We start from the raw sequence: 57,110 nt of genomic DNA on the forward strand, positions 1-57,110 counted from the left end.
GTTATCATCGGTCTTTGAACAACCTCAGACTACGAAGAAGCGCGGTGGCCGCCAGACCCGGCCGCGCGCTGCGCTACGCCAAAAGGCTCCGCGCGCGGCCTCTTACACCACCCCGTGGGACACTACCGTATGGCCATGGGGAGCGATCAAAGCTTTACCAATTTGTCGTGCAATTCAGTTGAGAGGCACCCGAAGAAGAGCAACCTGTCTCCGTGTAAAATCGACACCGCAAACCGTCCCAAAGAACGAACAGGGGGTGAACAGGGAATGTGGGAAACGGATTGGGAAAAGCGGAATTTTCGCTGATCGGGAAAACCGGCTAAGTCTTTGGTGCCCAAGGTGAGACTCGAACTCACACGGTATTGCTACCGGGGGATTTTGAATCCCCTGCGTCTACCATTCCGCCACTTGGGCCCGGATTGGGGTTGTATCCAAGCGATGCGCCCGCGTCCAGAGGGTCGAAGGCATTTTTATCCCGCGCGGGCTTGACCCCTCCGCCCCGCCATGATCAGAGGTCACACCCCAAGCGAACAAGGCTTCTCGCCCATGCTCAGACGGCTTTACGACTGGACGATCCGGATGGCGGACCATCCCCGCGCCCTTTGGGTGCTTGGCGGCGTGTCCTTCGTGGAAAGCTCGGTCTTTCCGATTCCACCCGACGTGCTGATGATTCCGATGATCCTCGCCCGGCCCTCGCGGGCGTGGCTGGTGGCACTGGTGGCGCTGGTCACCTCGGTTCTGGGCGGGCTTCTGGGCTATGCCATCGGGGCGCTGGCCTATGAAAGCATCGGGCAGCCGATCCTCGAATCCCTTGGCAAGGCCGACTCGATGGCCGAATTCAACACCCGCTTCAACGATTTCGGCTTCTGGGCGGTGCTGATCGCGGGCATGACCCCATTCCCCTACAAGGTGATCACCATCATGTCGGGCTGGACGGGCATGCCGCTGGCCACCTTCATCGCCACATCGATCCTTGCGCGGGGGCTGCGGTTTTTCATCGTCGCCGGGCTGTTGTGGAAATTCGGCACGCCGGTGCGCGATTTCATCGAACGCCGTCTGGGTCTGGTCACGATTGTGTTCATTGCACTTCTCTTCGGCGGGTTTTACGTGGTTCGCCATCTATAGGGGGAAACGATGAACGAAATCCTGACGCGCCGTATGCTGATCCTGATTGCCGCCGCGGGCTCTGCCGCGCTGATGCTGGGCGCGCTCGGGTTTCAATACATCGGCGGCATGCCCCCCTGCAAACTCTGCCTGTGGCAACGCTACCCGCATGTGGCCGCCATCCTGCTCGGGGCCGTGGCCCTGGCCCTACCCCGCGCCTCCCTCGCCCTGGCCGGGGCCGCCGCCACGCTGACCACCGCCGGGATCGCCTTCTATCACACCGGCGTCGAACGCGGCTGGTGGACCGGCCCGACCTCCTGCAGTTCCACCAGCCCCACCGGCCTCAGCACCGACGACCTGTTCGATCAGATCATGGCCGCCCCCGTCATTCGCTGCGACGAGGTGCCGTGGGAGATGTTCGGCCTGTCGATGGCAAGCTGGAACATGCTCGCCTCTCTCGCACTGGCGGCGATCTGGATCATGGCGGCGCGGCGCTGAACCCCGGTTTTGCGTCCCTGATGGACGCAAATTTCCGAACATCCCCCGATTTTCGTACAAAACCCGCGTACACTTCGTACAAAACGTACGAAACTCAGCCGCCCGATTTGCGGGTGTTCAGCAACAGGCTGGTTTCCGAGCTGGCGATCCCGTCGAATTTGCGGATTCGGGTCAGGGTTTCGTCCAGCGCCTCCAGCGTTTCGGTGCCGATTTCCACGATCAAATCCCACCGGCCATTCGTCGCATGAATCGCCCGCACGGCGCTCAACCCGTTGAGTTGCCTTGTAATTCTGTCCGTGCCGCGCCCCTCGATGCCGATCATCATCAGCCCGCGCACCGGATCGCGCGCCGCATCCCCCCGCAGCACCACGCTGAATCCCACGATCTCGCCCGATTGCTTCAACCGCTCGATCCGCCCCCGCACCGTGGTGCGCGACACCCCGAGCGTCAAAGCCAGGTCCGACAGCGAGGCGCGCGCATCGTGTCTGAGCGCCGAAATCAGTTTGCGATCCGTATCGTCCATTTCGGATTTATTACCCTTCGTTTCGATTATCCTACACCCGATTAGTGCAATTTGAGCGCTTCAAATCAACCCGTTTCGGAACAAAACTGATATTTCCTGACACCAACGGACGTATCTCATGACGCCTGAAACCTGCATCCTGATCGGTGCCCCCGTCGACAGCGGCAAGGCCCGCCGCGGCTGCCTGATGGGTCCCGACGCCTACCGCGTCGCCGGTCTGGCCGACGCCTTGACCACCCTCGGCCACACCGTCCAGGACCTCGGCAACCTCGCACCGTCCCCCGCCGACACCCCCGATGACCTGCCCGCCCATATCCACGCCCCGTCCGAAACCATCGGCTGGACGCAAACCCTTGCAAATGCTGCACAATCCGCGATGTCCGAGGGGCTGCCGATCTTTCTGGGAGGCGATCACAGCCTGTCGCTCGGCTCGGTCCTCGGGGTCGCCAACCACGCCGCCAGCATCGATAAACCGCAATTCGTGCTCTGGCTCGACGCCCATAGCGATTTTCACACGCCCAACAGCAGCAGTTCGGGCAATCTGCATGGAACGCCGCTGGCCTATGTCACTGGGGCCAAAGGGTTTTCCGGCTTCCCCGAGGTCACGAACCCGGTCCCCGAAAACCAGATCTGCATTCTCGGCCTGCGCTCGGTCGACGGCCCGGAACGCGACGCCTTGCAACGCTCGGCCATCCGCCGCCACGACATGCGCGAAATCGACGAGACAGGAATTGCCAAACCCCTTTCCGCTTTCCTGGACCGCGTGGCCGACATGGGCGGCGCGCTGCATGTCTCGCTCGACGTGGATTTCCTCGACCCCGCCGTTGCCCCCGCCGTCGGCACCACCGTCCCCGGCGGCGCCACCATCCGCGAGGCGCATCTGGTGATGGAGATGATCTGCGACAGCGGGCTGATGACATCCCTCGATCTGGTCGAACTCAATCCCTTTCTGGACGAACGCGGCCGCACGGCGCAGGTCATGGTCGATCTCGCGGCCTCGGCCCTTGGCCGCCGCGTCTTTGACCGCCCCACGCAAGCCTTTGGATAAAAAGGACAAAACCATGCCTCCTATCCCCCCTTCCGACAAGGCGCTGGTGCCCTTCGTCAGCGTCGAGAACATGATGAAACTCGTCCACCATATCGGGATCGAGCCGATGCTGCGCGGCCTCGCGGAGTATATCGAAGACGATTTCCGCCGCTGGGAATTGTTCGACAAGACCCCGCGCATCGCCAGCCATTCCGCCGAGGGCGTGATCGAACTGATGCCCACCTCGGATGGCGAGGTCTACGGTTTCAAATACGTCAACGGCCACCCCAAGAACACCAAGGAGGGGCTGCAAACCGTCACCGCCTTCGGCCTGCTGGCGAATGTGGGCAATGGCTATCCAGTGCTGTTGTCGGAAATGACGGTGCTGACCGCGCTGCGCACCGCCGCCACCTCGGCCATGGTGGCCAAACATCTTGCCCCCAAGGGCGCGGATACGATGGCGATGATCGGCAACGGCGCGCAATCGGAATTCCAAAGCCTCGCGATGAAGGCAATCTGCGGGCTGAAATCCGTGCGCCTGTGGGACATCGACCCGGCAGCCACGCACAAGGCCGCCCATAATCTCAAGGGCCTGGGGCTCGATGTTCATGTCTGCGACAGCGCCGAGGACGCGATGGAAGGCGCGCAGATCATCACCACCTGCACCGCCGACAAGCAATACGCCACGATCCTCAGCGACAACATGATCGGCAGCGGCGTGCATATAAACGCGATCGGCGGCGACTGCCCCGGCAAGACCGAACTGGCCCCCGGCGTCCTGCATCGCTCGGAGATTTTCGTGGAATATCCCGAACAAACCCGGATCGAAGGCGAGATTCAGCAACTCGCCCCCGATCATCCCGTCACGCAGATGTGGGAGGTGATCAACGGCACCAAGCCGGGCCGCACCAGCGCGGGCCAGATCACCCTGTTCGACAGCGTCGGTTTCGCCATCGAGGATTTCAGCGCCCTGCGCTATATCCGCGACCATATCGGCGGCACCGATCTGTATCTGGAGCTTGACCTGCTGGCCGACCCGGACGATCCGCGCGACCTGTTCGGCATGGTTCAGCGGGCGGCACCCTAAGCCGCCTGTTCGAGCAACGCGATCAAGTCGCCCCGTGACAGGTCGACCGGGTTGCCCTTCATGGAAGACGACACCTCCGCCGCCTCGGCCAGAGCCGCGTAATCGCTTGATTTCACGCCCATATCCGAAAGCCCCGGCAACCCGGCGCGTGCCGACCATTCGGCCAAGTGTTGCGGGGCGTCATCGGGGGCACAGTCCAGCGCAAGCGCGATCCAGCCCCGGATTTCCGCCAGCCGCGTCGCCAGGTCTCCCGTCGCGCCTTGTGCATTGCGCATCAGCACGAAGGGCAACAACCGCCCGCACACAGCCCCGTGCGGCGCGCCCGACAGCCCGCCAACCGGCCCGGCCAGCCCATGCACCGCTCCAAGCCCCGCATTGGCCAGCGCCAGACCTCCGCACAGGCTGACCCATGCCATTTCGTCCCGCGCCAGCGCATTCTCACTGTCGATCAGCGCCCGCAGCGCCGACAGCCCGCGCGGGATCGCATCGCGGCACAGCGCATCGGTCAGCGCATTGGCCTTGCGGCACACATAGGGCTCGATCACCTGCGTGATCGCATCCAGCCCGCTGGCCAGCGTCACCGCACGCGGCGCACCATCGGTCAGCGCGGGATCGACAATCGCCAGATCGGCCAGCATCCGGTTGTCCCGCAGGGACACCTTGCGCCCGGCCTGCGGCACGCCAATCACCGCATTCTTCGTGACCTCGGCCCCGGTGCCCGCCGTTGTCGGCAGCGCAACGAACGGCAAGGGCGCATGATCGAGCGGCAGGCCCTGCCCCACGACCTCGAGATGATCCAGCACCGGCCGCGTGGCGGGCACGAGCGCGGCAATCGCCTTGCCCGCGTCGATCACCGCACCACCGCCAAGCGCCACCACCACTTGCGCACCACCGGCACGCGCGGCCTCGACGCCCTGTTCGATCAAACCGATATCCGGCTCGGATGGGCAGGAAAATGCTGTCACCTCGCCCCCGGCCTGCGCAATCGCCTTTGCCAGCCAATCCGCCCGCCCCGCATTGGCCCCGTGAACCAGCAACACCTTGCGCCCAAAGCCAAGCACCGTATCGGCGGCGCCCTGCGCCTGCCCCCGGCCAAACCGGATTTCGCCAGCGGTCAAGAAATTGAATGCCGTGATGGTCATCGCGCGCCTCCTGTCCTGTGGACCGTTGTGACATGGACGCGCCCCGCACGGAACCTCCGGCCAAGAAAAAAGGGGCGTCCTGGGACGCCCCCTGAGGTTCACGAAATCAGGCTCACTCTTTATACCGCCCGGTTTCTGCCTGCGGCCTGATCCGCGTTCAGGGCGAGCGCACCCGCCCCGGAAAAGGATGGGTCGAAGCACATAGTCCGCCCCCACCCTGTCTCGTCGGGGCCGTGGGCGAGATACGCCCGGTGGCCCCTACGCACCCCCGGTCAGGGGGCACGATCCACTCAGCTACACCCGCTTGTTGCGCCGCAGGTGTTGCATTTCATGCAGGTGCCGTTACGCACCAGCGTATAGTTGCCGCATTCGCCGCAGGCCTCGCCCTCATAGCCCTGCATGCGGGCCTTGGTGCGGGCGTCCATGCTGACGCTGCCCGAGGCCACAGCCGTGGTCGTGGTCGAGGTGGCTGCAACCGTGGCAGTGGCCGTTTCCGGCACCAGCGTTTGCAGCGTCTCGACAGGGTCGCTGCCGCCACTCAGAGCCACCGCGCCGGATTGCCCGCCATTCAGCACAACCAGTTCCTGCGGCAGGCGCTTGCGCAGATAGCCCGTCGAACTGATCTGCTTGAGCACCTCCAGCGAGCGCGAGGCGGCGGCATCGCTCATCTCCGAGATATTGGAGACACCCTCTTCCTCGCCGCGGCCCAGATCGTCGAAGCTGGCGCCTTGCGGCTTCACATGGGCCAGGTCGGTGCGGTCCAGATAGCTGACGGCAAGTTCGCGGAAGATGTAATCGAGGATCGAGGTGGCGTTCTTGATGCTGTCATTGCCCTGCACCATGCCCGCCGGTTCGAACTTGGTGAAGGTAAAGGCATCGACGAACTCTTCCAGCGGCACGCCGTATTGCAGGCCCACCGACACGGCGATGGCGAAATTGTTCATCATCGCGCGGAACCCGGCACCTTCCTTGTGCATGTCGATGAAGATCTCGCCAAGGCTGCCGTCTTCGTATTCGCCAGTCCGCAGGTACACCTTGTGACCACCGACAATCGCCTTCTGGGTATAGCCCTTGCGCCGCTCCGGCATCTTGGTGCGCTGCGACTTGATGATTTCCTTGATCACGACCTTCTCGACGATCTTTTCGGCCAGAACGGCGGCCTTTTCCTGTGTCGAGCCGCTTTCCAGAATTTCGGCGGCCTCCTCGTCATCCTCGACAAGGCTGGCGGCCAGCGGTTGGCTGAGCTTGGAGCCGTCACGATAGAGCGCGTTCGCCTTCACCCCCAGGGACCAGCTGAGTTCATAGGCCTGCTGGCAATCCTCGATGGTGGCGTCGTTGGGCATGTTGATCGTTTTCGAGATCGCCCCCGAGATGAAGCTCTGCGCCGCCGCCATCATGTAGATATGGCTGTCCACGCTCAGGTAACGCTTGCCCTTCTTGCCACAGGGGTTGGCGCAATCGAAGATGTGGAAATGCTCGTCCTTCAGGTGCGGCGCACCCTCCAGCGTCATCGTCCCGCAAACATGGTCGTTGGCGGCTTCGATATCGGCCTTGGAATACCCGAGATGCGCCAGCATGTCGAAGGTCGGGTCGTTCAGCTTCTCCGCCGGGATACCCAGAACATTGGTGCAGAATTCTTCGCCCAGGGTCCACTGGTTGAACACGAAGCGGATGTCGAAGGCCGAACCGAGCGCGTTATCGACCTTTTCCAGTTCGTTGGGTCCGAACCCATGCCCCACCAGCGACGTGTGATTGATCCCCGGCGCGTTGCCGATGGTGCCGTGACCCACCGCATAGCTGACGACTTCCTCGATCTGGGCCGAGCCATAGCCCAGTTGCTCCAGCGCTGCGGGAACCGACTGGTTGATGATCTTGAAATAGCCGCCCCCGGCCAGTTTCTTGAACTTCACCAGGGCGAAATCCGGCTCGATGCCCGTCGTGTCACAATCCATCACGAGGCCGATCGTGCCGGTCGGCGCAATCACGGTGGCCTGCGCGTTGCGATAGCCGTGCTGCTCGCCCAGTTTCAGCGCCTCATCCCAGCTGGCCATCGCCAGATCGACCAGCCGCGCATCGGGGCAGTTTGCGAGGTCCAGAGGCACCGGCTTGACGGCCAGCCCTTCGTAGCCTTCGGTCGCGCCGTAGGCGGCATTGCGGTGGTTGCGGATGACGCGCAGCATGTGCTCGCGGTTGCGCCCATAGCCTGCGAATGCGCCCAGTTCCCCGGCCATTTCGGCGCTGGTGGCATAGGCGACACCCGTCATGATCGCCGTCAGCGCACCACACAGCGCGCGCCCCTCGGGCGAATCATAGCCGTGGCCCATGTTCATCAGCAGACCGCCGATATTGGCATAGCCCAGGCCGAGCGTGCGGAATTCATAGCTGAGCTGCGCGATCTCCTTCGACGGAAACTGCGCCATCATCACCGAGATTTCCAGCGTTACCGTCCACAACCGCGAGGCATGCACATAGCTATCCGCATCGAACTGGCCGTCCTTGTAGAACCGCAACAGGTTCATCGAGGCCAGGTTGCAGGCCGTATCGTCAAGGAACATGTATTCCGAACAGGGGTTCGAGCCACGGATTTCCCCGTCTTCCGGGCAGGTGTGCCAGGCATTGACGGTGTCGTGATACTGGATGCCCGGATCGGCGCAGGCCCATGCAGCATGGCCCACGTCTTCCCACAGGTCGCGCGCCTTGATGGTCCTGGCGACGCTGCCATCGGTGCGGTTGATCAGCGCCCAATCATCGTCGTTCTCGACCGCCTTGAGGAAGGCATCGGTCACGCGGATCGAATTGTTCGAGTTCTGCCCCGACACCGAGGCATAGGCCTCGGAATCCCAATCGGTATCGTAGGTCGGGAATTCAATGCTGTCATAGCCCTGCCGTGCGTAGTCCAGCACACGCTTGACGTAAGTTTCGGGGATCTGAACCCGCTTGGCCCCACGAATGGCCTCTTTCAGTTGCTCGTTCTTCTTGGGGTCGACCGCGTCTTCATTGCTGCCGTCCCTGGCCCGGATCGCGGCGAAGATTTCGTTCAGCTTCTGCTCGTGCATCTTCGAGCCGGCGACGATGCTGGCGACTTTCTGTTCTTCCTTCACCTTCCAGTTGATGAATTCCTGGATATCGGGGTGATCGGCGTCGCAGATCACCATCTTGGCGGCGCGCCGCGTGGTGCCGCCCGACTTGATCGCGCCCGCCGCGCGGTCGCCGATCTTGAGGAACCCCATCAGGCCCGAGGATTTGCCACCGCCCGACAGCGCCTCACCTTCGGCGCGCAGGCTGGAGAAGTTCGTGCCGGTGCCCGAACCGTATTTGAACAGGCGAGCCTCGCGCACCCACAGATCCATGATGCCACCATCGCCGACCAGATCGTCGCCGACCGACTGGATGAAGCACGCATGGGGCTGCGGGTGCTCATAGGCGCTGCTCGATTTGGTCAGGTCGCCCGTTTGGTAATCCACATAATAGTGCCCCTGGCTGGGGCCATCGATTCCATAGGCCCAATGCAGGCCGGTGTTGAACCATTGAGGAGAGTTCGGAGCGGCCATCTGATCGGCCAGCATGAAGCGCATTTCGTCGTAATAGGCGCGGGCATCCTCTTCGGTGCTGAAGTAACCGCCCTTCCAGCCCCAATAGGCCCATGCGCCTGCCAGACGGTTGAACACCTGTTTCGAACTCGTCTCACCGGCAAAACCCTTGTTGTTCTTGGCGGGAACCGAGCGCCACAGGAACTCGGGCACATCCTTTTCCTCGACGCGGGTCAGCTTCTGGGGCACGCCGGCCTTGCGAAAGTACTTCTGCGCGATCACGTCGCTGGCCACCTGGCTCCAGCTGGCGGGCACTTCGACGTTGTCCAGCTTGAAAACGGTCGTTCCGTCCGGATTGCGGATTTCCGAACTGGTGGTCACGAAATCCAACGCAGCGTAAGCGTCTTGCCCGGCTTTGGTGAACTTTCTTTCAATTTTCATGTTCTAGCTGCCCCATAATTCAGCGTTTTCACTTCACGAATGCCTGGCACGCGGCGCCTGACCGCCGCCGCGACCGACAAAACACCCCCGCCGTGATCGACAGATCGTCACGGTTCCACATGGCCCGGAATTCACCGGGTATGTTTTGGGGTTTGGTCCCTGATCCGCCGACGCGCACTATATGTTGTGGCTTTCCGACCGATAGACACAATCTGGCGTATTGCACGGCCTGCGGTCAACGGCTTTTTTGCGGAATTTTGCTGAAAAAAATGTTGACCTGAGCCGTTCGTGAAAATTGCCGGGCGCGGTGCGCGATTCATCCACAGACTGTACCGCCCCGCCAAAGCTCAGCCAAGAACGGGCATACCATCCCGGAAAGACGTTCCCACATAAGTGGTTAGCGCAATATTCTCATATGAAGCTTCAAGCGCGGGCCAGCCAAACCGGCTGGCGCGACTCATGCCGGAACGGAAATTATCCACCGGCTGACTGCAACATCTTGTGGATAAGATCTTGTCCGATCACTACGGAGAGTGTGTCGACAAAACCACTGGGTACAGGTCCTCCGCCGCCCGAAATCAGGGCGAATTGCCCATGATTTCCCCAAAACAGAGAAAATGCACCTCTATATCTTGTGACTTGGTCGGGGCGGCGAGATTCGAACTCACGACCCCCTGTACCCAAAACAGGTGCGCTACCAGACTGCGCTACGCCCCGAACCGGGGATGTGCATACTCGGCCCGCGCAGGATTGAAAACCCCTAACAGGGCCAGGCCGCCACTTGCGCGTCAATTGACGGGTGTTGCATCTGGCTACCCTCGGAAATTCCAAGCTGTCGCGCCAGCCCGCCATTGATTTCCAGCACATACTGTATGTCGCGCCCGCCCATGATCGGGCGCTCGTCATGCGGTTGCGCACGATGATGAACGCGACGCACCGTACCGGTACGGTCGGCAAAAATCATATCCAGTTCGATCAGGGTGTTCTTCATCCAGAACCCCACCGACCGGGGCGCCGGATACACAAACAGCATGCCCGCGCTTTTGGCCATCTGCTCACGATGCATCAGCCCCTGGGCGCGTTCCTCGGCATCATCGGCCACCTCGACGGTAAAACCGGCCTGGCCCCAGTCGCCGCGCAATGTCACGCGGTCGTCCCGGCATTCTCCGGCCAGCGCCGCAAAGACGGACGCCAGCCAGAAAAAACATGAGGCAAGCCCTAATCCGAGGACTTTTTCACAGCCATTTCCCATCCACACACCTCCGTGGCCATCCGGCCACGTTTACCCTCTATAACCCGAATGGCCAGTGCTTCGCCGGGCTGCAGATCCGCCAGCCCGGAACGCCGCAAGACTTCGACATGCACAAACACGTCCTCGTCCCGGCCAAAGGTGTTCGCAAAGCCAAACCCCTTGCCTTTATCGAACCATTTTACGCGTGCGGGCTCAAGGGGAGCCGAGCGGATAAGTTCCGGATCAATCTCGTCCAGATCGCTCAGGCCCGTACTTTCGCTGTCCTCAGGCGGCTCGATGCTGTGCACTTCAATCGCCTGAACACCGCGCTCGGTATCTTGCACGTCAATTTCCACCCCCGCCCGGTCGGCAACCGAACTCTGGCCGAAATTGCGCAACACATTTGCATGCAGAAGAATATCAGGACCGCCTTCATCGGCGACGACAAATCCAAACCCCTTTACCGGATCAAACCACTTAACGCGTCCCTTTACTCTGCGGATACGTTCATTTTCCTTGGTCACTTTGTTCCTACCTAAACAGTCTTCATCCCCACGAGACCAGATTTAGTCTTGCGCTATATCACCGCCCCGTTGCAAGCAAAAATTCCATTAATATTCAGGACTTTGCATTTTACGAAACGTGAATATCAAGGATTCAGACGCGATATTTCCCATTCATTTTCATATTCTTCACGGCGCCATACGAACCTGTCATGCAGTCTGAAAGCGCCATCTGCCCAGAATTCGATCTCAACCGGCTCGATTCTGAAACCTCCCCAAAAGGAGGGTCTCGGTGGGTTTGTGCCCTTCTGAGCGGTTACTTTCGCCACTTCCGCCATCAACGCCGTACGCGACGAAAGCGGTTGCGACTGCTTCGAGGCCCAGGCCCCGAGCCGACTCTTTAAAGAACGCGAGGCGAAATACTCGTCAGCCTCCGGGCCGTCCTCGCGGACGACCCTGCCCCGCACACGAAGCTGTCGCCGCAGGGACTTCCAGTGGAGCACGATCGCCGCCTTGCCGGCGTGTTCGAGCTCACGCCCCTTGGCGCTGCCGTAATTGGTGTAGAACCAGAACCCGTCGTCACTTATCTCTTTCAACAACACCATGCGTACATTCGGCAAGCCGGTTTCATCCACGGTCGACAGGGCCATCGCATTGGGATCGTTGATCTCGGTTTCGGTGGCGTCCGACAGCCAGCGGCGGGCAATCTCGAATGGATTGTCGCCCGCGAAGATACCGCTTCTGTCCGTCATGTCCGTGCCTTCCAACCTACCCAATACGAATGTGCGCCACGCGCCTATCCCGCCTCATTGACCGATGCAAGCCGGCAAGCCATTCTCCGCACACCATGCAGCGCTGACCGTATAAAACGCAAGAGGCTCGAAACAGGCTTTCCCTTGATGCCTCATGAGCGATCGCCTAAAGGATTTCGGAAGAAACACAGATGGGCCGAGGGCAAGAAATGTCAAATCAACTAATGGCGGGCAAGCGCGGTCTGATCATGGGCGTCGCAAACGACAAGTCGATCGCCTGGGGAATCGCCAAAGCCTGCGCCGATGCCGGGGCCGAACTGGCCTTTACCTACATGGGCGACGCGTTCAGGAAACGGGTTGCGCCGCTGGCCGAAACTCTTGGCGTCGAGCACATGTTCGATTGTGACGTATCCGATCCGGCCTCGATCGACACGGCGTTTGCCGAAATCGAAAAGGTCTGGGGCAGGGTCGACTTTCTGGTCCATGCAATCGGCTTTTCCGACAAGAACGAACTGCGCGGCCGCTACGTGGATACCAGCCGCGACAATTTCCTGATGACCATGGATATCAGCTGCTACAGCTTTACCGCCGTCATGCAGCGCGCCGAAAAACTGATGACCGACGGCGGCAGCGCTCTGACGCTCACCTATTACGGCGCCGAACAGGTGATGCCGCATTACAATGTCATGGGCGTCGCCAAGGCCGCACTCGAGGCGTCGGTCAAATACCTGGCCGAGGATCTGGGCAAGGACGGCATTCGCGTCAACGCGATTTCCGCCGGTCCGATCAAGACGCTGGCAGCCAGCGGGATCGGCGATTTCCGCTATATCCTGAAATGGAACGAACTGAACTCGCCGCTGCGCCGCAACGTCACCACCGAGGATGTGGGCAAATCCGCGCTGTATCTGCTGTCGGACCTTGGCAGCGGCGTGACCGGCGAAAACCTGCACGTGGATGCCGGGTATCATGTTGTCGGCATGAAGGCCGTCGACGCCCCCGACATCGACGCAACCTCCTGACGCCGGAGCCCGCCCCTTGGACGCAGCCGCGCTCATAGCTTTCAACCTCGCGGTCCTCGGCGCGCTGGCTTCGCCCGGCCCCGCGGTGGTGGCGATGCTGCGCGCGGCACTGTCCGGCGGGCGCAAGATGGGGCTGGCCTGCGGCATCGGGCTGGCGTTTGGCGCCGTCAGCTGGAGCGCACTGGCCGTTCTGGGCCTGACCGCGCTGTTCGCCGTGGCCCCGTGGGCCTTTCTTGCGCTGAAGCTCTGTGGCGCCGCCTATCTGATCTGGCTGGCGGTGTCGCTGTGGCGTAACGCCAGCACCTCGGCCGATGCGACGCCCCCGCGCGGCGTAAATGGCTTCCGGCTGGGCTTGTTGACGAACTGGGCCAATCCCAAGGCCGTGGTTTTCATCGCGGCCATTTTCACCACCGTATTCCCGGCCATGCCCACCGGGGCCGAGGCGCTGTTGGTTCTGGTCAATCACCTGATGCTGGAAATCCTGTTCTATGCCGTGCTGACACTGGGCCTGACTATCCCCGCCATTCAGCACGCCTATCTGAAATTCAAAGCCGTGTTCGACCGGGCGGCCGCCGCCGTTCTGGGGGTCATGGCGTTGCGCGTCGCCACCTGAGCGTGCCAAACCACCCTGTGCCAGACCGAAAGGACCACCCGATGACCGACCGCCTGCCCCATGAAAAAGGCTTTCACGTCAGCTGGGACCAACTGCACCGCGATGCCCGCGCCCTCGCCTGGCGTCTCCAGGACACCAGCCCCAAGGACGGCTGGCGCGCCGTGGTCGCCATCACCCGCGGCGGCATGGCCCCGGCGATGATCGTCGCGCGCGAACTGGACATTCGCGCCGTCGATACGATCAGCGTGAAATCCTACAACCATCAGGCCCAGTCCGAGCCGCGCGTCATCAAGTCCCCCGATATCGACCTGGTCGGAGATGGCGAAGGCGTGCTGATCGTCGACGATCTGGTCGACACCGGCAAAACGCTCGAAGTGGTGCGCGCCCTCTTGCCCAAGGCGCATGTGGCCACGGTCTATGCCAAGCCGATGGGCCGCGAGATGGTCAATACCTTCGTGACCGAGGTCAGCCAGGACACCTGGATATTCTTCCCGTGGGACATGGCCCTGCAATATGTCGAGCCCTATCGCGGGACCTGACCACAGACGCGCCAAGGAGACCGGGATGAACACCATGCCTCGCACCGCCAGAACCTTTTCGCCCCCGGTAATGGAGGCGCGCCGCTGGCTGGGGGGCGTGGATTTCCCACCCGAGTGCCCGCTGATCAATGTCAGTCAGGCCGCCCCGGTCGATCCGCCGCCCGAGCCCCTGCGCCAGGTCATCGCCGAGGCCGCCCTGCGCGATCCGCAAGCCCATCTCTATGGCCCGGTTCTGGGCCGTCCCGACCTGCGCGACGAGGTGGCGAGCCAATGGTCAACGGCCTATGGCGGCACGTTGGACGGGCACAATGTGGCCATCACCTCGGGCTGCAATCAGGCATTCTGCGCCGCCATCGCCACGCTCTGCACCGATGGAGACGAGGTGATCCTGCCGACGCCATGGTACTTCAACCACAAGATGTGGCTCGATATGTCGGGGGTCCAGGCCACACCCCTGCCCGCCGGGGCCGAATTGCTGCCCGACCCCGACGAGGCCGCGCGCCTGATCACCGAGCGCACCCGCGCCATCGTGCTGGTCACCCCCAACAACCCCGGCGGGGTGGAATACCCCGCCGATCTGGTGCTGGCCTTCTACCGGCTGGCGCAAGAGCGCGGCATCGCCCTGATCGTCGATGAAACCTATCGCGATTTCGATGCCCGCCCCGGCGCGCCGCACGCGTTGTTTGCCGATCCCGACTGGGACAAGACCCTGATTCAGCTTTATTCCTTCTCCAAGGCCTACCGCCTGACCGGGCATCGCGTCGGCGCCATCGTGACCAGCCCCGCGCGGCTGGCCGAGGTCGAGAAATTCCTCGATACAGTCACCATCTGCCCCAATCAGCTGGGCCAGATTGCGGCGCTTTGGGGGATGCGCAACCTGTCGCAATGGCTGGCCGGCGAACGGGCCGAAATTCTGGATCGCCGCGCAGCGATCCACGACAACATGCCGGACCTGGCCGCGCAGGGCTGGCGTCTGATGGGCTGTGGCGCCTATTTCGCCTATCTGCGCCATCCCTTCGCCATGCCCTCGAACGACCTTGCCCCGGCACTGGTGCGCGAGGCGGGTGTCCTACTGTTGCCCGGCACCATGTTCCAGCCCGCAAACAGCCCCGCTGGCGCGCGCGAGGTCCGCATCGCCTTTGCCAATGTCGACCGCGACGGGATCACCGCCCTGTTCCGGCGCCTGGCCGGTCCGGGCTGGCCTCTTGCCCCTGCCCCGGACAGCGCGTAGACAGTCCCGACTATTGATTTCAACGCCGTCTGACGGGGGGCCGCATGGCAGCCAAGAGCATCTCGAAAACGCTGGTCTGGATTCTGATGGGTCTGCTGATCCTCGGGCTTGGGGGCTTTGGCGTCACCAACCTCTCGGGCGGTGTCAGCAGCATCGGCAGCGTCGGCGACACCAAGATCGACATCAATGACTATGCCCGCGCCCTTCAATCCGAAATGGATGCCCGTCAGGCCGCCACCGGCGAACCGATGACCCTGCAACAGGCCCGCCAGAACGGCGTCACCGATGCGGTTCTGGCCCGAATGATCGCCACTGCCGCGCTTGATGACGAAACCGCCCGCCTCGGCATTTCCATCGGAGACGAAAACCTGCGTCGGCAAATTCTGGAAATTCAGGGGTTTCAAGGTATTAACGGCACGTTCGACCGCGAGGCCTACGCATTTGCACTGGATCGCGCGGGCCTGAGCGAAACCCAGTTCGAGGAAAACATGCGCACCGAATCCGCGCGTGCCATCCTTCAGGGCGCGGTCATGGCCGGCATTACCGCACCCGAAGGCTATATCAGGCCGCTGATGACCTATCTGGCCGAACAGCGCGATGCGACATGGGCCATTCTGGACCGCGCGGACCTGCAAACGGGCCTGCCCGACCCGACCGAGGAAGAGCTGAAGGCCTATCACCAAAGCCACCTGCCCGATTTCACCACGCCGACGGTCAAGCAGATCACCTATGCCTACCTGACGCCCGAAATGATCATCGACAGCGTCGAGGTGGATGAACAGGCGCTGCGCGAGACCTATGACGAGCGGGTCGAGGAATACCGCCAGCCCGAACGCCGCCTTGTGGAACGTCTGGTCTTTGCCGATTCCGACAGCGCCAGTGCGGCCCTCGCACGGATCGAAAACGGCGAGATCGGCTTTGAAGCACTGGTCGAGGAACGCGGCCTTTCCCTTGCCGATGTGGATATGGGCGATGTCGCCAGGGACGATCTGGCGGCGGGCTCGGACGCTGTCTTTTCCGCCGGGGTCGGCGACGTGGTCGGCCCGCTGGACAGCGATCTCGGCCCGGCGCTGTTTCGCGTCAACGCGATTCTTGCGGCTCAGGAAACCACCTTTGACGAGGCCGAAGCCGAATTGCGCGACGAACTGGCCAGCGGCCGCGCCCGCCGCGTGATCGAAACCCGTATCTCGGGCATCGACGACCTGCTCGCCGGTGGCGCCACGCTCGAGGACCTGGGGGCCGAAACCGACATGCAGACCGGCACGCTCGACTGGCATCCCGGCATGAGCGACGGGATCGCCGCCTACGCCGCCTTCCGCAGCGCCGCCGAGGCGGTCAGCGACAGCGACTATCCCGAGGTCATGGACCTCGACGATGGCGGTATTTTCGCGCTGCGCCTCGACAAGGTGATCGACCCCGAAATCCAGCCGCTCGACGATGTCCGCCCCGCCGTGGTGGCGGGGTGGCGTCAGCAGGCCACCGCCGAGGCGCTCAAGACGCAGGCCGAGGCGCAGATCGAAGAGTTGCGCGGCGGTGCCGGCTTTGACGATCTGGGGCTCGAAACACAATCCGCCAGCGATCTGACACGGCAGGGGTTTCAACCCGGAACCCCTCCGGGCTTCATCGAAACCCTGTTCGGCATGGACAAGGACGATGTCAGCGTGATCGAAGCCGATGGCCGCATCTTCGTGCTGCGCCTCGATGACATCCGCGCGCCAGATACCGACACCCCGGAACTCGAGGCGCTTCAGGCAGGCCTGCGCGAACAGGCGGCCTCTGGGTTGTCGCAGGATCTGTTCCAGATACTGGCCAATAACATCCGTGAACGCGCCGGGCTGACCATCGATCAGCAGGCGATCAACGCCGTTCACGCGAATTTCCAGTAAGGGGCATCTGACGTGGAGCTGACACCCTCTTTCGAAGACTTCGCCAAGGGGTTTGAGGCGGGCCGCAATCAGGTGGTCCATGCCCGGCTGGCCGCCGATCTGGATACGCCTGTCTCGCTCATGCTGAAACTGACCGGCGCGGCGCGCGATGCGTTCATGCTGGAATCGGTGACCGGCGGCGAGGTGCGCGGGCGCTATTCGATCATCGGGATGAAACCCGACCTGATCTGGCAATGCCACGGCGAAACCAGCCGTATCAACCGCGCCGCGCGCTATGACAGCGACAGTTTCGAGGATCAGGACGGTCATCCGCTGGACAATCTGCGCGCCCTGATCGCCGAATGCAAAATCGACCTGCCCGATGACCTGCCGGCCTCCAGTGCCGGGCTTTACGGCTATCTGGGCTATGACATGATCCGGCTGGTCGAACACCTGCCCGACGTCAACCCCGACCCTCTGGGCCTGCCCGACGCGCTGATGATGCGCCCCTCGGTCGTGGCGGTGCTGGACGGGGTCAAGGGCGAGGTGATCGTCGTCGCCCCCGCATGGGCCGGCAATGGCCAGTCGGCGCGCGCCGCCTATGCGCAGGCCGCCGAGCGGGTGATGGACGCGGTGCGCGACCTGGACCGCGCCCTGCCCCGGCAGGCCCGCGATCTGGGCAATGCCCACGAAGACGCCCCGCCGGTGTCGAATTTCACCCGCGAGGGCTACAAGGCCGCCGTCGAGAAGGCCAAGGAATATATCCGGGCGGGCGACATCTTTCAGGTGGTGCCCAGCCAACGCTGGACCCAGCCGTTCCGCCAGCCGCCCTTCGCGCTCTATCGCTCGCTGCGGCGCACCAACCCGTCTCCCTTCATGTTCTATTTCAACTTCGGCAGCTTTCAGGTGGTGGGCGCGAGCCCCGAAATCCTTGTGCGCGTGATGGGGGGCGAGGTCACGATCCGTCCCATCGCGGGCACCCGCCCACGCGGCCAGACCTCGGAAGAGGACCGCGCCAACGAGGCCGATCTTCTGGCCGACGAGAAAGAACTGGCAGAACACCTGATGCTGCTCGATCTGGGGCGCAACGATGCGGGGCGCGTGTCGAAGATCGGCACCGTGCGACCGACCGAAGAGTTCATCATCGAACGCTACAGCCACGTCATGCATATCGTATCGAACGTGGTGGGCGAACTGGCCCCGGATCAGGATGCGCTGTCGGCGCTGCTGGCCGGGTTGCCCGCCGGTACGGTTTCGGGCGCGCCCAAGGTCCGCGCGATGGAGATCATCGACGAGCTGGAGCCGGAAAAGCGTGGCGTCTATGGCGGCGGCGTGGGATATTTCAGCGCGGGTGGAGACATGGATGTCTGCATCGCGTTGCGTACAGCCGTGGTGAAGGACGAAAACCTGTATATTCAGGCCGGGGGTGGCGTCGTCTATGACAGCGATCCCGAGGCCGAGTACATGGAAACCGTCCACAAATCCAACGCCATACGCCGTGCGGCCGCAGATGCGGCGCGCTTTGCCGGGGATGGCAACGGGTGAACGCATCTTGATGCAGGTCAAAGATAAGGCTGCGGTATATCTTTAGACAGAACGTCGAATTCCAAGTTTCGAATGTTTTGAAAAGGAAACCGCGATGACACCCTTTGCCCGCCTTCTGGCCGCCCCCGCGCTGGCCCTTTCCCTCGGCCTTGCGCTGCCCCTGCCCGCTTTGGCCGACAGCCACGGCGCTAAATTCGATACTTCGGTGGTCGAAGCCGAACTGCCAAAGAAAAAGACCAACGCCACCTCGACCTATATCACCGCAGCCGAATCGATCGCCCTGCTGGCCGAACGCGATGACGTGGCGCTGGTCGATATCCGCAGCCCCGAGGAAACCATGTTCGTCGGCTATGCCACTGAAACGGATGCGAATATCCCGTTCAAGCTGGTCAATCCCGATCATCCGTACAACGCCAAGAAAGGCGCCTATGGCATGGTCGACAACCCCGCCTTCCTCGACCAGATCAAGGGCTTCATTGCCGCAAACGATCCTTCTGCCATCCTGATCATCTGCCGCTCGGGCGCGCGCAGCGCGGGGGCGGTCGATGCGCTGGTCAAGGCCGGGATCGAAACCCCCGCCTATACCGTCGTCGACGGGTTCGAGGGCGACAAATCGGATATCGGGCAGCGCACGGTAAACGGCTGGAAAAATGCCGGGGGGGCGTGGACCTACAAGATTCGCGACGGTCTGATGCCCGTCCCGGCGGCACAGTAAACCCTTGTCAGTCATGGCGGCCTGAGGCATCAGGTGCGCCATGGCCCGTCTTATCGCCTTCAACAAACCCTATGGGGTGCTGTCGCAGTTCACCGACAAGGGCAACGCCGACAGCCCGCGCGCCACGCTGTCCGATCATATCGACCTGCCGGGGGTCTATCCCGCCGGGCGGCTGGATCGCGACAGCGAGGGGCTGTTGCTGCTGACCGACGATGGCAAACTGCAAGCGCGCATCTCAAGCCCCCGTTTCAAAACGGAAAAAACCTATCTCGTGCAGGTTGAGGGCCTGCCGGACGATGCCGCGCTGGAGGCCCTGCGCAACGGTGTCACGCTCAAGGACGGGCCGACGCGCCCGGCCCGTGCGCGCCGGATCGACCCGCCCGATATCTGGCCACGCAATCCGCCCGTGCGATACCGCAAATCGGTTCCCGACTGCTGGATCGAACTGACGATCACCGAGGGCCGCAACCGGCAGGTCCGGCGCATGACGGCGCATGTGGGCCACCCCACCCTGCGGCTGATTCGCTGGCGGATCGGCGGGTGGAACCTTGACGGGCTCGCGCCCGGAGAGTGGCGCGACGTTGCCGAAAATCCGCGTCGGTAAAACGTCGGTATCGCATCGGTATCCTGTCGGTGCCGCCCGCGCCCCTGGTGTCAGTACCGTCCGATGGTGAAATCGCGGATCTCGTCCAACACCTTGCCCTGTTTGTCGATGGCCTTCAGGTCCACCGAATAGCGGTTGTTGCGCCCGCCCGAACAGGGCGGCAGGTAACCGGGGCTGGCATATTTCCCCGAGGCTTTCGCCGCCGCCATCACCTGCGCCCCACCCGGCAGGCGGGCCGTCATGCCCGGCACCGCAGGCAGGTCGGTCACCGCTCCGCGCACCGGAAACGCGATGGTGCCATGCCCGCCATTGCGCGACAGCGGCTTGTAGGATTTGTCATTGAAATAGGCCACGATCCAGACCGCCCCCGCCGGAACGCCCGACACCCGCATCGGTGGCGTCCCGCCATTGCCGCCGTTCAGCTTGCATTGCTGCCCTGCGGGGATCTTGCCGCCGCTCCATCCACCGCCCAGTTGCACCGACATGTCGGCCATCGCCATGCCCGCGCTCAGAACCACCCCCAAGGCCGTTGCTGCAATTTTCATCTCGTAAACCCTTACCTGTTGAAACCGCCGCGCATACTGGCGCGGCTGGCTTCAGGCTACAGGCAAACCGGGATCAGACAAGACATTCCGTCGGCGCAGATCGCGCTATTGCCCGCGCAGCACCGCCGATACCGGCGCAAGGGCCACGCTGCTGGCCCGGTCCTGCAACCCCCACAGCAAGAGCGCACTGATCGTGTCGGGGCGCAAACGGCCCACCATGATCACCCCGTTTTCATCCTGACCGGCCTTGAAGGCGGCCTGATCCAGAAAGCGGCGGATGACGGTGGCGTCCTGCCCCTTGGCGTCGAAATCGCGGAACACCGTGGTCGAGGGCACGCCCTCTTTGGCGATCAGCTTCTGCGCGGTGTTCAGCCCCTGGGGATACATCACCAGCCCATGACCGCTGTCCAGCAGGATCGCGGCCAGTTGCTCGCTGGCCTCGCGGTTCGATTGCAGGTCGGCGCCCGGAACTTCGAACACGGCCACGGCCTCGGGAATAACGGCCATCTGCGCCTGGATCGCCACCTCGGTATCCGTTGCGCTCGCGCCCGGCGGCAGGTCGGCCATGGCCAGCACCTCGAACCCCGCATCGCGATACTTCCGCGCGGCCCCTGCCGCGCCGGGCCAGCCGGGATCGACGGCGAAACTGACCGGATAGGGAAAATCCGACAGCGCCTCCAGCCCGATCCCGCTGCCGCCATCGTCAATCAGAACGATGGACATCAGCGGCTTCTCCTCAGGATTGTCGAACGGGACGGCGAACCGTTCTAGCGGCGGGCGCATATCTTCCTCAGTAGCGGCGCTATCGGTCTCCGCCTCATCCTCTTCGGGGGCGACCGCTTCGGGGTCATCGGTCACCGAGGGCAACCGCCCGGTGGTCACGCCCTCGGCCATGTTGTCGAACATGCCGGTACGAGGGGCATTTTCGTCGTTCGCCTGATCGCTTTTCGCCTGATCGCCGGCGGCATCTTCGTCCTGTCCGGGCGCGTCGTCCGGCATCGTCTGTTCTTCTTCCGCATCCTCCTGCGATGTCTGCGGCACGGGCGGTTGCGCCTCGGTCGCGTCCGGGGGGGCCTCCTGCGCGGGCTCTTCTTGCATCGGCTCTTCGCTGGCCTCCGGGGCCTCTGGGGCCTCGAGGGCCTCCGGTGAGTCCGGGGCATCGAACGCCCCGCCCTCTTCGATCTCGGGCGGCGCGGGCTGTGCCGGTTCGGTCGAGATCGACAGCTCGTCCTCGCCTGCGGGGGCCTCGGGGGCCGTGGATTGCGGACTGGGCAATACCGGGCTGTCGCTGTCCACTTCGACGCCCGCGGCGTCCTCTCCCGTGGCGGGTTGTGACATCCCGCCTGCGGGCTGGGCGGTTTCGGGCTGGCCCGCCGGGGCCATATCGGCACCCTGCAACGAAGACAGGTCATCAGGCTCGGGGGCCGTCACCCTTGGCGTGCTGCCTGCGTCGGGGGCCTCCTGCGTGGCGGGCAGTTCGGCCTCCCGGTCTTCTCGCGACTGGTCGAACTCCGACCCGGCCGGCACCTCCAGCGCGGCGGCGTCGGGCGGGTCCGATACGGGCGGCCCGTTCAGCACCGAAACGGTGCCCACCGCCACCCCGGAAACCACCGTTCCCACAAGGAATCCAGAAAAAAGCCCGCGTGCCACTGCCTTTGCCCCCTGTATTTGCGTTTTCCCAGCTATGCGCCCCTTGACGGTGCCGCGCAACCCTGAACATGTATACCGCGACCGCACCGCTGGCCTCCAGCCCCCTTGGCGTAAGGACAGGCAAAATGCTGCTTTTGATAGATAACTACGACAGTTTCACCTACAATCTGGTGCACTATGTCGGTGAACTGGGCGCCGATGTCGTTGTGAAACGCAACGATGCGCTGAACGTGCAGGAGGCCATGGGCATGAACCCCGCCGGCATCCTGCTGTCGCCCGGCCCCTGCGATCCGGACCAGGCGGGTATCTGCCTTGCCCTGACAGCGGCCGCCGCCGAAACCGGAACGCCGCTTCTGGGCGTGTGCCTTGGCCATCAGGCCATCGGGCAGGCGTTCGGCGGCAAGGTGGTGCGCCATTCCGAAATCGTGCATGGCAAGATGGGCAAGGTGCATCACACCGGCAAGGGCCTGTTCGCGGGCCTGCCCTCGCCGTTTCAGGCGACGCGTTATCACTCGCTGGTGGTCGAGCGCGCAACATGCCCCGAGGTTCTCGAGATCACAGCCGAACTCGAAGACGGCACGATCATGGGCCTGCAACACCGCGAATTGCCGATCCACGGCGTGCAGTTCCACCCCGAGTCGATCGCCTCGGAACATGGCCATGCGCTGCTGAAAAACTTCCTCGACATGATGAAGGTGCCCGCATGAGCGACCGCCTCAAACCGCTGATCGGCGCCGCCGCCGAACGCCCCCTGACCCGTGACGAGGCCGAGGCCGCATTCGCCTGCCTGTTCGAGGGCGAGGCGACACCGGCGCAAATGGGCGGCTTCCTGATGGCGCTGCGCACGCGCGGCGAAACGGTGGACGAATTCGCCGCCGCCGCCGCGGTGATGCGCGCCAAATGCAACAAGGTGGCCGCGCCCGCTGGGGCGATCGACATCGTCGGTACCGGAGGCGACGGCAAGGGCACGCTGAACATTTCCACCGCGACGGCCTTTGTCGTGGCGGGCGCGGGCGTGCCGGTGGCCAAGCACGGCAACCGCAACCTCAGCTCCAAGTCCGGCGCGGCGGATGCGCTGACCCAGATGGGCATCAATGTCATGGTCGGCCCGCAGGTGGTGGAACAGGCCATGAAGGAGGCCGGGATCGCCTTCATGATGGCGCCGATGCACCACCCGGCCATGGCCCATGTCGGCCCCGTGCGCGCCGAACTGGGCACGCGCACGATCTTCAACATCCTCGGGCCGCTGACCAATCCGGCGGGCGTCAAACGGCAGTTGACCGGGGCTTTCGCCCGCGACCTGATCCGCCCGATGGCCGAAACACTGGGGCAGTTGGGCTCGGAACGGGCCTGGCTGGTGCATGGCAGCGACGGCACCGACGAAATGACGATCACCGGCGTCACATGGGTGGCGCAACTGGGTGAAAACGGCGATGTCACCGACGCCGAGATGCATCCCGAAGACTTCGGCTTGCCCGTGCACCCGTTCGAGTCCATTCTCGGCGGCACGCCCGAAGACAACGCCAACGCCTTCCGCGCCCTTCTGGGCGGCGCGCAGGGGGCTTATCGCGACGCGGTGTTGCTGAATGCCGCCGCCGCGCTGGTGGTGGCGGGCCATGCCGGCGATGTCAGGGAAGGCGTCGCGCAGGCGATTGAGAGCATCGACAGCGGCGCGGCACGCGCCAAGGTCGAAACCCTTGCCAAGATCACATCGGAGGCCGCATGAGCACCCCCACCATTCTCGAAAAGATCAAGGCGTACAAGCTGGACGAAATCGCCGCCGCCAAGGCCGAGCGACCGCTGGACGAGGTCGAGGCCGCCGCCCGCGACGCGGGCGAGGTGCGCCCCTTTGCCGACGCGCTGCTGCAGGCCAGCAAGCAGGGCTATGGCCTGATCGCCGAAATCAAGAAGGCCAGCCCCTCCAAGGGGCTGATCCGCGAGGATTTCGACCCTGCCGCGCTGGCCACCGCCTATGCCGAGGGCGGCGCGACCTGCCTGTCGGTGCTGACCGATACGCCCAGCTTTCAGGGGGCGCCCGAATTTCTGGGACAGGCCCGCGCCGCCTGTGACCTGCCGGTCTTGCGCAAGGATTTCATGTACGACCCCTATCAGGTGGCCGAAGCCCGCGCCTGGGGCGCGGATTGCATCCTGATCATCATGGCCTCGGTCAGCGACGCACAGGCCTCCGAACTCGAGGACGCCGCCACCGCATGGGGCATGGACGCGCTGATCGAAGTGCATGACGAGGCCGAACTGGAGCGCGCCGCGCAACTCTCATCAAAGATGATCGGCATCAACAACCGCGACCTGAACACGTTCGACACCACGCTCGACACCACGCGCACCCTGTCGAAACTGGTCCCCGTGGACCGCATGATCGTCTGCGAAAGCGGCCTGGCCACGCCGAAGGACCTGTCGGACATGGCCATGTATGGCGCGCGCTGCTTCCTGATCGGGGAATCCCTGATGCGTCAGGACGATGTCGAAGCCGCCACGCGCACCCTGCTGGCCAATCCGCTGACCGCCGGGGGCATGTGAATGGCCGGCCTCACGCATTTCGACGGCAAGGGCGATGCGCATATGGTCGATGTCTCGGACAAGCCGGTGACATCGCGCGTGGCCGTCGCTGCCGGATCGGTCAGAATGGCGCGTGACACCTACGACATGATCAGCGACGGACGCGCCAAGAAGGGCGACGTTCTGTCGGTGGCCCGTCTGGCGGGCATCATGGGGGCCAAGAAAACCCCTGAGCTCATCCCGCTCTGCCACCCCCTGCCTGTCACCAAGGTCGCGGTGGAACTGACGCTCGATCCCGACCTGCCCGGCGTGCAGATCGAGGCCACGGTCAAGACCACCGGCCAGACCGGCGTGGAAATGGAGGCCCTGACCGCCGTCAGCACCGCCGCGCTGACCGTCTATGACATGGTCAAGGCCGTCGACAAGGCGATGGAAATCGGCGGTATCCGCGTCAAGTTGAAAGATGGCGGCAAATCCGGGCGGTACGAAGCCACATGATCACCGTTGACGAGGCGCTGGACCGCCTGTTTTCGCTGGTGACGCCGCTGGGCACCGAAGAGGTTCCGCTGATCCGGGCCGCGGGCCGCGTGCTGGCCGCCGATGCGGTGGCCTGGCGCGATCAGCCGCCCTTTGCCGCCTCGGCGATGGATGGATATGCGGTGGACGGGTCCGCCGTGCACCCCGGCGCGCAGTTCACCGTGATCGGCGAGGCTGCGGCGGGGCATGGCTTCGAGGGCCGCGTCGGCACCGGGCAGGCCGTGCGCATCTTTACCGGCGCACCGGTCCCCGAAGGTGCCGACCGTATCGTCATCCAAGAAGACGTCACGCGCGAGGGTGAGCGGATCACCCTTGGCGACGATCTGGGCGACAATACCCACTTGCGCCCCGCCGGGGCCGATTTCAGAACCGGCGACCGGATCACCGCGCCGCGCGTTCTGGGCCCGGCGGATATCGCGCTTCTGGCTTCGATGAACGTCGCCCATGTGCGCGTCACCCGTAAACCGCAGGTGGCGCTGATTTCCACCGGCGACGAGTTGGTGATGCCCGGCGAAGAGCCGGGGCCGGATCAGATCATCGCTTCGAACACCTTTGGCCTGAAGGCCATGCTCGACAGCATGGGCGCGGATGCCCGTATCCTGCCAATCGCACGCGATACGCGCGCCTCGCTGGAAACGGCGTTCGATCTGGCGCGCGGGGCCGATCTGGTTGTGACCATCGGCGGGGCCTCGGTGGGCGATCACGATCTGGTGGGCGACGTGACCGAAAGCCTCGGGATGCAGCGCGCGTTCTACAAGGTGCGGATGCGCCCCGGCAAACCGCTGATGGCGGGCCGCATGGGCGGCGCGGCGATGATCGGCCTGCCGGGCAACCCGGTTTCGGCCATGGTCTGCGGGCATGTGTTTCTGGCCCCGGCGATCCGCGCGATGCTGGGCCTCGGGGCCGAGCGCGCCCCACGCCTGACTGCGCGCCTTGCCCATGACCTGCCCCGTGGCGGCCCGCGCGAGCATTACATGCGCGCCGATGTCCGCGACGGCACGATCGCACCCGCCGAGCGGCAGGACAGCGCTTTGCTGAGCGTGCTGGCGGGCGCCAACGCCCTGATGATCCGCCCCGCCGACGACGCCCCGCGCAAGGCCGGCGACGTGATCGACTACCTGCCGCTGTAAAGGGGGCGCTGCCCCCGTCGCGCGCTGCGCGACTCCCCCGGGATATTTCGGGCAAGAAGAAGGGCGGGACGCGTCAGAGTTGACACAAAACGGGAACATGCGTAGAACAAAACAAAACGCATGGACCCGAGGTGCGCAAAATGCTGACGAAAAAACAGCTCGATCTTCTGAACTTCATCCACAAGCGCGTGCAGCGCGACGGGGTGCCGCCCAGTTTCGACGAAATGAAAGAGGCGCTCGATCTGCGCTCGAAATCCGGCATTCACCGGCTGATCACGGCGCTGGAGGAACGCGGCTTCATCCGCCGCCTGGCCCACCGGGCGCGGGCGCTGGAAATCGTCAAACTGCCCGAGGCGCTTGGCGGCGAGGCGACGCATGGCTTCACCCCCCGCGTGATCGACGGCGAAAAACCGGATGCGCCGCAACCGGCCAACGCACAACCCGTCGAAGCGGTCGGGGCGATGGAACTGCCGGTGATGGGCCGGATCGCCGCCGGTGTCCCGATCGAGGCGATTGCCCATGTCAGCCACAAGGTTGCCGTGCCCGGCGCGATGATCTCGGGCAAAGGCGAACATTACGCGCTCGAGGTCAAGGGCGACTCGATGATCGAGGCCGGCATCAACGACGGCGACGTGGTGGTGATCCGCGAAACCAGCACCGCCGACAATGGCGATATCGTCGTGGCCCTGGTCGAGGATCAGGAGGCGACGCTCAAGAAATTCTATCGCCGTGGCAACGCCATCGCGCTGGAGGCCGCCAACCCGGCTTATGAAACCCGCGTCCTGCCCGAGGATCAGGTCAAGGTGCAGGGCCGTCTGGTCGGGCTGATCCGCACCTACTGAGCGTTCCACAACCGCGTGCCGGTGATCTGGCGCGCGGTCACGGTTTTCACCCCGTCCGCCGTGACATGAAGCGCCACCGCGCCCGACCGGCGCAGCATGCGCGGCTCGAACACGGTGCAGGGCAGCTCGTGCTCCGGCGTCCTGTCGAAAACGATCCAGTCATGCCCCTTGCAATCGGTGGTGTCGCGCGCCGCGCGCTTGCCGCGCAGGGCAAGGATGCGGAGGCCGCCGGGGGGCGGGTCGCGCCAGCGGCTGGCCGCGCTTTCCTGCACCGCGCCGTCGCCATCGTTCTCAAGCCAGTTCATCGCAACGAACCCGGCCCCGCGCGCCCGGCTCAGCGCACGCCCCTGCGGGGTCATCACCCCGACCAATGCCCCATTGTCCGAGATCAGCACATCGGGCCGCTCGCTCTGCGCCCAAAACAGTGCGGCCAGCAGCATCGGCACGAGTCCGGCCAGCCGCGCCCGCCCCTGCCACAGCACCAGAAACAGGGCCCCCATTGCCATCAGCGGCAGAACCATCGGCGCGGGGCTGACCACCGTGCCGCGCGCCCCTTCGAGCGTGGCCACCCAATGCGCCACGCCGAGTATCCAGCCCAGCCCCTGCCCCATGACCCACAGCGCCACGCCCTCCAGCCCGAAGGGCAACAGGCAGGCGGCCAGCACCGCGGCGGGCATCACCAGCACCCCCATCAGGGGCACGCTCAACAGGTTGGCCAGCAGCCCGTAATGCGCGATCTGGTTGAAATGCGCCGCCGCCACCGGCGCGGTTGCCAGCCCCGCCACGGCCGAGGAAATCACCACCGTCACCGCCGGGCGCAACCAACGCGGGCCAAGCGGTACTGCGGCATCGCGCAGCCAGCCGAACACCGCGACCAGCGCGGTCGTGGCGGCGAACGACATCTGGAACCCCGGCCCCAGCAGGGCCTCGGGGCGCAGGATCAGCACGATCACCGCCGCCACCGCCACGGCGCGCAGAGACAGCGCCCGCCGGTCGCTCATCACCGCCAACAGGGCCACCGCCACCATGACGAACGCGCGCTCGGTCGCCACGCTGCCGCCGGACAGGCCCAGATAGGCCGCCGCCACCGGCAGGGCCATCAGCGCCGCCAGCTTTTTGGCCGGAACCCGCAAGCCAATGACCGGCACAGCGGCAAAGCCCAGCCGGAAGGCGGCAAAGACAAACCCCGCCAGCAACCCCATATGCAGTCCCGAGATTGCCAGCAGATGCGCAAGGTTCGACACCCGAAGCGCCTCGAGCGTGTCCTGCCCGATATCCGAGCGGTCCCCGGTCATGATCGCCGCCGCGAATCCGCCGGTTTCGCCGGGCAACGCCGCCTGCACCCGCGCCGACAGCGCCATGCGCGCCCGGAACATCCCTTGCCCGGCCTGCGGCGGGGCCAGCGTCAGGACCGGGGTTCTCGTGTAGCCCACGGCGCCAAGGCGCAAAAACCAAGCGTGACGCTGAAAATCGAAGCCGCCCGGCTCGACCGGGCCGCCGGGGGGCGACAAATGCGCGGTCATCATCACCCGCAGGCCGGGGCGCGGAACGACAAAGCCCTGCCTACCGTGCAGCGACACCCGAACACGCGCCGAGGTCTTTTCCGGTGAAACGTCATGCAGCCGGACACGATCCAGCGTCAGCCGCAGCGCATCCGACCCCGAGCGGTCGATCCCCACGATCCGGCCTTCCACCGGCCCGTAATAGCGCCAGCCCAGAACCGGCCCGGACAGGTGATGCGCCCGCGCCCCGGCGATGCACAGCCCCGTGGCCACCATCGCCCCGGCCCAGAACAGCGGCGACAGCCCCGGCCCCAAGCGCCATGCCAGACCGGCGCACAGAACGCCCGCCACGACCAGCCCAAGGTACGCACCCGCCCCCGGCTCGGCCCGCAGCGCGAAATAGAGCGCGACACCACAGCCCAGGCATACGGGCACCCAGGGAAACAGGTGTCCGCGCTGGTTCAGCCATGCGGCCCATGCGTGATGCCATAGCGCCAAGTCTTGTCACCCTTCCGCCGCGCCGATAGACAGGCCGCAACGCTAGGCCCAACCCGGTTACCGAAAGGTTAATGTCCCCCATGCCGCAAACAGTCGTGACCCGTTTCGCCCCCTCGCCCACGGGGTTCCTGCATATCGGCGGCGCGCGCACCGCACTGTTCAACTGGCTCTATGCCCGTGGCCGGGGCGGCAGGTTCCTGCTCAGGATCGAGGATACCGACCGCGCGCGCTCGACCGATCAGGCGACGCAGGCGATTCTCGACGGCATGACGTGGCTGGGTCTCGATCATGATGGCGACGTGATCAGCCAGTACGAGCGCGCCGACCGTCACCGCGAAGTGGCGCTGGAGCTGCTGGACAAGGGCGAGGCCTACAAGTGCTTTTCCACGCAGGACGAGATCCAGACGTTCCGCGACACCGCCGGCGCCGAGGGCCGCTCGACCCTGTTCCAGAGCCCGTGGCGCGACGCCGATCCCGCCACGCATCCCGACGCGCCTTACGTCATCCGCATCAAGGCCCCGCGCGACGGGGCCACGGTGATCGCCGATCAGGTGCAGGGCGATGTCACCATCCGCAACGATCAGCTCGACGACATGGTGCTTTTGCGCTCGGATGGCAGCCCGGTCTACATGCTGGCCGTGGCGGTGGACGATCACGACATGGGCGTGACTCATGTGATCCGCGGCGACGACCACCTGAACAATGCCGCCCGGCAGATGCTGATCTATACGGCGATGGGCTGGCCCCTGCCCGTTTACGCCCATATCCCGCTGATTCACGGCCCCGACGGCAAGAAACTGTCCAAGCGCCACGGCGCGCTCGGCGTGGATGAGTACCAGAAAATGGGCTATCCGGCGGCGGGCATGCGCAATTACCTGGCCCGGCTGGGCTGGAGCCACGGCGATGACGAATTCTTCACCGACGCGCAGGCGCAGGCGTGGTTCGACCTCTCGGGCATCGGAAAATCGCCCGCCCGGTTCGATTTCAAGAAGCTCGGCAATCTGTGCGGTCAGCATATCGCGGCCAGTGACGATGCTGCGCTGCTGCATGAACTTTCGGCCTTTTTGAAGGCCACCGGCCAGCCCGCCCTGTCCGATGCAAAATTCTCGTTGATGGGAAAGGCCATGTATTGCCTCAAGGAGCGGGCCAAAACCTTCCCTGAACTTATTGAAAAGGCTGAGTTTATTCTTGCAGACCGCCCAATTCTGCCGGATGAGAAAGCCGCCGCGCAACTTGATGATGTATCCCGTAGTATACTGAACGAATTGACGCCGCATTTGCGAAATGCTAGGTGGTCGCGCGAAGATTTGGAGGCAGCCGCAATGCAGTTTGCCGAATCTATTGACGTGAAGTTCGGCAAGCTGGCGGGCCCGCTCAGGGCCGCTCTGGCAGGCCGCAGCGCAACACCGAGCGTATTCGACATGATGCTCGTGCTCGGGCGGGATGAAACGATCGCCCGGCTTTCCGATGCCGCCTGCGAGAGTGGTTAACCTACTCGAAAGGCCGACTGTTATAGGCAGCCCGTGACGCACAGCAAGTGCGGGCTTGAAAGGGAGAACCCGAATGGCTGAAAGCACTAAAACCGCGAAGCTGACCATCGACGGCAAGGATTACGACCTGCCCGTTTACGCCGGAACCGCCGGTCCCGACGTGATCGACATTCGCAAGCTCTATGGGCAGGCGGGCGTTTTCACATACGATCCCGGCTTTACCTCGACCGCAAGCTGCGACAGCACGATCACCTATATCGACGGTGACAAGGGCCAATTGCTGCACCGCGGTTATCCGATCGACCAGCTGGCCGAGAAATCGCATTACCTCGAAGTGTGCTACCTGCTGCTGTACGGCGAACTGCCCTCGCCTGCGCAGCTGGAAGATTTCGAATCGCGCGTCACCAATCACACCATGATCCACGAACAGATGATGTACCTGTTCCGGGGCTATCGCCGCGATGCTCATCCGATGGCGATCATGGTGGGCGTGGTCGGTGCGATGTCGGCCTTCTACCATGACAGCACCGATATCTCCGACCCCTGGCAGCGCGAGGTCGCCTCGATCCGCATGGTCGCCAAGATGCCGACCATCGCGGCCATGGCCTACAAGTATTCCATCGGTCAGCCCTTCGTCTATCCGCGCAACGATCTGGATTACGCCTCGAACTTCCTGCGCATGTGCTTTGCCGTGCCCGCCGCCGATTACGAGGTGAACCCGATCCTCAGCCGCGCGATGGACCGGATCTTTACCCTGCACGCCGATCACGAACAGAACGCCTCGACCTCGACGGTGCGTCTGGCGTCCAGTTCGGGGGCAAACCCGTTTGCCTGTATCGCCGCCGGCATCGCCTGCCTCTGGGGCCCCGCGCATGGCGGCGCCAACCAGGCCTGCCTCGAAATGCTGCAGGAAATCGGCACGCCCGACCGCATCCCCGAGTTCATCGCGCGCGCCAAGGACAAGGACGATCCGTTCCGCCTGATGGGCTTCGGCCACCGGGTCTACAAGAACTTCGATCCGCGCGCCAAGGTGATGAAGCAATCCGCCGACGAGGTGCTGGATCTTCTGGGCATCGAAGACAATCCGACCCTGCAGGTCGCCAAGGAACTGGAAAAGGCGGCGCTGGCCGATCCCTATTTCGCCGAGAAGAAACTGTTCCCGAACGTCGATTTCTACTCGGGCATCATTCTCGAGGCGATGGGCTTCCCGACCTCGATGTTCACGCCGATCTTCGCGCTCAGCCGCACCGTCGGCTGGATTTCCCAGTGGAAGGAAATGATCAGCGATCCGCAGTTGAAAATCGGGCGTCCCCGTCAGCTGTATCATGGCGAAACGCTGCGCGATTACGTCGATATCGAAAACCGCTGACGCACGCGGATCGAACCGAGAACCGGGGCCGGGATGCAGCACGCATTCCGGCCCTTTTCTTGTGGGAGATAGATCGAATTTTACGGAAATTCGCCATGACCGGCCGGACAGGCATTCACCCGGTCTTTACCACCGCCCTGCGATCAATGGCCCGTCGTCAACGATCGCACAGGAAACACTGTCATGGCCTTCCTCGCTCTGTTCCTTCTGGTCGGTGCCTCGCTTGCCGGAATGGTGGGGGTGTCCGCCGGTGATATCGACATCGCCGGCGGGGCCGTGGATGACGATGATGTCATGGATGGCACCGACGGGCAGGATACCTTCTCGGGCGGCAGCGGGAACGACCTGCTGATCGGACGGGACGGCGATGACGACCTGTCGGGCGGGGCCGGAACGGACTGGCTGCTGGGGCTGGAGGGCGATGATCTGCTTGCAGGCGGCGCCGGGGCGGATGTCCTGATCGGCGGCGCGGGGGTCGACACGCTGACCGGCGGCGCGGGCGACGATTTCATCGAGGCCGCCAATGTGGTGGACGAAACCGCGCTGGTGGCATCGCTGGACGGGCTTGAAAACCTGGGAGATATCGCCTTTGGCTATGCCCTGCCCGGCCCGTCCGACACCGGCGATACCGTCGATCTGGGGCCGGGCGACGATACCATCGTCGCGGGCAGCGATGATTCTGTGACCGGCGGCGACGGATCGGATGAATTCGCCCTTGGCGACTGGATCGAAGGCGACCGGCCCGTCGTGATCGAAGATTTCGATCTGGCCGAGGATCTGATTTCCTTCGTGCATGCCGACGATCAGCCGGCCCCCGACATGACGCTGGAGGTGGACAGGCAAACCGGCATGACCACGATCAAGGCCGACGGTCACGCCGTGGCCGTACTGCGCAACGCCAGCCCCGAGTTTTCCCTGCGCAACGTCGCGGTGGGCCGCTATGCCGCCTGATAACGTGCGGCTTTCGTTTCCAGTCAGGAACCAAAGACAGCAGAAGCCGTAAATAATACCGAAAACAGCAACAACAACACCCCCATAGCGTGACCGTGGCGTCGAAGGCGGCACCGGCGATGACCGGCTGAGCGGCCTTACCAGCGATGACGCGCTGACCGGGGGCGACGGAAACGACAGTCTTTTCGCGGATGACGCCACCGAGGGCGACGCCACCGTCCTGCTGGACGGCGTGGCGGTCAGTGTGGTTCAGGGCGTCGGCACCGGCTTCACCGCCGCCAATGTCCAACTGGACCCGCGCGCGGCGGCCACACCCTGACGCACAAGCAAAAGGCGCGGCCCCCGCTGGCCGCGCCCACATGTCCGGCGACGTTGCGCGCCGCCCTCAGCGCCCTTCGTATTTCGCCGGGCGCTTTTCGAGAAACGCCACCACGCCCTCCTTGAAATCGCGCGTCGTCCCGCAAATGCCCTGCGATTTCGCCTCGAGGTCCAGCTGCCCGTCGTAATCGTTGCTCCAGCTCTGCCGGATCGCCTGTTTCAACTGCGCGTAGGCCACGGTCGGCCCCTTGGCCAGATGCGCCGCGCGTGCCTGCCATTTGGCCTCGAACCCGTCGTCACCGACCGCCTCCCAGATCATACCCCAGTCGCTCGCCTGCCGGGCGCTGACCGGCTCGGCGAACAGGGCCGCCCCCATCGCCTTGGCCGCCCCCATCTGGCGCGGCAGCCAATAGGTGCCCCCGGCATCCGGGATCAGCCCGATCCGCGTAAAGGCCTGCAGGAAATAGGCGCTCTCGGTGGCGATCACCACATCGGCGGCCAACGCCAGATTGGCCCCCGCCCCGGCGGCGGCGCCGTTCACCGCACTGATCGTCGGGATCGGGCATTCGCCTATGGCGCGCAGCATGGGCTCGTACTCGTCGCGCAGCACCCGTTCCAGATCCAGATTGGCGGCATTCCCGCCATCGCTCAGATCCTGCCCCGAGCAAAAGCACTTGCCATTGCCCGTCATCACCAGCACCCGCGCCGATTTCCCGGCCACGCCAACGGCATCGGTGATCTCGGCGCGCATCTGGGTGTTGAGCGCGTTCATCTTGTCCGGGCGGTTCAGCCGCAGAACGGCAACGCCGTCCGCGATCTCCAGCGTGATGGTCTGATAGTCTTTCACCGGGCCTGTCCCCCTGCATCCTGTTGCGATTTGCGGCGATCAAACCCGATTTCGCCCGGCAGGGAAAGCAGAACGGCGCGTCAGTCCTTCATGATCTCGCGCAGGCGCTCGGCCTCCTGATCGCTCAGCGGCTCGAGCCGGCCTTCCTCGGCCCGTTCCCGGCGGCGCAGATAGGTCCAGCCCAGACCGGCCCCCACCAGCAGCATCGCAGGCCCCGCCAGCCACAGCACGAGGTTCGATCCCGTCGCGCGCGGATTCAAAAGCACATATTCGCCATAGCGATCCACGATGAACTCCACGACCTCATCGTCGCTGTCCCCCGCGACCAGCCGCTCGCGCACCAGCAGACGCAGATCGCGCGCCAGCCCGGCATTGGAATCGTCGATGCTTTCGTTGCGGCACACAAGACAGCGCAGCCCGGAGGAAATATCGCGCGCGCGCGCCTCGAGTTGCGGATCGTCCAGCATCTCGTCGGGCTGCACCGCAAGCGCCGGCGCGGCCAGCAGGCACAGGGCAAGGCTCAGGATCAGGCGTTTCATTCGGCTGGCACTCCGGCGGCGGGGGTGGATTTGCGCGCACCGGCGGCCACGCGATAGCGCCGGTCGCTCAGGCTCAGCGCACCGCCGATCGCCATCAGGATCGACCCTCCCCAGATCCAGTTCGCCAGCGGCTTGTAATAGGTCCGAACGGCCCAACCGCCATTGTCCTGCGGATCGCCGATGACAACATAGACATCCCGCAGGAACCCGTTATCCAGCGCCGCCTCGGTCGTGGGCATTCTGGCCACCGGGTAGAACCGTTTCTCCGGCTGCAGGGTCGAAATCACGGCCCCGTCACGCGACAGGATCATATCCGCCTGCGTGGCCTCGTAATTCGGCCCCCTGATGTCCCGCACGGCATCCAGCGTGACGGTATAGCCCGCCAGGTCCAGGCTTTCGCCCACCTGCAACACTCGGATATCCTCGGCCTCCCAGGCCATGACCCCGGCAATCCCGGCCATGGTCACGCCCAGACCGGCATGCGCCACCGCCTTGCCCCAATCGGCGCGCGGCAGGCGCGTCAGACGGCTCAGGCGGTTTGCGCCGCGTCCGGTGCGGCTCCACAGGTCCACCGCCGCGCCGGACATCAGCCATGCCCCCAGAAACAGCCCCACGGGGCCAAGCGCACTACGCCCGGTCTGCATCGCAAAGGCCAGCGCCCCCACCGCCACGGCCAGCACGAACGCCCCGCGCAAGGGCCGGATGGCGCGCGCCAGATTGCCCCGTTTCCACGGCAGCATCGCCCCCACCGGCAGGATCAGCCCAAGCGCCACCATGAAGGGCGTGAAGGCCATATTGAAGAACGGCGCCCCGACCGACAGCTTGCGGTCGAACGCCATTTCACTGACCAACGGCCAGATCGTGCCGACGAACACCACAAAGGCGGCAACCGCCAGCAGCACATTGTTGATCACCAGCACCGATTCCCGGCTGACCAGCGAAAACACCCCCTTGGCCTGCAACACGTTGCCTCGCGCGGCGAACAGCGTCAGCGCGCCCACCATGAAGACCGCGAGGATCAGCAACAGGAACACGCCCCGCTCGGGGTCGCTGGCAAAGGCATGGACCGAGGTGATCACCCCCGACCGGGTGATGAACGCCCCCACCATCGAAAAGCCGAAGGCGATGATCGCCAGCAGGATCGTCCAGCTTTTGAGGCTCTCGCGTTTTTCCACCACGATGGCCGAATGCAACAGCGCGGCGGCGATCAGCCACGGCATGAAACTGGCGTTTTCCACCGGGTCCCAGAACCAGAATCCGCCCCAGCCCAGCTCGTAATAGGCCCACCAGCTTCCCAGCCCGATACCGATGGTCAGGAAAATCCACGCCGCCAGCGTATAGGGCCGCACCCAACGGCCCCAGGCCGCATCCACGCGCCCCTCGATCAGGGCCGCCACGGCAAAGGAAAACGTCATCGAAAGCCCGACATAGCCCAGGTACAGGAACGGCGGGTGGAAGGCCAAGCCGGGGTCCTGCAACAGCGGGTTCAGGTCCTGCCCGTCAAAGGGCGGCACGCCCATCCGCAGGAACGGGTTCGAGGTGAACAGGATAAAGGCAAAGAACGCCACGCCGATCATCGCCTGCACCGACAGCACCCGCGCCTTCAGCGTCGGTGGCAGGTTGCCCCCGAACCACGCGGCGAACGCCCCGAACAGGGTGACGATCAGCACCCACAACAGCATCGACCCCTCGTGATTCCCCCACACGCCGGTGATCTTGTAGAGCATCGGCTTGGCGGAATGGCTGTTCACCGTCACCAGCCGCACCGAGAAATCCGAGGTAACAAAGGCATAGGTCAGCGCGGCAAAGGCCGTCGCGGTCAGCAGGAATTGCACATTCGCCGCCGGTTCCGCCACGGCCATCCAGCCGGGCCAGCGTTTATGCGCCCCCACAAGGGGCACAACCGCCTGAACGCAGGCAACGAAGAAGGCGAGGACGAGGGCAAAGTGGCCGAGTTCTGTAATCATGGGCGCATAATACGCGTTTTCACCGTGGCGGGCCAACGGGATTCGGCACGCCGCGGTGATCACATTGTCGCGGGGTCAGCGGCCCCGCCGGTTGTCGCGCCGCCGCCACTCCGCCAGTGCCGGGTTGGTGGCGGGGCGCAGCACCTCCTGTACCATGCGCGCATCCGCGCCCGGATCGGCCACGCCGGGGCTGTCCGCGCGCAGGCTTTCAAGCCGGTCCAGATTCTCCAGCACCACCGGCGTTTGCGCCAGGGTCCGCGCCAGTAAGCGTTGGAATTCCTGGCCCTTCAACTGATGCCGCGCGCCGAAATAGAAACTCACGATCGCGCCCAGCAACCACCACAGCGGCTCGGGCACCAGCGCGATGCCCTGCATCCGCGCGGCAAACCATACCGGATCGACCATCGCGGCCACGAACAATCCCAGCGTCCCAAGCGCCAGCGCCGGGCGCGGCACCCGGTTCAGCCCGTCCATGACTCGATCGAACCGGCCGCGCGGCGGCTGGCCGAACTCGGCCCCGAACTGCTCCACCGCCGCCGCGCGCTGTTCGCTCTCGCGCGCTGCCCCGGCCTCGGCATTTTCGCGAAACACCTCGGCGGTCTGCGCCACCACGTTGCGCCCGTCGCCGAAGAACAATGTCACGATCCGCTCGATCATCCCCATGCCGCCACCCTTTCGCGAAAGTCCTGTTCGCTCAGATGAAACCGGGGCGAAATGAACTCCTCGGCCCGCCTGATCCAGCCCCCCTTGCCGCCCGCGCGGGTGCGGGCGTATTTCCGGCTGGCGGGCCGCCGGTCGGCCAGGGCGAGGTAATAGTTGCGCCGCGCGATCCCGTAGGCATCGGCGATATGATCCGGCGCGCCGCGCGCCACCCGTTGCGCGGCGGCGATGGTTTGCGGCCCGATCACGCCGTCCACCGTCACCTCCTGCCCCATGTCGCGCAACAGACGTTGCAGGATCTTCACCGCATTCGCGCCCGCGTTCACATACATGTCGAACACGCTGGCACGCAGCACCGGGGGCAGGTCGTCAATGCGGGGGCGGTGGTAATACTGCCCGACAAAGATATCCTCGGCCTGCGCACGGCTCAGGCGGCGCACATCCCCGACCCCCACAGCGCCATCGCCATCCAGATCCATCCCCAAACGACGCATGGTGTGAATGGTGACGCCGTATTTCGTCGCCCCGCCCGGATCGTCCGGGTCATCCACGAATCCCCCTTCGCGGGCGATGATCTGTTTTGCGATATCCGATACGCCGAGCATGATCCGGTCCTTCCTGCCGCATGACGGGGCAAGACTGACCGTGAAAGGTTAACGACTGGCTTGAACAGCGTGCGCAGCGGGCGTTCAGCTTCCGCTGCTGTGCCCGTTATACTCGCCCTCGGGGTCCTGATAGACGCCCTGCTCCTTGAGCGCGTCCACCACTTCCTTGGGCATGTAATCCTCGTCGTGCTTGGCAAGAATCTCGGTGGCGCGGAACACTTCGCCGTCATAGGTGCCCATGCCGACCATGCCCTGATTTTCCTCGAACAGGTCAGGCAGAACGCCGGTATAGCTTACCGCCACCACGGCCCCGCCATCCGTCACGTTGAAGCGGATTTCCTCACCCTGCCCGCGCACAAGACTGCCATCCTCGACCAGCCCGCCAATGCGGAACACTTCCGTCGGGCCGGGCGGTTCGGCGACGATTTCACTGGGCGAGCGGAAAAAGTTGATCCCGTCCTTGAAAGCGAAACCGATCAGGCCCACCGAGGCAATCAACGCAACCGCAGCAATGAGAACAACCTGCACCCTGCGTTTCTTCTTCAGCGATTTCATGGCCTTGCTCCAATCGGATCACGGGAATACCGGGGCCAGCATCAGACCTTCGGTTTCCTGAATATCTAGCATCAGATTGGCATTCTGCAATGCCTGTCCGCTGCTACCTTTTGTCAGGTTATCCAGCGCGGCGATCACGATGGTCTTGCCGGGGATACGGTCGGCGACCACGCCGATATGACAGAAATTGCTGCCCCGCACATGGCGGGTGCTGGGCGCCTCGCCCATCGGCAACAACTCGATGAACGGCTCGTCCCCGTATTGCGCGGCCAGCGCATCGTGAATCGCCCCGGCCTCGCCCTTGACATACCCGGTGGCCAGAATACCCCGGTTTGCCGGCACCAGATGCGGGGTGAACTGGATATGCACATCCCGCCCGGCAATCGCGCTGAATTCCTGATCGAATTCGCCCAGATGCCGATGCGTGCCGCCCACCGCATAGGCATGATAGCCCTCGCTCAACTCGGCATGCAGCAGGTTTTCCTTGAGGCTGCGCCCCGCGCCGGACACCCCGCATTTCAGGTCGAGGATGATGTCGTCAAGGTCGATCACCCCGGCCCCGATCAGCGGGCGCAGAATATACTGCCCCGTCGCCGCGTTACAGCCCGTCCCGGCCACCAGCCGCGCAGTCCTGATCTCATCGCGATAGAACTCGGTCAGCCCGTAAACCGCCTCTTTCTGCAACTCGACAGCCGAATGCGGGTTCCCATACCATTTTTCATAAGCCGCCGGATCACGCAGCCGGAAATCGGCGCTCAGGTCCACGATCCGCAAGTCACGCGGCAGGGCGCTGATCACCTCCTGGCTGGTCTTGTGCGGCAAGGCGCAAAAGCACAGGTCGATGCCGGCAAAGTCGATCTCGTCGATCTTGACCAGATCGGGCAGGTCCAGATGCCGCAAATGCGGAAACACCTGCGCCATGCTCTGCCCCGCCTTGGAATTCGCGCCAAGCGCGGCAATCTCCATCCCCGGATGGGTGGCGATCAGCCGGACAAGCTCGGCCCCGGTATACCCGCTGGCCCCCAGAATCGCGATTTTATGGCTCATCTCCGCCCCCGATATTGATCGGCATGTGCCTACATGCTGGACACGCGATTGCCAAGAGCGGGCAAAACCCCGCCAGCCCCATTGATTCACGACAGGACACAGGCTTTACTCCCACGCAAAACAGCAAGCGCAAATCACACCCAAGGGTCGGATCGGCCAATCGCGGCCCGCGAGCCTCTCCGCCCCGGAAACAGGATACCCCCATGCCCCTTTCCCAAGACCTCAAGGACAAGATCATCCAGGCGGTGAACGACGGGTTCGATGAACAACTCGACTTCACCCAAACCCTGATCCGCTTCCCCTCGACCCGCGGGCAGGAGCATGAGATCGTCAAATTCATCGCCAGCCAGATGGCCGAGCGCGGATACCAGATCGACCAGTTCGACATGGACCGCGCTGCCATCGAAGCCCACGAAGGCGGCGGCAAATACAGCGACAGCCATTCCGACGCCCCCATAGTAGTGGGCACCCGCCTGCCCCGGCAGGAACGCGGGCGTTCGCTGATCCTGCAATCGCATGTCGATGTCGTCCCCACCGGCCCCGAGGACATGTGGACCGCCCCACCGTTTCAGCCCCATATCGAGGGCGACTGGCTCTATGGCCGGGGCGGGGCCGACATGAAGGCCGGTCAGGCGCAGATCTTCTTTGCCCTCGACGCCCTGCGCCGCGCCGGTGTCGCCCCTGCCGCACGCGTCCACCTGCAAACCGTGGTCGAAGAGGAATCCACCGGCAACGGCGCGCTGATGACCTATCTGCAAGGCTATACCGCCGATGCGGTCTTCATCCCCGAACCCGAAGAGGAAATGCTGGTGCGGGCCAATGTCGGCACGCTCTGGTTCCGGGTCGAGGTGCGCGGCACCCCCGTGCATGTGCGTGAAATGGGCAGCGGCGCCAACGCCATCGACGCCGCCTATCGCGTGATTGCCGCCCTGCGCGAGGTCCAGAGCGACTGGAACGCCGAAAAAGCCGACCACCCGTTTTTCGAGGACGAGGACCACCCGATCAACCTCAATATCGGCAAGATCGAAGGCGGGGACTGGGCCTCGTCGGTGCCCGCATGGTGCCGCTTCGATTGCCGCATCGCGCTCTATCCGGGCACGAAGGCCGCCGAGGCCGCGCAGGAAATCTCCGACCGCATCGCCGCCTTCGCCGCGCAGGATTCCTACCTGTCCAAATCCCCGCCCACGGTCACGTTCAACGGCTTCTTTTCCGAAGGCTACGTGCTAAAGCCGGGAACCGAGGCCGAATCCGTCCTGCACGCCGCCCATCGCGGCGCAACCGGCGAGGATCTGAAATCCTTCGTCACGCCGGGCTATCTCGATACCCGCGTCTACCAGCTCTACAATCGCATCCCGTCGCTGTGCTACGGCCCGAAATCCGAAAACATCCACGGCTTCGACGAACGCGTCAGCATCGAATCGATCCGCCGCACGACCATCACCATGGCCCTCTTCATCGCCGAATGGTGCGGAACCGAGGCGCTCGGGGAGTAAGGGAAATGTTAATGTCCGGTATCGCGCCGGGACACCGGCCTCTGCCGCTTTGCGCCCCACCCTCGGCATTTGCGCCCCTCATGGACGCAAATCTCCCGCACACCCCCGATTTTCGTACAAAACCCGCGTACACTTCGTACAAAACGTACGAAACGCTCAGGCGGCGGTAAAGGTGATCTCGCGGCGCAGGAATTGCGTGGCGCGGCTCGACACCCGCTTGGGATCGCCCGTGGTCAGAAACGCCGAGTCCGTCCCCTCACCCATCATGTTCGGATGGCGCGTCAGGTAATCGGCAAGGCTCTCGGCCACCAGGTTGGCTTGGCTATAGACCTGCACATCCGGCCCCAGGGCATCCTGAAAAACGTTTTGCATCAAGGGGTAATGGGTGCATCCCAGGATCGCCGCCTCGGGGGTCGGCATCTTGCGCTTCAGCGCATCGACATGCGAGCGCACCAGCGCCTCGGCCAGAATCATGTCGCCCTCTTCGATGGCGTCCACCACACCGCCACAGGCCTGCGCCTCCACATCCACGCCGATCGCACGAAACGCCAGCTCCCGCTGAAACGCCCGACTGCTCACCGTCGCCGGAGTCGCAAACAGTGCCACATGTTTGACAGCCACCTCGCGCGGCGGGGAATTGTCGCCCCACTGACGCTCGGTAAGTGCTTCAATTAACGGGACAAAAACGCCCAGAACCCGCTTGTCGCGCGGCACCCAGCTTTCCTGCATCCGGCGCAGCGCGGCGGCGCTGGCGGTGTTGCAGGCCAGGATCACCAGATCGCACCCCGCCTCCCATAACCGGGTGACCGCCCTGGTCGTCAGATCGTAAACATCATCGGCATCGCGCACCCCGTAAGGCGCATGTGCGTTGTCGCCGTAATAGACGAACGGCACGTCGGGCAGGCGTTTCTGCACCGCGTCCAGCACCGTCAGCCCGCCAAGCCCGCTGTCGAAAATCCCAACCGCCATGATGATCCGCGCCCCTGCGCCGCTATTCGAACTCGAAGCCGACTGCCCGTGGATCAACCGGCCTTGGGCTAAGCTCATACGTCTTGTGCCGCAGGAACGCCATAAGCGATTTGCTGTCTCCGGCACGCGCCTCCAGTTCATCGCGCCCGATGGGCTGCCCCACCACCACCCGCACCGAGGTATCCACCCGCTTGCGAAATTCCTTTATCAACAGGCCCATACGCAAGGTGGTATGCAGATGGCTGGCCACCTGGAACAACCGGCTGGTATGCCCGTCAAAGAACACCGGCACCACCGTGGCATCGGATTTCGCCACCATCCGCGCCGTAAAGGCGCGCCAGCCGGGGTCCATCGGCTGGGCAAAGGGTTTCGCCGCCGTGCTGACCGTGCCACCGGGGAAAATCCCGATCGCCCCGCCCTGCCCCAGATACTCCAGCGCGCGCTTGCGGGACTCGAGGTTCAGTTGCACGGCCTCCTTGGTTTCGTCGAAACTGATCGGCAGGATGATGCGGCTGACATCCTCGGCTTTGCGAAACACCTGATGCGCCAGAATACGGAAATCGCCGCGCGTCCGGCTCAGGATATGGCCCATCATGAGCCCGTCCAGAATACCGTAAGGATGGTTGGCGATCAGGATCAGCGGCCCCTCGCGCGGGATACTGTCGAGCGAGCCGCCCACAACGTCCAGCGTCAGGCCATAGCGTTCCACCATCACCTGCCAGAAATCCCGGCCCTGCGCGATCTCGTGCTCATACCCCCGCGCGCGCTTGATCAGCCCGATCCGCCCCGTCAGGTTTTCCATGGTGCGGATCATCACCCGCCCGCTGCGGGTGCGGGCGGAATGGGCATAGCTGATATCGCGCGCGATGTGCCGCTCCTGGCGCATGGGTCAATCCTGTACGATTCGGGCCTTGCGGTAGATCATCGCGACAGGAGTGACCAGATACGGTTACAGTTTTGCGACAAATGCGTGACGATCACTCCGCCGCCTGCGCCATCGGCGCGCCGCCCTGCCGGATCACCGCCAACAGTTCCTCGCGCCGCTTGGCCGCCTTCGCCTCGTTGGCCTGCTTGACCGGACCAAAGCCGCGAATCTGCAGGGGCAACCCGGCCAGCGCGACCACCGCATCCTGCGTGGCGTCGTCCAGTTTCGGCAGCACCTCGGCCATGTCGCGCTCGTATTGTTTGATCAGCGCGCGCTCCATCTTGCGCTCGGCGGTATAACCGAACGGGTCCAGCGGCGTGCCCCGCAGGCGTTTCATCTTCGACAGCCACCGCAGCGGACGTTCCAGCCACGGGCCGAACTCGCGTTTTTTCGGGCGGCCATCGGCACCGGCCTTGGCCAGCAGCGGCGGCGCCAGATGGAAGGTCATCTCGAAATCGCCGTCGAACTCGGCTTTCGCCTTGTCACGGGTCGACAGAAGCAATCGCGCGACCTCGTATTCGTCCTTGTAGGCCAGCAGCTTGTGATAGCCCTTGGCGACGGCCTCTTTCACCTCGGCGTCGTCAATCCCGTCCAGGAGTTTGCGATACCGTTTGGCCAATCCCTTGCCCTGATAGGAGACCAGTTGATCGGCCCGGAACGCGATCTTGTCGTCCAGCGATTTCGGCTTTTCCACCACGTTGGGCGTCAGCAAGGCCTGTGCCTCTTCGGGGAAAACCGCGGCCCACCGGCCCACGTCGAAGGCGCGCAGATTGCGCTCCACCGCCGCACCGTTCAGCGTGATCGCGTCGCGGATCGCTTCCAGCGACAGGGGCACCAGCCCCCGCTGCCACGCCGCGCCGAACACGATCATGTTGGAAAAGATCGAATCCCCAAGCGTCGCCGTCGCCAATTCATGCGCATCGAACAGTTGCACGTCGTCGCGCAAACGTGCCTCGAGCGACAGTTTCAGCCGATCCGTCGGCAGGCGAAACTCGGTGTTGCGGGTGAACTCGCCGGTGATGATCTCGTGGCTGTTCACCACCGCGCCAGTGCGGCCCGTGCGCGTCAGCCCCAGGGTCTTGGCCCCGGCACTCACTACCAGATCGCCGCCGATCAGCGCATCCGCCTCGCCCGTGGCCACGCGGATCGCGCTGATATCGGCAGGGTCATTGGCGACGCGGCAATGGATATGCACCGCGCCGCCCTTCTGCGCCAGCCCGGCCATTTCCATCATGCCTGCGCCCTTGCCGTCCAGCTGCGCCGCCTGCGCCATGATCGCGCCGATGGTCACAACACCGGTGCCGCCGACGCCGGTGATCACCACGTTATGCGTGCCGTCAATCTCGGGCAGCTTGGGCAGCGGCAGGTCGGGCAGATCGAACCCCTTGACCGCCTCCTTGCGGATTTTCGCGCCCTCCAGCGTCACGAAAGACGGGCAAAACCCCTTGAGACAACTGAAATCCTTGTTGCACGCGGATTGGTCGATCGCCCGTTTGCGGCCCAGCTCGGTTTCCTCGGGCACCACGGCCACACAGTTCGACTGCACGCCGCAATCGCCGCAGCCCTCGCAGACATCGGTATTGATGAACACCCGCTTGCCCGGGTCCGGGAAGGTGCCCCGCTTGCGGCGGCGGCGTTTCTCGGCGGCGCAGGTCTGGATGTAAACAATGGCAGATACGCCGCTGATTTTGGTAAATTTTTCCTGAACTTCCGGCAGCTCGGCCCGCTCGTGCCAGGTGATTCCACCGGGGAACACGCTGCGCTCGGGTTCTTCCTTGGCGTCATAGACCACGGCGATGTCCCTGACCCCCGCCGCCTGCAATTCGCGCACGATCCTCTCGGGCGTCAGATCGCCCTCGTTGGCCTGCCCGCCAGTCATCGCCACGGCATCGTTGTAAAGGATCTTGTAGGTCATCGTGACGCCCGAGGCCACGGCCGCCCGGATCGCCAGAATGCCCGAGTGGTTATACGTCCCGTCGCCAAGGTTCTGGAAGACGTGATCGCGGGTCGAGAACGGCGCCTCGCCGATCCAGTTCGCCCCTTCGCCGCCCATATGGGTAAAGCCGCTGGTGCCGCGATCCATCCACAGCGACATGATGTGGCAGCCGATCCCGGCATAGGCGCGCGACCCGTCCGGCAGCTTGGTCGATGTATTGTGCGGACACCCCGCGCAGAAATACGGCAAGCGCGCGGCGATCTCTTCTGCATTGTCGGATTTCTTATCTTCTTCAATGGCTTGCAAACCGGCCTTCACCCGATCCGTGCCGCGCCCTTCCTCGATCAGGATGGTGCCGATCTTTTCGGCGATCATCACCGGGTCCAGCGCCATGCGCGTCGGGAACAGCTCCTCGGAGTGCATGCCGCCCGCGCCGCCCTTGTACCAGCCATAGACGCGCCGCCCGCGCCGGTCGTCGAAAATCGCCTCCTTGATCTGCACCTCGATCAGCTTGCGCTTTTCCTCGACCACGACGATCAGCTCCAGTCCCTCGGCCCAGTCGTGAAACCCCTTCATGTCCATCGGGAAGGTCTGCCCGATCTTGTAGGTGGTCAGGCCCAACCGTTCGGCCTCGGCCTCGTCGATGCCCAGCAGGTCCAGCGCATGCACGAGGTCCAGCCAGTTCTTGCCCGCCGCGACAAAGCCGATCTTCGCGCCCGCCTTGCCCCAGACACGTTTGTCGATTTCATTCGCGTTTGCAAAGGCTTCCGCCGCGAACCTCTTGTGATCGATCATCCGCGCCTCTTGCGGGATCCAGTGATCGTTGAGGCGAATGTTCAGCCCGCCTTCGGGCATGTCGAACTCGGGCTCGACAAACTCCATCCGGTCCGGGCTGCCATCCACGACACTGGTCACTTCCACCGTGTCCTTCATCGTCTTCAACCCCGCCCAGACCCCGGCAAAGCGGCTCAGTGCAAAGCCGTACAGCCCGTAATCCAGGATTTCCTGAACACCGGCAGGCGACAGCACCGGCATATAGGCATCGACCAGCGCCCAATCGGACTGGTGGCACACGGTCGAGGATTCGCCGGTATGGTCGTCCCCCATGGCCATCAGGACGCCACCGTATTTCGAACTGCCCGCCATGTTGGCGTGGCGCATCACATCGCCCGAGCGGTCCACACCCGGCCCCTTGCCGTACCAAAGGCCGAACACGCCGTCATGCTTGCCCTCGCCGCGCAACTCGGCCTGCTGCGTTCCCCACAGCGCGGTCGCGGCAAGGTCTTCGTTCAGTCCCGGCTGGAACAGGACACCGGCCTCTTTCAGGGGCTTCTCGGCGCGCATCATCTGCATGTCGACCGCCCCCAGGGGCGAGCCGCGATATCCCGTGACATAGCCCGCGGTCTTCAGCCCCGCCGCCCGGTCCCGCGCGGCCTGCATGATCATCAGGCGAACCAGCGCCTGCGTACCGTTCAACAGAACAGGCGATTTTTCCAGGTCGTAGCGGTCATTCAGGGATACTGTATGCTTGCTCATCGCTCGCGCCCTCCCGTGCGATTGGTGTGCTTATATATAGGGCGATAATAGGTCATAATTAATGACCTACCAAGGGATATTTCACGAAATTGAACAGGTAAGCCTGTGGCCATAAATGAATTTTCTGGTATTGCGTGTCCGTGTCGCCAGTGAATCGAAAGTTGCAGGAATGGATTGGGATAAACTCAGAATATTTCACGCCGTGGCAGATGCCGGCAGCCTCACCCATGCGGGCGATCAGCTGCACCTGTCGCAATCGGCGGTCTCCCGCCAGGTCCGTGCGCTCGAAGAATCACTCAACGCCACCCTGTTTCACCGCCATGCGCGGGGGCTGATTCTCACCGAGCAGGGCGAATTGCTGTTCGACGCCACGCGCGCCATGATGAAGCGGCTCGATGCCGCCACCGCGCGCATCCGCGACAGCGAAGAAGAGGTGTTCGGCGAGTTGCGCGTCACCACCACCACGGGGTTTGGCTCGCTGTGGCTGGCGCCGCGCCTGCCGCATCTTTACAACAAGTACCCCGATCTCAAGATCGACCTCATGCTGGAAGAGCGGGTGCTGGACCTGCCGATGCGCGAGGCCGATGTCGCCATCCGAATGAAGGAACCCAGCCAGGCCGACCTGATCCGCAAGCGGCTGATGAGCGTGCATATGTGCCTCTATGCCTCGCCCGAATATCTCGCGCAGCGCGGCACACCCGAAACGCCCGCCGATCTGCATCATCACCGCCTGATCTGCCAGAATCCGCGCTCGGCGCAGGTGGGTGCGGGCGCGATGCTGATCAATGAACTGATGACGCACGACATCCCGTCGCTCCTGACGGTGAACAACTATTTCGGCGTCTTGCAGGGCGTTCTGCACAATCTGGGCATCGGCGTTCTGCCCGATTACCTGACGCAGGACTTCCCCAACCTCGTGCGCGTCCTCCCCGAGGTCCATTCCGTCGACGTGCCCGTGTTCCTCGCCTACCCCGAGGAACTGCGCCACTCCAAACGCATCGCCGCCTTCCGCGATTTCGTCCAGAACGAGATCATCACCTACCGCAAAAAGCTCAAGGAACATGCCGAAAGCTGACGATTTGGGCGCTTTTTGACTGAGGCATGCGCGCAACGCATATCGGGCATGATGCGCCTGCAGCATTATTACCCTTGATTGCACCGCGCGATATCCCTAAATCCCGCTCGTGACGGTGATTGCTTCTGGCGTCACCATCATACCTCCCTGTTGGACTATGGCCGAGCTTAGTGCTCGGCCTTTTTTTTGCGCAAACGCCGCAAGGGGGTTTTCAAACCGCCCAATTCATCATCGCTGCGCCCATCGCCCGAACAGGCGGGTCAGATCACCGGCAGGTCCGGCCCCGCCATCGACGACAACAGGCGCGGTGCGCCTTCGGTGATCACGATATTTTCCTCATGCACCATGATCCGCCCCGGCGCGATGTCGATCCCCGGCTCCAGCGTGATCACCATGCCGGGGCGCAGCTCGGTATGATCCTTCGCCGTCAGCGACAGCCCTTCGGTCAGTTGCATGCCCAGACCATGCCCCAGACGGCCCGCCCCCTCGCCGCCGCCCACGATATCGGCCATGACACGCCAGACATCGCTGGCCCGCGCGCCGGGGCGTGCGGCCTCCAGCCCCGCCTGCGTGGCCTCGATCAGCCGTGCATGGGCGTGCCTTTGCGCCGCACTGGCCCGGCCGATGGCGAAATTGCGGTCATAATCGCAGAAATACCCGTCACGCACCGCGCCCGTGTCCAGCATCAGCACATCGCCCATCGCCAGCGGCGTATCGGTGGCCGGTGAAATCACGTCGGCATAGCCCTGCGCGCCCGCGCCGCCCGCCAGATAAGGCACCCAATCGGCCCCTTCCTCCAGCAACAGGCGCTGGAAATCCCGGAACACCCGCGACAACGGCACACCGGGCGCGGCAATCTCGCCGACGCGCGCGAAGGCCCGTCCGGCAATCGCGCAGCTTTCGGCGATCTTGGCAATCTCGGCCCCGGACTTGATCGCGCGGCACCCCGCCACGATCCCCCGGTCATCGGTGAAGGTCAGCCCGCTCGCGCGTTTGACCCGCCCGAAATCCGCCAGCGGCATACGCAGGTGGCTTTCCGCCCCCGACGGTACGCCCACCGGGCCGCCCATCTCTTGCAGCGCCTCGGCCAACAGGCTCACGCCGTCATCCTCGGGGTCAGGCGCGGCCCAGGTGCGGATATCGCCGATCCATGTCGCCCACATCAGCGCCGCGCCGATCGACGGGATCACCGCCACCGGATCGCCGCTGACCGGCAGGATCAGGAACCACGGGCGGCTCGGGCTCTCCCAGAACCGCGTCAGGAAGCCGGTGAAATAGCGCAATTCCGGCTCGGTCGTCAGCAACAGCGCGCCAAGCCCTTCCTCCCCCATCCGTGCCTGCGCGCGGGCCAGCCGTCCGCGATATTCTTCAACCGGAAAGCCCCGGCTCACGCCTCGGCCTCTTCGCTCAGGATGCACAGAACCCGCGCCTCCTCCGGCAGGTCCATCAGCCGCAACGCCGCCAGCCCCGCCCCGCCCGACTCGGTCGTGGCAAGGCCCTGCACGGCCAGCTCCGGCAACACCGCGCTCGCCTCGGCATCGCTGATCGTCACGAACGCATCGGCATCCCGCGCCAGCCCCTTCAGCGCGATCAGCGACGGCGCCTTGCAATCCAGCCGCCCCATGTTCGACACCGGCCCCGTGCTCTCCTCGGGCCGTCCCGCCCTGATCGACCCCATCAGCGCAGGTGCGGCCTCGGGCTCGACCACGACAATCCGGGGGCTGTCGCCCCAGACATGGCGGAACCACGCGGCACAGGCCCCCGCCAGCCCGCCGACCCCGGCCTGCAACAGGATATGCGTGGGCGCTTGCGGCATCTGGCGCGCGGCCTCGGCGGCCATCGCCAGATAGCCCTCCATCAACCGATGCGGCAGGTCGAAATATCCGGGCCAGGAACTGTCCGACAGCAAGGTCCAGCCCTTTTCGTCCGCCGCATCGGCGGCGGCCTGCATGCTGGCCTCGTAATCGCGGCCCGCGCGCACCACCTCGGCCCCCTTGCCGCGCAAGCGCTGCGCAAACCCCTCGGGCACGGTGTCGGACAGGTACACCACCGCCCGCGCCCCGAACACATGCGCCCCGGCGGCCACCGACAACCCGTGATTGCCCGCGCTCGCCGTGACATAGGTGCGCCCGTTCAGCGCATTCGCCATATCCTTGGCGCCGGTTGCGGCAGCCTCATGTGCGATGACATAGGCCGCGCCAAGCGCCTTGAAACTGCCAAGCCCCATGCGCCCGCGCTCGTCCTTGATCCAGACCCGAGCGCCGAACCCCGCCGCCTCGACCAGCGGCGTTTCCCCCGCCGCCGTGCAGCGCGCCAGCAGCGCCTCGACCGCACCCGCGTCGATGCTGGGGGCCGGTGCGCCGTGCAGCACGTCTTGGGGCAGGCCCTTGCCCCGCCACGGATTGTCCAGACTGTCCATGATCCCTCCCGATGCGTCGCATCATAGCAACGCCATTCCCCCCTTCCGGTCAAGCAGGATCGCGCGGCCCCTTCCCCCGGCCCGCGCCATGCACTAAAGAGACCCCAACCGGACCACCCAGGGGGAATCCATTCACATGCAGGACCCGGCAATCACGCCCGAACTGATCGAGGCCCACGGCCTCAAACCCGACGAATACCAACTGATCCTCGATATCATTGGCCGCGAGCCCACGTTCACCGAACTGGGCATTTTCAGCGCCATGTGGAACGAGCATTGTTCCTACAAATCGTCCAAGAAATGGCTGCGCACCCTGCCCACCGAAGGGCCGCAGGTGATCTGCGGGCCGGGGGAAAACGCCGGTGTCGTGGATATCGGCGACGGTCAGGCGGTGATCTTCAAGATGGAAAGCCACAACCACCCCTCCTATATCGAGCCCTATCAGGGCGCGGCAACGGGCGTGGGCGGTATCCTGCGCGACGTGTTCACCATGGGCGCGCGCCCCATCGCCTCGATGAACTCGCTGTCCTTCGGCGAACCCGACCACCCCAAGACGCGCCAGCTCGTGCATGGCGTGGTCGAAGGTGTCGGCGGTTACGGCAACTGCTTCGGCGTGCCCTGTGCGGGCGGCGAGGTGCGCTTCGATCCGGCCTATAACGGCAACTGCCTCGTGAACGCCTTTGCCGCCGGTCTGGCGGATGCGGACAAGATCTTCTACTCCGCCGCCTCGGGCGTCGGCATGCCGGTGGTCTATCTCGGCGCCAAGACGGGCCGCGACGGTGTCGGCGGGGCCACTATGGCCAGCGCCGAATTCGACGAAACCATCGAGGAAAAGCGCCCCACGGTTCAGGTCGGCGACCCCTTCACCGAAAAACGCCTGATGGAGGCCACGCTGGAACTGATGGCCACCGGCGCTGTGATCTCGATTCAGGACATGGGCGCGGCGGGCCTCACCTGTTCCGCCGTGGAAATGGGCGACAAGGGCGATCTCGGCGTCCGGCTCAACCTCGAAGACGTGCCCTGCCGCGAAGAGAACATGACCGCCTACGAGATGATGCTCTCGGAATCGCAGGAGCGCATGCTCATGGTCCTGCGCCCCGAAAAAGAGGCCGAGGCCAAGGCGGTGTTCGACAAATGGGATCTCGATTTCGCCATCGTCGGCGAAACCATCCCCGAGGATCGCTTCCTCATCATGCACAACAACACGGTCAAGGCCGACCTGCCGCTCAAGGCGCTCTCGGGCAACGCCCCGGAATACGACCGCCCCTGGGTGGAAACCCCGGCGGCCGACCCGCTGGACAGCGATACCGTGCCGGGCGTCGATCCCATCGACGGGCTGCGCGCGCTCATTTCCTCGCCCAACTACTGCTCGCGCCAGTGGGTCTATGAACAATACGACACCATGGTCATGGCCGACACCGCCCGCACTCCGGGGCAAGGCGCGGGCCTGATCCGCGTGCACGGCACCGACAAGCTGCTGGCCTTCACCTCGGACGTGACGCCGCGCTATGTGCGCGCCAACCCCGTCGAGGGCGGCAAACAGGCCGTGGCCGAGGCCTATCGCAACCTCACCGCGCTTGGCGCGGTACCGCTGGCCACCACCGACAACATGAACTTCGGCAATCCCGAAAAGCCCGAGATCATGGGCCAGTTCGTCGGCGCGATCCAAGGCATCGGTCAGGCGGTCGCGGCGCTGGACATGCCCATCGTGTCGGGCAACGTGTCACTCTATAACGAAACCGACGGTCAGGCGATCCTGCCCACCCCCACCATCGGGGCCGTGGGCCTGATCCGCGATCCCGAAACGGCGATCACCGGCGAGGTGCGCGAGGGCCATGTCGCCCTCCTCGTGGGCGACACCACCGGGCATCTGGGCCAGTCCGCCCTGCTGGCCGAGGTCTATAACCGCGTCGAAGGCGATGCCCCCGCCGTCGATCTGGACACCGAGAAACGCCACGGCGATTTCATCCGCGCCAACCATGCGCTGATCAAGGCCTGCACCGACCTGTCTGATGGCGGGCTGGCGCTGGCCGCGTTCGAACTGGCCGAATCCGCGGGCGTCGGCGTGCATCTCGACAGCGACGACACCGCCTTCCTGTTCGGCGAGGACCAGGCGCGCTATCTGGTGGCCTGCAACTTCGATCAGGCCGAGGCGCTGATGATCGAAGCGGGCCGCGCCGATGTGCCGCTGCAGACCGTGGGCCGCTTTACCGGCGATACGGTGCGCTACGGCGCATCCGAAGCTCCGCTGAACGAACTGTCGCAACAGTTCCGCTCCAGCTTCGGCGCGCATTTCGCCTGACGATGTGACGCAGCAATCGGCGGGCGGTTCTGCCGCCCGCTCTTGCGCCGCCCCCGACCGCGCTCTACATCTTCGGGAGTAGACCAACAGGAGATGCCCGCATGCCGATGCAAGCCCATGAAATCGAGGATCTGATCCGCGCGGAGTTTCCCGATGCCCAGATCACCATCACCGATCTGGCAGGCGACGGAAATCACTACGCCGCCGAGGTGGTGGATGCCTCGTTCAAGGGGATGAACCGCGTCCAGCAGCAACGCGCCGTCTATGCCGCCCTCAAGGGCAAGATGGACGGCTCGACCGGCGAATTGCATGCGCTGGCCCTGACCACCAAGGCCCCCGGCTGATCCGATGGGCGCGGGCACGATCATCGTCAGCGTGATCGCCATCGCCGTGGTCACCGCCCTGCTCGCGGTGCTGCGGGTGAAAACCGATACCCTGTCGGCGCGCGGCTGCGACCCCGGACAGGGCGATCAGCTGATCGACATCGCCTATTGCTCGGGCGGATTGGGCGGCGGTCATGGCAGCGTCATGCGCGTCACCCGCGACCCGCAGCAATACGCCCGCGCCTTCGTGCCGGACCATGCCAGCGGGAAGCGGCGCCAGACCGGAAAGTGAGCGTAGCGTGCAAGCCACCGACAGTTTCAGTTTCTCCCCGTTCGGGCTCCCCGAAGGCCACATCCTGAGCGGGCACCCCGTCATCTTCCTGCTGATCGCCCCGTTTGCCATCCTGTTCGTCTGGGCCGCATGGCTGGAATTCCGGCGCTGGTATCGCCACGGGCCTTCCATGAACCGGCGGGCGGATTTCCCGATCGACAAGACCGCGCCCAGCTACGAGCCGCCCGAACCCAAAACCCGATCCTCCCGCGATGCCGGGAAGAACAGTCCTGAAAGGTAAACAATGACAGACGTGAAAACCCGTATCGCCGACACCGTGAAAGCCAATGACGTGGTGCTTTACATGAAAGGCACCAAGGACATGCCGCAATGCGGCTTTTCCAGCCGCGTCGCCGGGGTGCTGAATTTCATGGGCGTGGACTATGCCGATGTGAACGTGCTGGCCGACGAGGAAATCCGCCAGGGTATCAAGGATTATTCCGACTGGCCCACCATCCCGCAGCTTTACGTCAAGGGCGAGTTCGTCGGCGGCTGCGACATCATCACCGAAATGACCCTCTCGGGCGAACTGGACCAGCTCCTGGAACAGAACGGCGTCACCTTCGACAAGGACGCCGCCGACAAGATCCGCGAAGCCAACGCCTGAGGTGTGCCGGGGGATGATGGGGGCGCTGCCCCCGTCGCGCGCTGCGCGACTCCCCCGGGATATTTCCGGCAAGAAGAAGGGACGGGACGGCTCAGAGCGGCCAGAGTACCGCCGCCAGCCCCGCCGCAAAGGCGCCCGCGCGTAGCAAGGGCGCCTTTTTGCGCACCAGTGCCCAACTGATCAAGGCCAGTCCGAGGGCGATCTTTCCCGCTGCCAGCAGCGCGGCCTCCGGCGTGGCGGCCAGAGCGATCAGCGCCGGGTTCGCCACCATGCCGAGCGGGATCAGGTAGAGCCCGACCCCGAGCGTCATCGCCGTCAGCGCCACCTTGAGCCAGTTCTCCCCGATCATGCCCGATGCGATGAACACCGCGCCGCAAACCGGCGGCGTGATGGTGGACAACAGCGCATACCAGAAGACGAACAGATGCGCCTGCAACGGTTCCAGCCCCAGCTGGGTCAGCGCCGGACCGGCGACCGACACGCAGATCACATAGGCCGCCGTCGTCGGCACCTCCATCCCCAGCACAAGGCAGGCAATGGCGGTCAGCAGCAGCGACGGCCAGAGCATCCCGCCCGAAGCCGACAGGATCAGCGAGGTCAGCTTGACCCCAAGCCCCGTCACCCCCAGCACACCGATCACCAGCGACGCGCACAAGATGATCGACCCGATCAGCGCCACCTGCCGCGCCGCCGCCAGCACGGCGTTTTCCGCCCGTGTCAACGCGCGGCGCAGGTCGATCCGCAGATCGCCCCCCAGTATCAGCAGACACGCCGCGCCGAGGATCGCCAGACAGGCGGCATATTGCGGCGTCACCCCCAGCCCGAACATGCCCCATAGCAGGATCGCGAAAGGCACCAGGAAAAAGGCCGAGGTTATGGCCACATCCCGCCCCGCCGGGCGATCCTCAGCACGCAGGCCGCGCAGGTCGAAGCGGCGGGCATAGCCGTCGATCCCGATCCACACCGCCCAGAAATACAGCAGCGCCGGCAGCGCGGCAGCGGCCATGATGCCCGTGTAGGGTGTGCCGGTCAGTTCGACCATCACAAAGGCGCCCGCCCCCATCAGCGGCGGCATGATCTGCCCGCCCGACGAGGCCACGGCCTCGACCGCGCCGGCGATGCGCTTGGGATAGCCCAGCTTTTCCATGGCGGGCAGCGTGATCGCCCCGGTCGAGGCCACATTGGCCGAGGCCGACCCCGAGATCGAGCCGAACAGCGCCGAACTGAGGACCGACACCTTGGCCGCCCCGCCCCGCAACCGGCCCGCAGCCGCCGCCGCCACGTTCATGAAGCCCTGCCCGGCCTCGCCCGCGTTCAGCACCGCGCCGAAGATGACAAAGATCGACACCACGTTCACCGACACCGCGGTCAGGCTGCCCCACAGCCCGCCCTCGGCAATCACCAGCGTGCCGAGGAAACTTTCCACCGGCGTGCCCGAATGCCCGAAACGGCCCGGAATATGCTGGCCATAGAGCCCGTAAAGCAGCGCCAGCGCCGCCACCAGCGGCAAGGGCCAGCCGATCGCGCGGCGCGCGGCCTCCAGCACCACGAGGATCAGGACGGCGGCGATGGCCACCTGCCCCTGTCCCTCCAGAAACCCGTACTGATCGGCCAGCGCGCCCTGATTCCACACCACCCACAGCGCCGCCGCCGCTCCCGAAACCGCCAGTACCGCGCCCGAGGCCAGAGACCACCCGGCCCGGCCCCAGATCAGCACCCAGGGCAGCACGAACACCAGATGCAGCGGGCGGCTCACGAGGTTCGGCACCAGCCCGAAAAACACCAGACCGATGTGAAAAACGACAGAGGCCAGCGCAAAGCTGGCCCAGATCGCCCGCGCAGGCCCGGCCTGCACGGGGGTGTCGGAGGTTATCGTGCTCACTTCTGCGCGTCGGTCAGGGCGATGCCCGCCTCCTCGTAATAGCGCACGGCGCCGGGGTGGATCTTGCCGGTGATGTTCTCCATCAGCCCGGTATCCACACCGGCCCACCATTTGGCGGCCTCCGCCATCCTGTCCTTTTCCTCCCAGAAGGTCTTGGTCAGCAGATAGGCGGTGTCGTCATCCATCTTGGTGGTGGTGAAGGCCACGACCGGCAGCGAGGTGGTGGTGATATCCGCATCCTGCCCCGCATAGGTGCCCGCCGGAATGACCAGCCTGGCGCGCTTGGTCTCGGCGATTTCCTCGTCGCTCAGCGACAGAACGGTCACCCCGGTCGAGGCCGCGGCCTCGACCACGTTGGGCGCGGGCCACGACCCGGCGGTCACGAACCCGTCGATCTGCCCGTTCTTCAGCGCCGGAACCGCGTTGGACAATTCCACATCGGCGATGTTCACCTGATCCGCGATACCGAACAGGCCAAGGTATTTTTCACCCTCGCGCGCACCGAAACTGCCCTTGCCCAGCAGGATCGTCTTGCCCGCCATATCGGCAAAACCGGTCACGCCGCTGTCATTGGACATCACGAAATGCATGGTCAGTGACGGGATCGGAAACAGCGCGCGAATCTCGTCGAAGGCCGGATCGCCCTTGCCTTCGAACATCGCCTTGCCACCCTGCGCCAGCCCGACCAGCGCTGGGGGCGTGGTGAACACGTAATCGGCACCGCGCGCACGCACCTCCATCACGTTCTGGACCGAGCCCTGGCTTTCCTCGACCGTGACGCTGATCTCGCCGCCCGAGGCCTCCTGCATCGCCTCGGCGATCTGCACGGCCATCTGGTAATAGGACGACGCGGTTTTCGCCGATTTGTATGTCACGCGGGTTTCCGCCTGCGCGGGCAGCGCTGCGGTGGCTGCCAGCAGAACGGCAGCGGTGATGGAACGGATTTTCATGATAACCTCCCTGAGATTCGGCGCCATAAAACCGCTGTCGGCGCGGATGGTCAATGCCCCGCGCCCCCGAAAAACCCGAGGACGCCGGGGAACGGCCCGCAAGTCTCAGGCGGGTCCCTGACCGCCCTCACCGTCCAGTTGATCGGCCAGGGATTCCGCCCGCGCGGCGATCTCGGCCATGGCTTCAGAAACCGCCTGCGGCACCACCGGCACCTCGATCTGTTGCGGCTCGGGCGCGGGGGCGTTGCGCAACTGGTCCAGTTCGGCCTCTTTCTCGGCCATCTGGTCCTCGAGCGCGCGCAGCTTGTCCTGAATGCCCGCCGTCTTGTCGGCCAGCATCAGCCCCGCCATCAGCAACATGCGCGGCTCGGGAATGCGCCCGATCTGCGCCGTCAGCACCGAGGCCTCCTCGTTCAGCATCCGGGCCGCGGCCTTCAGGTAATGCTCTTCCCCGTCCTGGCAGGCCACCTCGAACGAGCGGCCGCCGATTTCAACTTCAACCTCGGGCATCAGGCCTCCTCCGACTGGGTTTCGTCACTGTCCGCCGCGCCGCCCTCCAGAATCCGGGTCAGTTCGGCCAGAATGGCGTCGGCCTCGGCCCGGTCTGCGGCATGGCTGGCGCGCAGCCCTTCAAGCTCGGCCAGCATGGCCTTGTTGATCAGATGCGGCTCGGCCACGCCTTTGGCATTGGCCTCGCGCAGGGCGGCGTTGTTGTCGCGCAACTGCTGGTTGGCCTTGCGCAACGACTGCAAATCGCGGTCCAGCGCCTCGACCTTTCCGGCCATCTCTTCGCGCGCCCTCGCCGCGGCCTCGTCCTGCGAGTC

Annotated in this window: 53 protein-coding genes, 2 tRNA genes and 1 pseudogene (1 of these 56 running past the window's edge); 29 read left to right on the forward strand and 27 right to left on the reverse strand. The window is 64.5% G+C overall.

Annotated elements, in window-relative coordinates; translation table 11 throughout:
* Positions 1–328: 328 nt before the first annotated feature.
* Positions 329–414 (reverse strand) — tRNA-Leu (locus KPG71_RS00005).
* A gap of 132 nt (positions 415–546) precedes the next feature.
* On the opposite strand from KPG71_RS00005, the gene KPG71_RS00010 reads away from it, so the two are divergent.
* A complete protein-coding gene (locus KPG71_RS00010; protein ID WP_216335819.1) occupies positions 547–1,125 on the forward strand; it encodes a YqaA family protein in 579 nt (192 codons plus the stop codon).
* Between the two features lie 9 nt (positions 1,126–1,134).
* The gene (locus KPG71_RS00015; RefSeq protein ID WP_216335820.1) at positions 1,135–1,602 is read left to right on the forward strand and encodes a disulfide bond formation protein B; all 468 of its coding nucleotides are present in this window, start codon (positions 1,135–1,137) and stop codon (positions 1,600–1,602) included.
* 94 nt (positions 1,603–1,696) lie between these two features.
* Here the strand turns inward: KPG71_RS00015 and KPG71_RS00020 are convergent, their stop codons facing one another.
* A complete protein-coding gene (locus KPG71_RS00020) occupies positions 1,697–2,125 on the reverse strand; it encodes an Lrp/AsnC family transcriptional regulator (RefSeq protein ID WP_216335821.1) in 429 nt (142 codons plus the stop codon).
* Between the two features lie 118 nt (positions 2,126–2,243).
* On the opposite strand from KPG71_RS00020, the gene rocF reads away from it, so the two are divergent.
* Both rocF and KPG71_RS00030 read left to right on the forward strand, forming a co-directional pair.
* Positions 2,244–3,173 carry an arginase gene (gene rocF, locus KPG71_RS00025; RefSeq protein ID WP_216335822.1) on the forward strand — a complete coding sequence of 310 codons (930 nt, stop codon included), beginning with the start codon at positions 2,244–2,246 and terminating at the stop codon, positions 3,171–3,173.
* A gap of 13 nt (positions 3,174–3,186) precedes the next feature.
* Positions 3,187–4,239 carry an ornithine cyclodeaminase gene (locus KPG71_RS00030; RefSeq protein ID WP_216335823.1) on the forward strand — a complete coding sequence of 351 codons (1,053 nt, stop codon included), beginning with the start codon at positions 3,187–3,189 and terminating at the stop codon, positions 4,237–4,239.
* Here the strand turns inward: KPG71_RS00030 and KPG71_RS00035 are convergent.
* The 6 genes from KPG71_RS00035 to pdxH all read right to left on the reverse strand — a co-directional run bounded on the left by KPG71_RS00035 (position 4,236) and on the right by pdxH (position 11,838).
* Positions 4,236–5,381, reverse strand: a complete 1,146-nt coding sequence (locus KPG71_RS00035) for an iron-containing alcohol dehydrogenase (RefSeq protein ID WP_216335824.1) — start codon at positions 5,379–5,381, stop codon at positions 4,236–4,238. The genes KPG71_RS00030 and KPG71_RS00035 overlap by 4 nt on opposite strands.
* A 290-nt stretch (positions 5,382–5,671) precedes the next feature.
* Positions 5,672–9,352, reverse strand: a complete 3,681-nt coding sequence (locus KPG71_RS00040; protein WP_216335825.1) for a vitamin B12-dependent ribonucleotide reductase — start codon at positions 9,350–9,352, stop codon at positions 5,672–5,674.
* A gap of 640 nt (positions 9,353–9,992) precedes the next feature.
* Positions 9,993–10,069, reverse strand: a tRNA-Pro gene (locus tag KPG71_RS00045).
* A 43-nt stretch (positions 10,070–10,112) separates the two neighbouring features.
* Positions 10,113–10,499 (reverse strand): DUF192 domain-containing protein, encoded by a 387-nt coding sequence (locus KPG71_RS00050; protein ID WP_367397287.1) that lies wholly within the window; start codon positions 10,497–10,499, stop codon positions 10,113–10,115.
* Positions 10,500–10,570: 71 nt separating this feature from the next.
* The gene (locus tag KPG71_RS00055; RefSeq protein WP_073032169.1) at positions 10,571–11,107 is read right to left on the reverse strand and encodes a cold-shock protein; all 537 of its coding nucleotides are present in this window, start codon (positions 11,105–11,107) and stop codon (positions 10,571–10,573) included.
* A 125-nt stretch (positions 11,108–11,232) separates the two neighbouring features.
* Positions 11,233–11,838 (reverse strand): pyridoxamine 5'-phosphate oxidase, encoded by a 606-nt coding sequence (gene pdxH / locus KPG71_RS00060; protein WP_216335827.1) that lies wholly within the window; start codon positions 11,836–11,838, stop codon positions 11,233–11,235.
* 209 nt (positions 11,839–12,047) lie between these two features.
* Between pdxH and fabI the strand changes: the two genes are divergently transcribed.
* The 8 genes from fabI (at position 12,048) to KPG71_RS00100 (ending at position 19,969) form a co-directional block, all read left to right on the forward strand.
* Positions 12,048–12,857: an enoyl-ACP reductase FabI gene (gene fabI / locus KPG71_RS00065; RefSeq protein ID WP_216335830.1), complete on the forward strand. Its 810-nt coding sequence runs from the start codon at positions 12,048–12,050 to the stop codon at positions 12,855–12,857.
* Between the two features lie 16 nt (positions 12,858–12,873).
* Positions 12,874–13,470 (forward strand): LysE family translocator, encoded by a 597-nt coding sequence (locus KPG71_RS00070; RefSeq protein ID WP_216335832.1) that lies wholly within the window; start codon positions 12,874–12,876, stop codon positions 13,468–13,470.
* Positions 13,471–13,511: 41 nt separating this feature from the next.
* Entirely contained in the window at positions 13,512–14,009 is a 498-nt protein-coding gene (gene gpt / locus KPG71_RS00075) for a xanthine phosphoribosyltransferase (RefSeq protein WP_216335834.1), read from the forward strand.
* A gap of 25 nt (positions 14,010–14,034) precedes the next feature.
* On the forward strand, positions 14,035–15,240 hold the full coding sequence (locus KPG71_RS00080) for an aminotransferase (RefSeq protein ID WP_216335836.1): 1,206 nt from the start codon (positions 14,035–14,037) through the stop codon (positions 15,238–15,240).
* A gap of 44 nt (positions 15,241–15,284) precedes the next feature.
* Positions 15,285–17,126 (forward strand): peptidyl-prolyl cis-trans isomerase, encoded by a 1,842-nt coding sequence (locus KPG71_RS00085; protein WP_216335838.1) that lies wholly within the window; start codon positions 15,285–15,287, stop codon positions 17,124–17,126.
* Between the two features lie 12 nt (positions 17,127–17,138).
* Positions 17,139–18,650 (forward strand): anthranilate synthase component I, encoded by a 1,512-nt coding sequence (trpE, locus tag KPG71_RS00090; RefSeq protein WP_216335839.1) that lies wholly within the window; start codon positions 17,139–17,141, stop codon positions 18,648–18,650.
* 94 nt (positions 18,651–18,744) lie between these two features.
* Positions 18,745–19,365, forward strand: a complete 621-nt coding sequence (locus KPG71_RS00095; protein WP_216335841.1) for a rhodanese-like domain-containing protein — start codon at positions 18,745–18,747, stop codon at positions 19,363–19,365.
* 40 nt (positions 19,366–19,405) lie between these two features.
* Positions 19,406–19,969, forward strand: coding sequence for an rRNA large subunit pseudouridine synthase E (locus KPG71_RS00100; protein WP_216335842.1), 564 nt, complete (start codon positions 19,406–19,408; stop codon positions 19,967–19,969).
* Between the two features lie 50 nt (positions 19,970–20,019).
* Here the strand turns inward: KPG71_RS00100 and KPG71_RS00105 are convergent, their stop codons facing one another.
* Together KPG71_RS00105 and KPG71_RS00110 are read right to left on the reverse strand one after the other, a co-directional pair.
* Positions 20,020–20,514, reverse strand: coding sequence for a hypothetical protein (locus tag KPG71_RS00105; protein WP_253195990.1), 495 nt, complete (start codon positions 20,512–20,514; stop codon positions 20,020–20,022).
* 105 nt (positions 20,515–20,619) lie between these two features.
* Entirely contained in the window at positions 20,620–22,164 is a 1,545-nt protein-coding gene (locus KPG71_RS00110) for a divergent polysaccharide deacetylase family protein (RefSeq protein WP_216335844.1), read from the reverse strand.
* Positions 22,165–22,289: 125 nt separating this feature from the next.
* On the opposite strand from KPG71_RS00110, the gene KPG71_RS00115 reads away from it, so the two are divergent.
* From KPG71_RS00115 to lexA, 6 genes are all read left to right on the forward strand, one after another.
* Positions 22,290–22,871, forward strand: a complete 582-nt coding sequence (locus tag KPG71_RS00115) for an aminodeoxychorismate/anthranilate synthase component II (protein WP_216335846.1) — start codon at positions 22,290–22,292, stop codon at positions 22,869–22,871.
* Entirely contained in the window at positions 22,868–23,890 is a 1,023-nt protein-coding gene (gene trpD / locus KPG71_RS00120) for an anthranilate phosphoribosyltransferase (protein WP_216335848.1), read from the forward strand. Before KPG71_RS00115 ends, trpD begins: the two co-directional genes overlap by 4 nt.
* Positions 23,887–24,702 (forward strand): indole-3-glycerol phosphate synthase TrpC, encoded by an 816-nt coding sequence (trpC, locus tag KPG71_RS00125; RefSeq protein ID WP_216335851.1) that lies wholly within the window; start codon positions 23,887–23,889, stop codon positions 24,700–24,702. The genes trpD and trpC overlap by 4 nt, the downstream gene beginning before the upstream one ends.
* Positions 24,703–25,179, forward strand: a complete 477-nt coding sequence (gene moaC / locus KPG71_RS00130) for a cyclic pyranopterin monophosphate synthase MoaC (protein ID WP_216335852.1) — start codon at positions 24,703–24,705, stop codon at positions 25,177–25,179.
* Entirely contained in the window at positions 25,176–26,348 is a 1,173-nt protein-coding gene (glp, locus tag KPG71_RS00135; protein ID WP_216335854.1) for a gephyrin-like molybdotransferase Glp, read from the forward strand. The genes moaC and glp overlap by 4 nt, the downstream gene beginning before the upstream one ends.
* 140 nt (positions 26,349–26,488) lie before the next feature.
* Complete coding sequence (gene lexA, locus KPG71_RS00140; protein WP_216335857.1) at positions 26,489–27,190, forward strand: transcriptional repressor LexA; 702 nt, start codon at positions 26,489–26,491, stop codon at positions 27,188–27,190.
* On the opposite strand, the gene KPG71_RS00145 is transcribed toward lexA, so the two are convergent.
* The gene (locus KPG71_RS00145) at positions 27,184–29,190 is read right to left on the reverse strand and encodes a ComEC/Rec2 family competence protein (protein WP_216335859.1); all 2,007 of its coding nucleotides are present in this window, start codon (positions 29,188–29,190) and stop codon (positions 27,184–27,186) included. The two genes, lexA and KPG71_RS00145, sit on opposite strands and share 7 nt — an antisense overlap.
* A gap of 80 nt (positions 29,191–29,270) precedes the next feature.
* Between KPG71_RS00145 and gltX the strand changes: the two genes are divergently transcribed.
* The 4 genes and pseudogenes from gltX to KPG71_RS19810 form a co-directional block, all read left to right on the forward strand.
* Positions 29,271–30,680 carry a glutamate--tRNA ligase gene (gene gltX, locus KPG71_RS00150; RefSeq protein WP_216335861.1) on the forward strand — a complete coding sequence of 470 codons (1,410 nt, stop codon included), beginning with the start codon at positions 29,271–29,273 and terminating at the stop codon, positions 30,678–30,680.
* Between the two features lie 73 nt (positions 30,681–30,753).
* Entirely contained in the window at positions 30,754–32,049 is a 1,296-nt protein-coding gene (gltA, locus tag KPG71_RS00155) for a citrate synthase (protein ID WP_216335863.1), read from the forward strand.
* 183 nt (positions 32,050–32,232) lie between these two features.
* Complete coding sequence (locus KPG71_RS00160; protein WP_216335865.1) at positions 32,233–33,000, forward strand: calcium-binding protein; 768 nt, start codon at positions 32,233–32,235, stop codon at positions 32,998–33,000.
* A 118-nt stretch (positions 33,001–33,118) separates the two neighbouring features.
* Positions 33,119–33,319 (forward strand): annotated as a pseudogene (locus KPG71_RS19810) (hypothetical protein); the annotation flags it as partial.
* A 66-nt stretch (positions 33,320–33,385) separates the two neighbouring features.
* Here the strand turns inward: KPG71_RS19810 and KPG71_RS00170 are convergent.
* From KPG71_RS00170 to argC, 7 genes are all read right to left on the reverse strand, one after another.
* A complete protein-coding gene (locus KPG71_RS00170) occupies positions 33,386–34,165 on the reverse strand; it encodes an enoyl-CoA hydratase-related protein (protein WP_216335867.1) in 780 nt (259 codons plus the stop codon).
* 80 nt (positions 34,166–34,245) lie between these two features.
* Entirely contained in the window at positions 34,246–34,704 is a 459-nt protein-coding gene (locus KPG71_RS00175) for a cytochrome c-type biogenesis protein (RefSeq protein ID WP_216335869.1), read from the reverse strand.
* Positions 34,701–36,671: a heme lyase CcmF/NrfE family subunit gene (locus KPG71_RS00180; protein ID WP_216335870.1), complete on the reverse strand. Its 1,971-nt coding sequence runs from the start codon at positions 36,669–36,671 to the stop codon at positions 34,701–34,703. The genes KPG71_RS00175 and KPG71_RS00180 overlap by 4 nt, the downstream gene beginning before the upstream one ends.
* A 75-nt stretch (positions 36,672–36,746) precedes the next feature.
* Complete coding sequence (locus KPG71_RS00185; RefSeq protein ID WP_216335871.1) at positions 36,747–37,334, reverse strand: holin family protein; 588 nt, start codon at positions 37,332–37,334, stop codon at positions 36,747–36,749.
* On the reverse strand, positions 37,325–37,936 hold the full coding sequence (locus KPG71_RS00190; protein WP_216335872.1) for a holin-associated N-acetylmuramidase: 612 nt from the start codon (positions 37,934–37,936) through the stop codon (positions 37,325–37,327). The genes KPG71_RS00185 and KPG71_RS00190 overlap by 10 nt, the downstream gene beginning before the upstream one ends.
* Positions 37,937–38,020: 84 nt before the next feature.
* On the reverse strand, positions 38,021–38,491 hold the full coding sequence (gene ccmE / locus KPG71_RS00195; RefSeq protein ID WP_216335873.1) for a cytochrome c maturation protein CcmE: 471 nt from the start codon (positions 38,489–38,491) through the stop codon (positions 38,021–38,023).
* Between the two features lie 18 nt (positions 38,492–38,509).
* Positions 38,510–39,538: an N-acetyl-gamma-glutamyl-phosphate reductase gene (argC, locus tag KPG71_RS00200; protein ID WP_216335874.1), complete on the reverse strand. Its 1,029-nt coding sequence runs from the start codon at positions 39,536–39,538 to the stop codon at positions 38,510–38,512.
* A 203-nt stretch (positions 39,539–39,741) separates the two neighbouring features.
* Here argC and KPG71_RS00205 point away from each other — a divergent pair, with 203 nt between their 5' ends.
* A complete protein-coding gene (locus KPG71_RS00205; protein WP_216335875.1) occupies positions 39,742–41,031 on the forward strand; it encodes an ArgE/DapE family deacylase in 1,290 nt (429 codons plus the stop codon).
* Positions 41,032–41,187: 156 nt separating this feature from the next.
* Here KPG71_RS00205 and murI read toward each other — a convergent pair whose 3' ends face one another.
* The 3 genes from murI to KPG71_RS00220 form a co-directional block, all read right to left on the reverse strand.
* Positions 41,188–42,000 carry a glutamate racemase gene (gene murI, locus KPG71_RS00210; protein ID WP_216336676.1) on the reverse strand — a complete coding sequence of 271 codons (813 nt, stop codon included), beginning with the start codon at positions 41,998–42,000 and terminating at the stop codon, positions 41,188–41,190.
* Positions 42,001–42,022: 22 nt separating this feature from the next.
* The gene (locus tag KPG71_RS00215; RefSeq protein WP_216335876.1) at positions 42,023–42,886 is read right to left on the reverse strand and encodes a lysophospholipid acyltransferase family protein; all 864 of its coding nucleotides are present in this window, start codon (positions 42,884–42,886) and stop codon (positions 42,023–42,025) included.
* Positions 42,887–42,977: 91 nt separating this feature from the next.
* Entirely contained in the window at positions 42,978–46,397 is a 3,420-nt protein-coding gene (locus KPG71_RS00220) for an indolepyruvate ferredoxin oxidoreductase family protein (protein WP_216335877.1), read from the reverse strand.
* A gap of 169 nt (positions 46,398–46,566) precedes the next feature.
* On the opposite strand from KPG71_RS00220, the gene KPG71_RS00225 reads away from it, so the two are divergent.
* Entirely contained in the window at positions 46,567–47,472 is a 906-nt protein-coding gene (locus tag KPG71_RS00225; RefSeq protein ID WP_216336677.1) for a LysR family transcriptional regulator, read from the forward strand.
* A gap of 260 nt (positions 47,473–47,732) precedes the next feature.
* On the opposite strand, the gene KPG71_RS00230 is transcribed toward KPG71_RS00225, so the two are convergent.
* Positions 47,733–48,863, reverse strand: a complete 1,131-nt coding sequence (locus KPG71_RS00230; RefSeq protein WP_216335879.1) for a Xaa-Pro peptidase family protein — start codon at positions 48,861–48,863, stop codon at positions 47,733–47,735.
* Positions 48,860–49,891, reverse strand: coding sequence for a pyridoxal-phosphate dependent enzyme (locus tag KPG71_RS00235; protein WP_216335880.1), 1,032 nt, complete (start codon positions 49,889–49,891; stop codon positions 48,860–48,862). Before KPG71_RS00235 ends, KPG71_RS00230 begins: the two co-directional genes overlap by 4 nt.
* A 136-nt stretch (positions 49,892–50,027) precedes the next feature.
* Here KPG71_RS00235 and purL point away from each other — a divergent pair, with 136 nt between their 5' ends.
* The 5 genes from purL to grxD all read left to right on the forward strand — a co-directional run bounded on the left by purL (position 50,028) and on the right by grxD (position 53,454).
* Complete coding sequence (purL, locus tag KPG71_RS00240; protein WP_216335883.1) at positions 50,028–52,193, forward strand: phosphoribosylformylglycinamidine synthase subunit PurL; 2,166 nt, start codon at positions 50,028–50,030, stop codon at positions 52,191–52,193.
* Between the two features lie 101 nt (positions 52,194–52,294).
* A complete protein-coding gene (locus KPG71_RS00245; RefSeq protein WP_216335884.1) occupies positions 52,295–52,537 on the forward strand; it encodes a BolA family protein in 243 nt (80 codons plus the stop codon).
* A 4-nt stretch (positions 52,538–52,541) separates the two neighbouring features.
* Entirely contained in the window at positions 52,542–52,808 is a 267-nt protein-coding gene (locus tag KPG71_RS00250; protein ID WP_216335886.1) for a hypothetical protein, read from the forward strand.
* A gap of 7 nt (positions 52,809–52,815) precedes the next feature.
* The gene (locus KPG71_RS00255) at positions 52,816–53,088 is read left to right on the forward strand and encodes a hypothetical protein (RefSeq protein WP_216335888.1); all 273 of its coding nucleotides are present in this window, start codon (positions 52,816–52,818) and stop codon (positions 53,086–53,088) included.
* A gap of 3 nt (positions 53,089–53,091) precedes the next feature.
* Positions 53,092–53,454 (forward strand): Grx4 family monothiol glutaredoxin, encoded by a 363-nt coding sequence (gene grxD, locus KPG71_RS00260; protein WP_216335890.1) that lies wholly within the window; start codon positions 53,092–53,094, stop codon positions 53,452–53,454.
* 91 nt (positions 53,455–53,545) lie between these two features.
* Here grxD and KPG71_RS00265 read toward each other — a convergent pair whose 3' ends face one another.
* The 4 genes from KPG71_RS00265 to KPG71_RS00280 all read right to left on the reverse strand — a co-directional run.
* Positions 53,546–55,336: a TRAP transporter fused permease subunit gene (locus KPG71_RS00265; RefSeq protein WP_216335893.1), complete on the reverse strand. Its 1,791-nt coding sequence runs from the start codon at positions 55,334–55,336 to the stop codon at positions 53,546–53,548.
* Entirely contained in the window at positions 55,333–56,286 is a 954-nt protein-coding gene (locus KPG71_RS00270) for a TAXI family TRAP transporter solute-binding subunit (RefSeq protein WP_216335895.1), read from the reverse strand. Before KPG71_RS00270 ends, KPG71_RS00265 begins: the two co-directional genes overlap by 4 nt.
* A 105-nt stretch (positions 56,287–56,391) precedes the next feature.
* On the reverse strand, positions 56,392–56,796 hold the full coding sequence (locus tag KPG71_RS00275; RefSeq protein ID WP_216335897.1) for a cell division protein ZapA: 405 nt from the start codon (positions 56,794–56,796) through the stop codon (positions 56,392–56,394).
* Positions 56,796–57,110: the 3' portion of a hypothetical protein gene (locus KPG71_RS00280; protein WP_216335899.1), read on the reverse strand. Its footprint extends 186 nt past the window's final position; 315 of the gene's 501 nt are visible here — the last part of the coding sequence; its start codon lies off the right edge, out of view — the gene reads right to left on this strand; the stop codon is at positions 56,796–56,798. Before KPG71_RS00280 ends, KPG71_RS00275 begins: the two co-directional genes overlap by 1 nt.

The organism is Roseovarius sp. PS-C2, assembly GCF_018862045.1.
In the GTDB taxonomy this organism is placed as follows: domain Bacteria; phylum Pseudomonadota; class Alphaproteobacteria; order Rhodobacterales; family Rhodobacteraceae; genus Roseovarius.

Excerpts from the sequence above, each read along its gene's own strand:
- KPG71_RS00010 (WP_216335819.1), top strand. The coding sequence starts at position 547 with ATGCTCAGACGGCTTTACGACTGGACGATCCGGATGGCGGACCATCCC.
- moaC (WP_216335852.1), top strand. The coding sequence starts at position 24,703 with ATGGCCGGCCTCACGCATTTCGACGGCAAGGGCGATGCGCATATGGTC.
- KPG71_RS00115 (WP_216335846.1), top strand. The coding sequence starts at position 22,290 with ATGCTGCTTTTGATAGATAACTACGACAGTTTCACCTACAATCTGGTG.
- KPG71_RS00160 (WP_216335865.1), top strand. The coding sequence starts at position 32,233 with ATGGCCTTCCTCGCTCTGTTCCTTCTGGTCGGTGCCTCGCTTGCCGGA.
- KPG71_RS00105 (WP_253195990.1), bottom strand. The coding sequence starts at position 20,514 with ATGAAAATTGCAGCAACGGCCTTGGGGGTGGTTCTGAGCGCGGGCATG.
- gltX (WP_216335861.1), top strand. The coding sequence starts at position 29,271 with ATGCCGCAAACAGTCGTGACCCGTTTCGCCCCCTCGCCCACGGGGTTC.
- ccmE (WP_216335873.1), bottom strand. The coding sequence starts at position 38,491 with ATGAAATCGCTGAAGAAGAAACGCAGGGTGCAGGTTGTTCTCATTGCT.
- KPG71_RS00175 (WP_216335869.1), bottom strand. The coding sequence starts at position 34,704 with ATGAAACGCCTGATCCTGAGCCTTGCCCTGTGCCTGCTGGCCGCGCCG.
- KPG71_RS00245 (WP_216335884.1), top strand. The coding sequence starts at position 52,295 with ATGCCGATGCAAGCCCATGAAATCGAGGATCTGATCCGCGCGGAGTTT.
- KPG71_RS00095 (WP_216335841.1), top strand. The coding sequence starts at position 18,745 with ATGACACCCTTTGCCCGCCTTCTGGCCGCCCCCGCGCTGGCCCTTTCC.
- KPG71_RS00100 (WP_216335842.1), top strand. The coding sequence starts at position 19,406 with ATGGCCCGTCTTATCGCCTTCAACAAACCCTATGGGGTGCTGTCGCAG.
- KPG71_RS00215 (WP_216335876.1), bottom strand. The coding sequence starts at position 42,886 with ATGCGCCAGGAGCGGCACATCGCGCGCGATATCAGCTATGCCCATTCC.
- purL (WP_216335883.1), top strand. The coding sequence starts at position 50,028 with ATGCAGGACCCGGCAATCACGCCCGAACTGATCGAGGCCCACGGCCTC.
- murI (WP_216336676.1), bottom strand. The coding sequence starts at position 42,000 with ATGGCGGTTGGGATTTTCGACAGCGGGCTTGGCGGGCTGACGGTGCTG.
- KPG71_RS00040 (WP_216335825.1), bottom strand. The coding sequence starts at position 9,352 with ATGAAAATTGAAAGAAAGTTCACCAAAGCCGGGCAAGACGCTTACGCT.
- KPG71_RS00080 (WP_216335836.1), top strand. The coding sequence starts at position 14,035 with ATGAACACCATGCCTCGCACCGCCAGAACCTTTTCGCCCCCGGTAATG.
- KPG71_RS00190 (WP_216335872.1), bottom strand. The coding sequence starts at position 37,936 with ATGCTCGGCGTATCGGATATCGCAAAACAGATCATCGCCCGCGAAGGG.
- KPG71_RS00250 (WP_216335886.1), top strand. The coding sequence starts at position 52,542 with ATGGGCGCGGGCACGATCATCGTCAGCGTGATCGCCATCGCCGTGGTC.
- trpD (WP_216335848.1), top strand. The coding sequence starts at position 22,868 with ATGAGCGACCGCCTCAAACCGCTGATCGGCGCCGCCGCCGAACGCCCC.
- gpt (WP_216335834.1), top strand. The coding sequence starts at position 13,512 with ATGACCGACCGCCTGCCCCATGAAAAAGGCTTTCACGTCAGCTGGGAC.
- gltA (WP_216335863.1), top strand. The coding sequence starts at position 30,754 with ATGGCTGAAAGCACTAAAACCGCGAAGCTGACCATCGACGGCAAGGAT.
- KPG71_RS00020 (WP_216335821.1), bottom strand. The coding sequence starts at position 2,125 with ATGGACGATACGGATCGCAAACTGATTTCGGCGCTCAGACACGATGCG.
- KPG71_RS00180 (WP_216335870.1), bottom strand. The coding sequence starts at position 36,671 with ATGATTACAGAACTCGGCCACTTTGCCCTCGTCCTCGCCTTCTTCGTT.
- KPG71_RS00225 (WP_216336677.1), top strand. The coding sequence starts at position 46,567 with ATGGATTGGGATAAACTCAGAATATTTCACGCCGTGGCAGATGCCGGC.
- rocF (WP_216335822.1), top strand. The coding sequence starts at position 2,244 with ATGACGCCTGAAACCTGCATCCTGATCGGTGCCCCCGTCGACAGCGGC.
- KPG71_RS00275 (WP_216335897.1), bottom strand. The coding sequence starts at position 56,796 with ATGCCCGAGGTTGAAGTTGAAATCGGCGGCCGCTCGTTCGAGGTGGCC.
- KPG71_RS00235 (WP_216335880.1), bottom strand. The coding sequence starts at position 49,891 with ATGGACAGTCTGGACAATCCGTGGCGGGGCAAGGGCCTGCCCCAAGAC.
- KPG71_RS00205 (WP_216335875.1), top strand. The coding sequence starts at position 39,742 with ATGCCCCTTTCCCAAGACCTCAAGGACAAGATCATCCAGGCGGTGAAC.
- trpC (WP_216335851.1), top strand. The coding sequence starts at position 23,887 with ATGAGCACCCCCACCATTCTCGAAAAGATCAAGGCGTACAAGCTGGAC.
- KPG71_RS00035 (WP_216335824.1), bottom strand. The coding sequence starts at position 5,381 with ATGACCATCACGGCATTCAATTTCTTGACCGCTGGCGAAATCCGGTTT.
- lexA (WP_216335857.1), top strand. The coding sequence starts at position 26,489 with ATGCTGACGAAAAAACAGCTCGATCTTCTGAACTTCATCCACAAGCGC.
- KPG71_RS00030 (WP_216335823.1), top strand. The coding sequence starts at position 3,187 with ATGCCTCCTATCCCCCCTTCCGACAAGGCGCTGGTGCCCTTCGTCAGC.
- glp (WP_216335854.1), top strand. The coding sequence starts at position 25,176 with ATGATCACCGTTGACGAGGCGCTGGACCGCCTGTTTTCGCTGGTGACG.
- KPG71_RS00015 (WP_216335820.1), top strand. The coding sequence starts at position 1,135 with ATGAACGAAATCCTGACGCGCCGTATGCTGATCCTGATTGCCGCCGCG.
- KPG71_RS00270 (WP_216335895.1), bottom strand. The coding sequence starts at position 56,286 with ATGAAAATCCGTTCCATCACCGCTGCCGTTCTGCTGGCAGCCACCGCA.
- argC (WP_216335874.1), bottom strand. The coding sequence starts at position 39,538 with ATGAGCCATAAAATCGCGATTCTGGGGGCCAGCGGGTATACCGGGGCC.
- fabI (WP_216335830.1), top strand. The coding sequence starts at position 12,048 with ATGTCAAATCAACTAATGGCGGGCAAGCGCGGTCTGATCATGGGCGTC.
- KPG71_RS00085 (WP_216335838.1), top strand. The coding sequence starts at position 15,285 with ATGGCAGCCAAGAGCATCTCGAAAACGCTGGTCTGGATTCTGATGGGT.
- KPG71_RS00220 (WP_216335877.1), bottom strand. The coding sequence starts at position 46,397 with ATGAGCAAGCATACAGTATCCCTGAATGACCGCTACGACCTGGAAAAA.
- pdxH (WP_216335827.1), bottom strand. The coding sequence starts at position 11,838 with ATGACGGACAGAAGCGGTATCTTCGCGGGCGACAATCCATTCGAGATT.
- grxD (WP_216335890.1), top strand. The coding sequence starts at position 53,092 with ATGACAGACGTGAAAACCCGTATCGCCGACACCGTGAAAGCCAATGAC.
- KPG71_RS00185 (WP_216335871.1), bottom strand. The coding sequence starts at position 37,334 with ATGGGGATGATCGAGCGGATCGTGACATTGTTCTTCGGCGACGGGCGC.